This window comes from Arsenicicoccus sp. UBA6765 (assembly GCF_002453335.1).
In the GTDB taxonomy this organism is placed as follows: domain Bacteria; phylum Actinomycetota; class Actinomycetes; order Actinomycetales; family Dermatophilaceae; genus Arsenicicoccus; species Arsenicicoccus bolidensis.
Map to the genome: position 1 here is coordinate 1 of NZ_DKGR01000013.1, position 57671 is coordinate 57671.

Below are 57671 nucleotides of genomic sequence, written 5' to 3' on the forward strand. Positions count from 1 at the left end.
CCACACTCAGGTCGGAAGAGCCGGAAAAGGTCCCTGGTCTCCGGCTGGATCACGTCTCCGGTCCCTGGCTGGGTCGCGGTCGTCCCGTGCGTGAGCAGGGCCAGAGCGATGTCGGCACGCAGCTGCGCCAGCCGACGTGAGTCGCCGCCCTGCTTGGCGGCCCGGGCGAGCTGGTCGATCCGGCCCTTGGCCGCAGCCACCTGGTCCGGGTGCCCGGAGAGGCCGAGCTGGGCCACGCCGTGGTCGTCGACCCGGCTCCACACGTCACGCTCCTCGAGGCGCCGGGTGCGCTCCTCCTCGGCGGTGCGCACCCGTGCCGTCTCGTGGACCACCCGCTCGCGCAGCCGGCGCAGGAAGCGCGCGTGGCTCAACGTCGCCTCGGGCGAGAGGTCGTCGGGGGCGTGTCCGTGCTTGGGCGCGAGGACCCGGTCGAGGACACGCTCCGCCGCCTCGTCGGGCAGGGCGGCCGTGTCGTCGCGGACCGCGGTGGCGCGTTCGAGGGTGGTGCGGCCATGGGTCAGCGCACTCAGCAGCGCCCCCAGGAACTCGCGTGGCGAGGCGGCCAGGCGCGAGCGCCGCTGCACCTCGTGCAAGGCCAGGCCTGTGGCGGTGACGATCTCGGCGTTGGCCACCCGATGGCCCTCCGCGACGGCCTTGGCGGCGCGGCTCGGGCACGGGTCGGGACCCGCGAGCGCGCCCAGCTCGGTGGCGATGCTGTCCTGCAGCTCCGCGTGGGCGGAGATGGCCAGGGCGTGCAGGTGTCCGGTCAGGCGTTGGACAGCCACCACGCGAGCCAGGGCCAGCTGTTCCAGCACCTCTGAGTCAGGGCGCGGCTCGGCTCCAGGGGGTGTGTCGGTGGTGGCGACCAGGATCGTCTCCAACGCCTCGACGATCACGTCGGGCAGACCGAGAGAGCGGGTGTCGATGATCATGTTAACCGCCCCTTCCCCAACCTCAACGCCCCACCGTGGGACCTGGTCCTAGGATACCGCCTGAGGCCGGTCGAGGGAAGGGTCTGGATAGGTGTTTCCGCAGGTCAGAGCCGGTGCAGCCCGGTCGATGTCGCGTGCCGTGCAGGCCCCGGGCGAGGGCGGCGAATCCGAGGCGCACCGTGACCCGCCCCTCCGAGGCTGCGACGGACGTCGAGGTGGGCCCACAGGCCGTTGTGGCATAGTCGGCGGCACGTGCTCCGGGGTCGGTGCAATTCCGAGCCGGCGGTGACAGTCCGCGACCCGACCACCTCTCGAGGTGGGCGGTTGACCTGGTGGAACTCCAGGACCGACGGTGAAAGTCCGGATGGGAGTCAGCACGAGAGGTGCCCGAGAGGGTGCCTCGACGCAGGGCACCCTGCGGCAGGCCGTATGTCGGCCCGGCCGGCCAGGGTGTCCGTCGCCGTCATTCCCCGGAGCTCGCGCACCAGCAGCGAGCGAGAGGGACGAGATGACCGGCCAGACCGCCGCCGACGACGACCGGGGCGAGCACGACCTACACGGCCACCACCACAAGCACGCCGAGCACGACAGACACGACCAGCACGACGAGCAGCACAGCCACGGAGACCGTGAGCAGCGCGAGCGCGACCTCGTGCTCCTGCACCGCGCCGTAGCCCTGGCCGCCAACGGCCCGGCGGCTGACGCCAACCCGCGCGTCGGCTGCGTCCTGCTGGGCAGCGACGGCGAGGTCGTCGGCGAGGGCTGGCACCGCGGCGCCGGCACGCCGCACGCCGAGCTGGCCGCGCTCGCCCAGGCCAGGGCCGGAGGCCACGACGTCCGCGGCGGCACCGCCTACGTCTCGCTGGAGCCCTGCAACCACACCGGACGCACGGGCCCGTGCGCCGAGGCCCTGGTCGAGGCGGGGGTCCGACGAGTCGCCTATGCCCTGCCCGACCCCAACCCCGTGGCCGTCGGGGGCGCCGACACCCTCCGCGCGGCCGGTGTCCGGTGCGACCTGGTGCCGGTCGAGGGGGCCGCCACGCTGGTCGAGGCCTTCGTGCACGCCGTGACCCACGGCCGGCCCTTCGTCACCTGGAAGCTCGCCGCCACGATCGACGGCCGCTCGGCGGCGAGCGACGGCAGCAGCCAGTGGATCACCGGCCCTGCGGCCCGCGCCGACGTGCACCGGCTGCGAGCCACCGCCGGAGCGGTCGTGGTCGGCACCGGCACCGTGCTCGCCGACGATCCCCGCCTGACGGTGCGCGACGCCGACGGGTCCCACCACGAGCGGCAGCCGGTGCGCGTGGTGGTGGGCCGTCGCGACATACCGCCCACGGCCCGGGTGCTCGACGACGGCGCCCCGAGCCTGCTCGTCCGCGAGCGCGACCCGCACCTGGTCCTCGCCACCCTGCACGAGCTGGACGTCCGTCACGTGTGGCTCGAGGGCGGCCCCACGACGGCCGCCGCCTGGCTGCGGGCCGGGGTGGTCGACCGGGTCGTGGCGTATGTCGCACCCGCGCTGCTCGGCGCCGGCGCGGCCGCGGTGGGGGATCTCGGGGTCGCCACCATCGCCGACGCGCACCGCCTCACGACCACCGACGTGGCCGTCCTCGACGGCGACGTCCGGATCACCCTCCGGCCCCAACCGGTGCACCATCGCGTCGATCACCCAGGAGGACAGTGATGTTCCTCGAGCCACCCATCCAGGACGCCCTGCGGGCGCTGCGGGAGGGTCGGCCGGTCCTCGTCCTCGACGACGTCGACCGGGAGAACGAGGGCGACGTCGTCCTCGCCGCGCAGACCATGACCACCGAGTGGCTGGCGTGGACGATCCGGCACTCGTCCGGCTACGTCTGCGCGCCCATGCCCGACGCCTGGGCCGACCGGCTCGACCTTCCCCTCATGGTCGAGCGAAACGAGGACAGCCTGCGGACGGCCTACACCGTGACCGTCGACGCCGCGGCCGGGGTCACGACCGGCATCAGCGCCGCCGACCGGGCCACGACCCTGCGCACCCTCGCCGATGCCGACGCGCGACCGACCGACCTGATCCGGCCGGGCCACGTCGTGCCGCTGCGCGCTCGTGACGGCGGCGTCCTCACCCGCGCCGGACACACGGAGGCCGCCGTCGACCTGTGCCGTCTCGCCGGCCTGTCCCCCGTCGGCGCCATCGGCGAGCTCGTCCACGACACCGGGGAGATGATGCGGACGCCCGACGTCGTGGCCCTCGGCGCCCAGCACGACCTGCCGGTCATCACCATCGCCGCGCTGGTCCGTCACCGCCAGGTGCACGACCGCGTGAGCCTCGCGGCCGGGACCACGGTGCCCACGCGGCACGGGCTGTTCTCGGCATACGGCTATCACGACCTGGTCACCGGGGCCGAGCACGTGGCCCTGGTCAGCCCTCGCGGGACCGACGCCGACGCGACGCCGCTGGTGCGCGTCCACTCCGAGTGCCTGACGGGCGACGCGTTCGGGTCGCTGCGGTGCGACTGCGGGCCGCAGCTCGAGCACGCCCTCGCGCGGGTGGCGGCCGAGGGCGGGGCCGTGGTCTACGTCCGCGGGCACGAAGGCCGCGGCGTGGGGCTGCTGGCCAAGCTCGCCGCCTATCACGAGCAGGACGCCGGCGCCGACACCGTCGAGGCGCAGGAGCTGCTCGGCCTGCCCGTGGACGCCCGCGAGTACGCCGGCGCGGCGGCCATCCTCCACGACCTGGGTCTGACGCGAGTCCGCCTGATCACCAACAACCCTCGCAAGGTCGACGCCCTCACCGACGCCGGCATCGAGGTCGCCGCGACCGAGCCCTCCCATGTCCCGCCCAACCCCGCCAACGCGGCCTACCTGCGCACCAAGCGCGACCGCCTCGGCCACACGCTCCCCCTCGATGCCAACCCCGTCGACGGCACCCCACTCGCCCACCCGACCCTCGCCCAGGAGGCATGACATGGCCGGCCACGGCTCCCCCACCCTCACCGTCGACGGCAGCGGCCTGCGCGTCGCGATCATCGCGTCGTCCTGGCACGACACCGTCATGGACGGACTGGTCGACGGCGCCCATCGAGCCCTCGAGCAGGCCGGTGTCACCGACGTGGACCTCGTGCGCGTGCCCGGGTCCTTCGAGCTGCCGGTGGCCTGCGCGCGCCTGGCACCCTCGTATGACGCCCTGGTCGTCCTCGGCGTCGTGATCCGCGGGGGCACACCGCACTTCGACTACGTGTGCAGCGCCGCCACCGACGGCATCACCCGGGTCGCCGTGACGACCGGGGTGCCGATCGGGTTCGGGCTGCTCACGTGCGACGACGACGCGCAGGCGCTGGACCGCGCCGGGCTGCCCGGGTCCCGTGAGGACAAGGGTCACGAGGCGGCGACGGCGGCCGTCGCGACGGCGAATACGCTGCGCGAGCTCGCTCCGCAGGGTCGCCGGCAGACCACCTGACGACCCAGTCCGTCGAGGTCCGTCGAGCTCAGTCCCGCCAGGCGGGGTCGCGGCCCAGCAGCGCCACGAGCTGGTCGACACGATCGCGGGAGCTCGTCGACACCGGCGCGCCGAAGATCCCCTCCACGCCGCCGCCCGAGGTCACGCGGTTGGCATAGCCGAGGCACGCGTCGACCGCCTCGGGCACGAGCGTCACCGGCACCCCGGCACCCCGCGCGAGGTCCCAGGCGTGCACCGTGAGGTCGACGAGCATCTGCGCGGCGTACTCCCGCACCGGGATCCTCCCCGAGCTCACCGACACCTCCTGGTCGTCGTCCCCCACCGCCCCGAAGGCCAGCACCGACCGCGTCTGCGCCGACCGCCACGCCTCCACGGGATCGTCACCGAGCACGTCGCCGTCGTAGTCGTCGCCCACCTGCTCGACCGTCTCGCCGCCGAGCAGCCGTGGCGCCCAGAGGTGCTCGCTGGTCAGGTGGTTGAGGACGTCGCGGACCGTCCAGTCCTCGCAGGGGCTCTGGCGGCCCCACGCGTCGGCGGGGATGCGCTCGACGAGGTCGGTCACCGCAGCGGCAGCGGCGGGGATCAGCTCGCGGGCATCGGACATCGTCTCTCCGGTCATGCCCTCCACCATGCCACCGCGGCGCGCTCCCGTGGAGGTCGGCTGGTGGATGGTCACGCGGACGGCCCGGGCCCGTCTCAGCTCCTCGCGCAGGATCGCGTGGGTCGGGTCCGGTATGCCGAACGCCTCCCGCCTCGGCAGCCCCCGCCAGGCGGCGAGCCGAGGGTCCTCGAGCACCCGCTCGACCAGCCCGCGGTCACCGCCGAGCACGAGCGCCTCGGCGCCACCGAGCGAGACCGATCCACCAGGCGCTCCTACCCCGCTCGGTGCTCCTCGCCCACCGCGCGCTCCTCCCCCACCGCCCCGATCCCCTGCGGGTCCAGCCCCCGAGCAGATGCGGACGACCTCATCGGCCACGTGCCGCACCAGGGCCTCCGCCTGATTGCGACGCCGCCTCTGGTAGCGCTGCTGCGACCACCCTCCTGCCGCCGTGCGGGACTGGACATAGCGGCTCCCCGCCGTGTGCGCCACGAGGTCGGTGGCGTCCGCGAGGCCCACGGCATATCGGCCTCGTCGCAGCAGGACCAGGGCGAGGCGCGGCTGCGGGCCCGGCCAGCCGACCAGGGTGCGCAGGGACGAGACCGCCTCGCTGCCCGTGGGGTCCAGCGCGTCGAGGCGGGCGACCGCACCGTCCGCCGCCCGCACGACGACGCTGCCCCGGTCGTGGCCCCAGCGGGCGGGGCCGTGCCGGTCGAGGAAGCCGCCGACCCACGAGGTCAGGCGCGCCGGGTCGACGTGGACGTCGTGGGGGCCGTGAACGTGGTGGAGGTGGTGGTCGGCGCCGTCCTGAGGGAGCGCACGGGACGCCCCGGCAGCGTTGCGAGGCACGACACCGCCGGTGGGCACGACACCCAGCTCAGGCGCTGCGGGTGACGGGCGGCTCGACCGACCAGGGGAAGTCGATCCAGGCGTCGGTGCGCTTCCACGCGTAGTCGGGCTTGATGATCGAGTGCGGCTTCTCGTAGATCACGGCGGTGCGCGACTCGGCGACGTGGTCGCGGCAGAACTCGTGCACCAGCTCGAGCGTGCGGCCGGTGTCGGCGACGTCGTCGGCGATGAGGACCTTCATGCCTGACAGGTCGATGGCCTTGGGGGTCGGCGGCAGCATGACCGGCATCTCGAGCCGCTCGTCGACCCCGGTGTAGAACTCGACGTTCATGACCGAGCAGTTCTTGACCCCGAGGGCGTAGCCGAGCGCCCCACCGATCAGCAGGCCGCCCCGGGCGATCGACAGGACCACGTCGACCTCGTAGCCGTCGTCGACGATCGCCTGCGCCAGCTCGCGCATGGACCGCCCGAAGTCGGCGTAGGTGAGGATCTCGCGGTCGGCGGGGGGCGTCGTCATACGGCCCATTGAACCGCACGAGGCCCCCTCGCTCCGAGTCGAGCGAGGGGGCCTCGTGCGGTGCGTCGACGGTCAGACGTTGAAGCCGAGGGCGCGCAGCTGCTCGCGGCCGTCGGGGGTGATCTTGTCCGGGCCCCACGGCGGCATCCACACCCAGTTGATGCGGTGGTCGGCGACGAGGCCCTCGAGGGCCTGCGCGGTCTGGTCCTCGATGACGTCCGTCAGTGGGCAGGCCGCCGACGTCAGCGTCATGTCGATGACCGCGTTGGACTGCGGGTCGACGGTGATGCCGTAGACGAGGCCGAGGTCGACGACGTTGATGCCGAGCTCGGGGTCGACGACGTCGCGCATGGCCTCCTCGACGTCCGCGACGTTGGGCGGCAGGGTGGTGGTCTGGTCGCTCATGCTCGTGACTCCTTGCTGGTCTGGCTGGTGCTGGAGATGTCGACGCCGGCCTGGGCGAGGGCGTCGACCATGGCGGTCCATCCGAGGAGGGCGCACTTGACGCGGGCGGGGTACTGCGCGACGCCGGCGAAGGCCACGCCGTCGCCGATGACCTCCTCGTCCCCGTGGTCGGCACCCTTGCTGGTGAGCATGTGCCGCATCGCCCCGAAGGTCTCGAAGACCTCGGACAGCGGGCGGCCGATGCACTCCTCGGCAAGGACCGACGTCGACGCCATCGAGATCGAGCACCCGAGCGCGTCGTAGGACACGTCCTCGAGGGTGATCTGGTCCGGCGAGCCCGCGGTGCGGTCGACGTGGACGCGCAGCGTCACCTCGTCGCCGCAGGTCGGGTTGACGTGGTGCACCTCGGCCTCGTAGGGCTCGCGCAGCCCCGGGTGCCGGGGGCGCTTGGAGTGGTCGAGGATGAGCTCCTGGTACAGGTCCATCAGCTCGCCTGATGCTCCTGCGCGACGTCGAGCCCGAAGATCGCGGGGACCCTGTCGAGGGCCGACAGCAGCGCGTCGACCTCGTCCACGGTGTTGTATGGCGCGAAGCTCGCCCGCGTGGTCGCCGCCACGCGCATCCGCCGGTGCAGCGGCCAGGCACAGTGGTGACCGACCCGCACCTCGACGCCCTGGTCGTCCAGGACCTGACCGACGTCGTGGGCGTGGGCGCCGTCGACGACGAAGGCCACGGTGGAGCCGCGGTCCTCCAGGGTCGTGGGGCCGACGACCCGCACCCACGGACGCTGCGCGAGACCGGCGAGGAGCCGCTCGGCGAGCATCGTCTCGTGGGCGTGGACGCGGTCGATGCCGAGCTCGTCGAGGTAGTCGCACGCCGCGGCCAGGCCGACGGCCTGCGCGACGTTCATCGAGCCGGCCTCGAAGCGCAGCGGCGGAGCGGCATACGTGGTCTGCTCCATGCGCACCACGGCGATCATCGAGCCACCGGTGATGAACGGCGGCATCGCGGCGAGCAGCTCGGTGCGTCCCCACAGGACACCGACCCCGGTGGGGCCGAGCATCTTGTGACCGCTGAACGCGGCCAGGTCGACCCCGAGCTCCTGCACGTCGACGCCCAGGTGCGGGACGCTCTGGCAGGCGTCGAGCACGGTGATCGCGCCGACCTCGCGGGCGCGGGCCACGAGGGTGTGCACCGGGTTGATGGTGCCGAGGACGTTGGACACGTGGGTGAACGCCAGCACCTTGGTGCGCTCGTTGACGACCTCGTCGAGGTTGCTCAGGTCGAGCCGGCCGTCGTCCGTCACGCCGAGCCAGCGCAGGGTGGCGCCGGTGCGTCGGGCCAGCTCCTGCCAGGGCACGAGGTTGGCGTGGTGCTCCATCTCGGTGATGCAGATCTCGTCTCCGGGACCCATCGAGAACCGCTGCGCCACAGCGGGGTCCGCGCCGTCCATCGCGCCGTCGAAGCCGGCGTTGCTGAAGGCGTAGGCCACGAGGTTGAGCGACTCGGTGGCGTTCTTGGTGAAGACGATCTCGTCCGGCGTCGGCGCACCGACGAACCGCGCGACGGTGGCGCGGGCGCCCTCGTAGGCGTCGGTCGCCTCCTCCGAGAGCAGGTGCGCGCCGCGGTGGGCGCCCGCGTTGACGGTCTCGTAGTAGTGGCGCTCGGCGTCGATCACCTGGGACGGCTTGTGCGAGGTGGCCCCGCTGTCGAGGTAGACGAGCGGGTTCCCGCCGCGCACGGTGCGCGCGAGGATCGGGAAGTCGGCCCGGATGCGGGCCGACTCCTCCGGGGTGAAGACGTCGGTCATCAGACCGTCGCGGGCGCGGCCGCCGGCGCCGGCGCGTTGACGAAGCGGTCGTAGCCCTCGTCCTCGAGCCGGTCCGCGAGCTCGGGCCCGCCCTCCTCGACGACCTTGCCGTCGACGAAGACGTGGACGAAGTCCGGCTTAATGTAGCGCAGGATCCGCGTGTAGTGCGTGATGAGCAGGACGCCCACGTCGCCACCGGACTTCACCCGGTTGACGCCCTCGGACACGATCTTGAGGGCGTCGACGTCGAGGCCGGAGTCGGTCTCGTCGAGGATCGCGAAGGACGGCTTGAGCAGCTCCATCTGGAGGATCTCGTGGCGCTTCTTCTCGCCGCCGGAGAAGCCCTCGTTGACGTTGCGCTCGGCGAAGGCCGGGTCCATCTTGAGGTCGGCCATGGCGTTCTTGACGTCCTTGACCCAGGTACGCAGCTTGGGGGCCTCACCGGCGACCGCGGTCTTGGCGGTGCGCAGGAAGTTGGACACCGTGACGCCGGGCACCTCGACGGGGTACTGCATCGCGAGGAACAGGCCCGAGCGGGCGCGCTCGTCGACGCTCATCGAGAGGACGTCCTCGCCGTCGAGGGTGACGGTGCCGCTGGTCACCTGGTACTTCGGGTGACCGGCGATGGCGTAGGCGAGCGTGGACTTGCCGGAGCCGTTGGGGCCCATGATCGCGTGGGTCTCCCCCGAGCGGACCGTGAGGTCGACGCCCTTGAGGATCTCCTTGGAGCCCTGCTCGGTGTCGACCGAGACGTGCAGGTCGTTGATCTGCAGAGTGGCCATTGGTTCAGTTCTCCTTGCTGGCGGACTGGGCGCTGACGCGCTGGTCGAGGGTCCCGTGGACGTCCACCAGGACGTCGTCTCCCTCGAGCATGACGGGATAGACCGCGACGGGCACGGTCGCGGGTGGGGTGTTGGGCTCGCCGGAGCGCACGTCGAAGGAGCTGCCGTGCAGCCAGCACTCGAGCTGGCATCCGTCGAGCTCGCCCTCCGAGAGCGACACGTTGGCGTGCGTGCAGGTGTCGTTGACGGCGTGGAACTCGCGCTGGCCCGTGCGGGCGAGGGCGATGGTCACGCCGTCCACCTCGGCGGCCGCGACGCGGCCCACCGGGATGTCCTCGACCTGGCAGACGACCTCGTAGCTCACGCGGTGGCCTCCTTCGGCGACCCGGACCCGGTGGCGACAGGCGCTGCCGCGAAGGCCGCGTCGACGGAGTCGGCGAGCTCGCGGTCGATGACCTCCATCAGGCGGGCCTGGGTGTCGGTCACGCCGATACGGTTGATGATGTCGGCGAAGAAGCCGTGCACCACCAGGCGGCGGGCCTCGCGCTCGGGGATGCCCCGGGCCTGGAGGTAGAACAGCTGCTCGTCGTCGAACCGGCCCGTCGCCGCCGCGTGACCGGCGCCGACGATGTTGCCGGTCTCGATCTCGAGGTTGGGGACCGAGTCCGCGCGCGCGCCGTCCGACAGGACCAGGTTGCGGTTGAGCTCGTAGGTGTCGGTGCCCTCGGCCGCGGCGCGGATGAGGACGTCGCCGACCCACACCGAGTGGGCGGTGTCGCCGCGCAGGGCGCCGCGGTACTCGACGTTCGAGGTGCAGTGCTGCGCCTCGTGGTCGACGAACAGCCGGTGCTCCTGGTGCTGCGCCTCGTCGGTGAAGTAGACGCCGAGGCACTCGGCCGAGCCGCCGGGGCCGGCATACCGCACGTTGGTCGACAGCCGCACGATCGAGCCGCCGAGGGTGACCGCGATGTGCTTGACGGTCGCGTCGCGGCCGACGAGCACGTCGTGCTGAGCCAGGTGGATCGCGTCGTCGTCCCACTCCTGCACGGTGACCACCGTCAGGTGCGCGCCGTCACCGACGCGGATCTCGACGTTGGCGGTGCACTGGGCCGAGCCCTGGTGCGACAGCAGCACGGTCGCCGAGGAGTGCGCGCCGGCGTCGATGACCAGGTGGCCGTTGATGCGCGCCTGGTCGGACCCACGCACGGTGAGGCGGGCGGCCTCGCCGAACTCGCGGCCCTGCGGGATCTGCACGACGTGGCCGTCCGCGAAGGACGTCCAGGCCGCGGCCGAGGCGCGGTCGGCCGGCGTGAGGACCGTGCCGAGCCGCGGGTCGCCGGCGGGGACCTCCGACACCTTGATGCCCGCGGGCACCTGGATGTCGGTCTTGATGCCGGCCACGTCGGACGGCGCCTGCTGGAACAGCTCCTGCAGGCGGTCGACCGGCGTGAAGCGCCAGTCCTCCTCGCGACCGTTGGGGACCGGGAAGTCCGCCAGGTCGTAGGAGGTGCGGCGCTCGCCGCGCGACTGGTCCGGGACGTAGGCCTCGGGGACCCCGGCGAGGGTGGGGGGTGACTTGAGCTCGACTGGCATCAGCCGACGGCTCCTTCCATCTGAAGCTCGATCAGGCGGTTCAGCTCGAGGGCGTACTCCATGGGCAGCTCGCGCGCGATGGGCTCGACGAACCCGCGCACGATCATGGCCATGGCCTCCTCCTCGGACATCCCGCGGGACATGAGGTAGAACAGCTGGTCGTCGCTCACCTTGGACACCGTCGCCTCGTGGCCCATCTGCACGTCGTCCTCGCGGACGTCGACGTACGGGTAGGTGTCCGAGCGGGAGATGTCGTCGACGAGCAGGGCGTCGCAGCGCACGTTGCTCCTGGAGCCGTGCGCGCCCTCGGCGATCTGGACCAGACCGCGGTATGACGTCCGGCCGCCACCGCGGGCCACCGACTTGGACACGATGGAGCTCGAGGTGTGGGGCGCGGCGTGGACCATCTTGGCGCCGGCGTCCTGGTGCTGGCCCTCGCCCGCGAAGGCGATGGACAGCGTCTCGCCACGGGCGTGCTCGCCGAGCAGGAAGACCGCGGGGTACTTCATCGTGACCTTGGAGCCGATGTTGCCGTCGACCCACTCCATGGTGGCGCCGGCCTCGCAGGTGGCTCGCTTGGTGACGAGGTTGTAGACGTTGTTGGACCAGTTCTGGATGGTCGTGTAGCGCACGCGGGCGCCCTTCTTGACGACGATCTCCACGACCGCGCTGTGCAGCGAGTCGGACTTGTAGATCGGCGCCGTGCAGCCCTCGACGTAGTGCACGTAGGAGCCCTCGTCGGCGATGATCAGCGTCCGCTCGAACTGGCCCATGTTCTCGGTGTTGATCCGGAAGTAGGCCTGCAGCGGGATGTCGACGTGGACGCCCGGCGGGACGTAGATGAAGGAGCCGCCGGACCAGACCGCGGTGTTGAGGGCGGAGAACTTGTTGTCGCCCGCAGGGATCACGCTGGCGAAGTACTCCTTGAAGATGTCCTCGTGCTCGCGCAGCCCGGTGTCGGTGTCAACGAAGATGACGCCCTTCTCCTCCAGGTCCTCGCGGATCTGGTGGTAGACGACCTCGGACTCGTACTGCGCGGCCACACCGGCGATGAGGCGCTGCTTCTCCGCCTCGGGGATGCCGAGGCGGTCGTAGGTCGCCTTGATCTCCTCGGGCAGCTCCTCCCAGGAGGTGGCCTGCTTCTCGGTGGACTTCACGAAGTACTTGATGTTCTGGAAGTCGATGCCCGTGAGGTCGCTGCCCCAGCTCGGCATGGGCTTCTTGTCGAACAGCCGCAGGGACTTCATCCGCAGGTCGAGCATCCACTGCGGCTCGTTCTTGCGCGACGAGATGTCCTGCACCACGTCGGGGTTCAGGCCGCGCTTGGCGGTCGAGCCCGCGACGTCGCTGTCGGCCCAGCCGTACTCGTATCGGCCGAGACCCTGCAGTCCAGGGTTCAGCTCCTCGATGTTGGTGGTCATCGCTCGGACCTTTCGTCGGGGTCGGTGGGGTGGGGGTGGATGAGGTCGTCGGTGTGGGTGTCCGGCGGGGCGCTCAGCGCGCTCACCGGCACGAAGGTGGTGCAGACGTGCTCGCCGTGCGCCAGCGTCGCGAGGCGCTGGACGTGCACGCCGAGCAGCCGGGAGAAGGCCTGCTGCTCGGCCTCGCAGAACTGCGGGAAGGCGGACGCGACCTGCTGGACGGGGCAGTGACCCTGGCACAGCTGGACGCCCAGCGTCGTCGAGCCGTCCGCCAGCGTGAGCGGGCGGCTGGACGCGGCATACCCGTCCCTGGTGAGCACCTCGGCGAGCACCCGGGAACGGGCCTCGGGAGTCTCGCCGGCCGCCTCGACCAGGGAACGGTAGCGGTCCTCGAAGGACGCGACGTGCTGGTGGGCGAAGGCCTCGACGGCGTGCTCCCCCACCTGCTCGGACAGGTAGCGCAGGGCGGAGGTGGCGACGTCGTCGTACGAGCTGTCCAGGGCCTGGTGACCGGCCGAGGTGAGGACGAAGGCGCGGGCCGGACGGCCACGACCACGGGTCGCGGGCGCGCTGGCGTGCTCCTCGATCTGCCCGGCGGCGGTGAGCGCGTCGAGGTGCCGGCGGACGGCGGTGGTGGTGACGCCGAGCCGCTCGGCGATGGCGGTCGCGGTGATGGGGCCGTGCTCGGAGACGAACTGCTGGACGCGTCCGCGCGTGCCGGACTCCCGCACCGCCTCGACGGTCCGGGCGCGCTGCGGGGTCAGGTCACCCATCGCGTCTGCCTCACGTCCGATAAACACAACACCAGTGTTACCTAATTCCCTGGGAGGCATCTACCAAGCCTTGCCTATCCTCGGGTGGTGCCCGGTCCGGGCCGCCCTCGCCCAGGCCGACCCTTCCATCATCACGCGCGTGACCCGGTCCGCCGCAGGGCGATCCGGGGATCCCGCGTACACTCGCCGACCGTGACGGTAGCGGTGACCACCGAGCGGCTGCGCAGGAGCTTCGGCTCGGTGCGGGCCGTCGACGACATGACCTGGAGCGCCGAGCTCGGTCGGGTGACCGCGGTCCTCGGGCCCAACGGTGCCGGCAAGACCACGACGATGGAGATCCTTGAGGGCCTGCAGCGACCCGACGAGGGCATCGCGCGCGTGCTCGGCACGGACCCGTGGAACGCGTCGGCCGAGCACCGGGCCCGCGTCGGGGTGATGCTCCAGGACGGCGGGCTGCCCAACGGCGCCAGGCCGGTCGGTCTCCTGCGCCACCTGTCCAGCCTGTATGCCGACCCGGTGCACCTCGACGACCTGGTCTCGCGGCTGGGGATCGATTGCTTCGCCGGCACGACGGTCCGCCGTCTGTCCGGGGGGCAGCGGCAGCGCGTGGCCCTGGCCGCGGCGCTCGTGGGCAACCCCGAGGTGGTGTTCCTCGACGAGCCGACCGCCGGACTCGACCCGCACGCGCGCCTCGACGTCTGGGACCTCGTCCGCGAGACCCGGGACCGCGGGGTCGGCGTCGTCGTCACGACCCACTCCTTCGAGGAGGCCGAGCGCCTCGCCGACCATCTCGTCGTCATCAGCGACGGGCGCGTCGTCGGGGACGGCTCCCCCGACGACCTGTGCGCGGGCCGGTCCCTCGAGGACGTCTACTTCGAGCTGACGAGGAAGGCCCGATGAGCCGCCCCGCACCCACCGCCGCGCGCGTGCGCGCCCAGGCGACCTTCGACACCCTCACCTTCCTGCGCAACGGCGAGCAGACGCTCGTGTCCATCGTGCTGCCCGCCCTGGCGCTGGTGGGCGGGGTGCTGGCGCCCTGGCCCGACCTCGGACCCGGCCGCCGCGCGGACGTGGTCGTGCCCGGCGTCCTCGCCCTGGCCGTGCTGTCGAGCGCGTTCACCGGCCAGGCCATCCAGACCGGTTTCGACCGGAGGTATGGCGTGCTGAGGCTGCTCGGGGCGTCGCCGCTCGGCAAGGGGGGCCTGGTCCTCGCCCGCGTCCTCGCGGTGATGGCGGTCCAGGTGATCCAGTTCGTCGTGCTGTCGGCCGTGGGCCTGGCGATGGGCTGGCGACCCGACGTCGTGGGCGTGCTCCCCTTCGTCGCGTTCTGGCTGCTCGGGACGGCGACCTTCGTGGGGTTCGCGCTGCTGTTCGCCGGCACGCTGCGGGCCGAGGCGACCCTGGCGCTGTCCAACCTCGTGTGGGTCCTCATGCTGGGGCTCGGTGGGGTGCTGATCCCCGGGTCGAGCCTGCCCGAGCCGTGGTCCCGGGTCGTGTCCTACCTGCCGTCCGCCGCCCTCGGTGACGGCTTCCGCTCCGCGTTCGAGCACCACGGGCTGCCGCTGCAGGCCCTGGTGGTCCTGCTGGTCTGGGGTGCGATCCTCTGCACCGCCGCGGCCCGGTTCTTCCGCTGGTCCGACTGACCCGGTCGCCGCTCGACGGGGACGCACCCGGGCCCCTCGTCAGCGCTTGTGCACGCGCGCACTAGGCTGGGCGGGTGAGCACCTCGACCACCCCCGGCGCACCGACCCACTCCCCCACGGACGTCGTGGCACCACCCCGCGGGGCGCGCGACTGGATGTGGATCGCGCTGATCGCCAATCTCGTCGGCAACATCGCGATCATCCTGACCGGAGGTCTGGTCCGGCTGACGGGATCGGGCCTGGGGTGCCCCACCTGGCCCGAGTGCACCCCCGGGTCGCTGGTCCCGACGGGCGACCAGACCGAGGGGTTCCACAAGTTCATCGAGTTCGGCAACCGGCTGATGTCACCCGTGCTCGTCGTCGTCGCGCTCTGGGTGCTGGTCCTCGCCGTCCGGCGGTTCTGGAGGTCCCGTCGGCGCTTCGTCTACGCCTGCGCGATCCCCTTGTTCTTCGTGCTCGTCCAGGCCGTGGTCGGCGGCATCATCGTGCTGGCCAGGCTCGACCCCCGCACCGTGTCCCCCCACTTCCTGATCTCGTTGTTCCTCGTCGCCAACGCGACCTACCTGCTCTACCGCTACCGCGAGGGCGACTCGGCGCCGGAGCGTGTCGTGCCGACCGTCGTGCAGCGCCTCGCCTGGGCAGCGGCCGCCGTGGGCGGCGTCGTGTGCGTGCTCGGCACCGCCGTCACCGGCTCGGGCCCGCACAGCGGTGACAAGTACGAGAACGTCCGCTTCGGCTTCGACCCGCACGCCACCAGCTGGCTGCACGCGGACGCGGTCATGCTCTTCCTCGGGCTGACGGTGGCGCTGGTCGTCGCGTCTCGTCTCGTGGACGTGCCCGCGCCGTTCCGCCGGGCCTGGGACTGGACGCTCGCGCTGTCGCTGCTGCAGGGCCTGGTCGGCTACGTGCAGTACTTCACGGGCCGCCCGATCGCCGTCGTCGCGGTGCACCTGCTGCTGTCCGCCGTCTTCACGGTCCTGCTGACCCAGGGCGTCCTCACCGCGCGTCGCCGCTGACCGCTCCCCACGATCGTGAGGGTTTCGTCCAAGAATGTCGGACGAAACCCACACGTTGTTGTGGGGTGAGCGGGGTGAGCGGGGTGAACGTTTGGTCCTGGCGGCGGGCGCTCGGCATACGAGCTGGTGGCCCGGCACCACGATCAGCACGATCAGCCCGGGTTGGTCACGTCAGCCCGCCCACGTCACGTCAGCCCGGGTTGGTCACGTCAGCCGGGGTTGGTCACATCAGCCGGCCTCGGGCACATCGGCCTGCCGTGCGAAGGCGGGCGGATGTGACTACCTGAGGTAGGTCTGTGCTAGCCGAGGGAGGTCGGGAGGGGGAGGTGCACGAGGGGGTCGATCGCCACGGCCATGAACAGCAGCGTCACGTAGGTGATCGAGTAGTGGAACAGCCGCATGGGCTTGAGCGAGGCCATCGTGGCGTTGGCGGGGTCCTTGGCGCGGCCCAGCAGCTTGTAGGACTCGAGCAGGAACAGACCGCCGGACAGGATCGCCGTGACGAGGTAGATCCAGCCCATGCCGGCTACCGGGACCAGCACCAGGGAGATGAGCGCCGTCGCCCAGGCGTACGCCACGATCTGGCGCGCGACCGAGGTGTCCTGCTTGAGAACGGGCAGCATCGGGATGCCGGCGGCGGCGTACTGGTCCTTGAACCGCATCGACAGCGGCCAGTAGTGCGGCGGCGTCCAGAAGAAGATCCACAGGAACAGCACGATCGGCGTCCACGAGATCGACTCGGTGACCGCCGCCCACCCGATGAGGACGGGCATGCAGCCCGCGACGCCGCCCCACACGATGTTCTGCGAGGTCCGGCGCTTGAGGACGAGCGTGTAGAAGATGACGTAGAGCAGGATCGCGCTGACCGACAGGACCGCCGACAGCCAGTTGACCAGGAAGCCCAGCCACAGCGTCGACACCACGGTGAGGACGATCCCGAAGCGCATCGCGTTCGACGGGGAGATCTCGCCGGTCACCAGCGGGCGGTTCTGCGTCCGCGCCATGAGCCGGTCGATGTCACGGTCCAGGTAGCAGTTGAGCGTGTTGGCCGCACCGGCGGACAGCGAGCCACCGACCAGGGTGTTGACGACCAGCCAGAAGTCCGGGAACCCGCGCTGCGCGAGGAACATCACCGGGAAGGTCGTCACGAGGAGCAGTTCGATGATGCGGGGCTTCGTCAGCGCCATGTAGTTCTTGACGGTGTAGGAGAAGCGCGACGACGAGGCACCGGTCCGGTCACGCGGCGCGGTGCGCGGCTGCGAAGCTGTCACGGTGTCCTTCGGTCGTCGGGCGCGAGCCAAACCGTGTGCCGTCGGGGCCGGGCGAGCGCTCGCGCCGACAGCAGGGGGTCGCGGATAGGCCCCCCGATCCTATCCCTTCCGGGGAGCGGGAGCGAAGGCGCGCGACGCGCCGCGCGGCACCGGCCGCTATGACCTCGCCCACGCCGGATCAACCTCACGCGCGGTGGGTAGGAATGGATAGGCTCGATGTGACTCCGACCACGAAGGAAGTGTGACCACGTGAGCATCACCCCCCACGCCAACGGCCGCCAGGTGTCCGACCCCGTCGCCGAGCAGGTCGGCTGGAGCGACGTGGACGTCCGCGCCGTCGACACCGTGCGCACCCTGGCGGCGGACGCCGTGCAGAAGACCGGCAACGGTCACCCCGGGACCGCGATCAGCCTCGCTCCCGCCGCCTACCTCCTCTACCAGAAGGTCATGCGCCACGACCCCGCTGACCCGCACTGGCTGGGCCGCGACCGTTTCGTCCTCTCGGCCGGGCACTCGAGCCTGACGCAGTACATCCAGCTGTACTACGCCGGCCTCCTCGAGCTCGGCGACATCGAGGCCCTGCGCACCTGGGGCTCCAAGACCCCGGGCCACCCCGAGGTGCACCACACCGCCGGCGTGGACCTGACGACCGGTCCGCTCGGCTCGGGCGTCGCGACCGCCGTCGGCATGGCCATGGCGCAGCGCCGCCAGCGCGGGCTCTTCGACCCTGAGGCCGCCCCCGGCGAGAGCATCTTCGACCACGACGTCTACTGCATCGCCGGTGACGGCTGCATGATGGAGGGCGTGGCGAGCGAGGCCAGCTCCCTGGCGGCCACGCAGCGCCTCGGCAACCTCACCCTGATCTACGACCAGAACCAGATCTCCATCGAGGACGACACGGACGTGTCCTTCTCCGAGGACGTGGCGGCGCGCTACGAGGCCTACGGCTGGGACGTGCGCGTGGTCGAGTGGCGCACCAAGCACGGGGTCCGCGACGAGGACTACGTCGAGGACGTGGACGCGCTCCACGCCGCGATCGAGGAGGGCCGCAAGGTCCTCGACAAGCCCACGTTCATCGTGCTGCGCACCGTGATCGCCTGGCCCGCCCCCACCAAGCAGGGCACCGGCAAGTCCCATGGCTCGGCCCTCGGCGACGACGAGATCAAGGCCATGAAGTCGCTCCTCGGCTTCGACCCGGACCAGACCTTCGACGTCTCCGACGAGGTCCTCGCCCACGTGCGCAAGGTCCGCGACCGCGGCGCCGAGCTGCGCAAGGGCTGGGACCAGCGCTACGAGGCGTGGCGCTCGTCCCACGCCGAGGCTGCCGCCCTGCTCGACCGCGTCCGGGCCCACGAGGTCCCCGAGGGCTACGCCGAGGCGTTCCCGACCTTCGAGCCCGACGACAAAGGCCTGGCGACGCGCGCGGCGTCCGGCAAGGTCCTCGGCGCCCTCGCCGACGTGCTGCCCGAGCTGTGGGGTGGCTCCGCCGACCTCGCCGAGTCCAACAACACGACGATGGGTGGTCAGCCCTCCTTCGTGCCCGAGGACCGGCAGACCTCCGAGTGGCAGGGCGGCCCCTACGGCCGCACCCTGCACTTCGGCGTCCGCGAGAACGCCATGGGCATGATCGTCAACGGCATCGCGCTCGAGGGCCTCACCCGGCCCTACGGCGGCACCTTCCTCGTGTTCTCGGACTACATGCGTCCCGCCGTGCGCCTGGCGGCGATCCAGGAGGCGGACTCGATCTTCGTGTGGACGCACGACTCGATCGGCCTCGGCGAGGACGGCCCCACCCACCAGCCGATCGAGCAGCTCGCCTCGCTGCGCGCGATCCCGGGCCTGGACGTCGTCCGCCCGGCCGACGCCAACGAGACCGCCCACGTGTGGCAGACCATCCTGACCCGCCACGGCAACCCGACCGGCATCGCCCTGTCCCGCCAGGCGCTCCCGATCCTGGACCCGTCCTCGACCTCGGTCGAGCAGGTCGCCAAGGGGGCCTACGTGCTCGTCGAGGGCAGCAAGCCGACCCCCGACGTGATCGTCATGGCCACGGGCTCCGAGGTGTCGGTCGCCATCGCCGGCGCCGAGCAGCTCGAGGCCCAGGGCGTCGCGACCCGCGTCGTCTCCATGCCCTGCCAGGAGTGGTTCGCCCAGCAGGACGAGTCCTACCGCGAGCAGGTGCTCCCCAAGGCCGTCAAGGCCCGCGTCAGCATCGAGGCCGGCTCCACCATGGGCTGGCGCGACTACGTCGGCGACGCCGGCCGCGTCATCGGCATCGACCACTTCGGTGCGTCTGCGGACGCCAAGACGCTGTTCACGGAGTTCGGCTTCACGCCGGAGGCCGTCGTCGACGCCGCCAAGGCCTCGATCGCTGAGTCCGGCGACCCCACCCCCGGCGACACGGCGCCCGGCTACGCCTCCAAGGACCCGGGCTTCGAGTCCTCCGCCCCGGCCGAGCGCCAGGAAGGCAAGTGATCGTATGACGAGCAAGAACCTCGAGGCCCTCGCGGCCGCAGGCGTCTCCATCTGGCTGGACGACCTGTCCCGAGAGCGCATCTCCACCGGCAACCTGCAGGAGGTCGTCGACACCAAGGGCGTCGTGGGGGTCACCACCAACCCCTCGATCTTCGCGTCGGCCCTGGCCAAGGGCGAGAAGTACACGCCCCAGGTCAAGGAGCTCATCGCCGAGGGCGCGGACGTGGAGCGGTCGGTGTTCGCCCTGACCACCACCGACGTCCGGGACGCCTGCGACATCATGCGTCCCGTCTACGACCGCACCGACGGCGTCGACGGCCGCGTGTCCATCGAGGTGGATCCCCGGCTGGCGCACGACACCGAGCGGACCGTGCAGGTCGCCAAGGAGCTGTATGCCGCGGTCGACCGGCCCAACGTCATGATCAAGATCCCGGCCACGGTCGAGGGTCTGCCGGCGATCAGCCGGGTCCTGGCGGAGGGCATCTCGGTCAACGTGACGCTCATCTTCAGCCTGGACCGCTACCGCGCCGTCATGAACGCCTTCATGACTGGGGTGGAGCAGGCTCGCGAGGCGGGTCGGGACCTGTCGCAGATCCACTCGGTCGCGTCCTTCTTCGTGTCCCGCGTGGACTCCGAGGTCGACAAGCGCCTCGACGAGGTCGGCACCGACGAGGCCGCCGCGCTCAAGGGCAAGGCCGGCCTGGCCAACGCGCGCCTGGCCTACCAGGCCTGGCAGGAGCAGTTCGGCACGCCGCGCTGGGCCAACCTCGCCGACGACGGCGCGCACGTGCAGCGTCCCCTGTGGGCCTCGACCGGCGTTAAGGACCCGGCCTACAAGGACACGATGTATGTCGACGAGCTGGTCGCCCCCCAGACGGTCAACACCATGCCGGAGAAGACCCTCGACGCCGCGGCCGACCACGGCGAGATCACCGGCGACACCATCACCGGCACCTACGACGAGTCGGACGCCGTCATGGACGCCCTGGAGCGTCAGGGCATCTCGTACGTCGAGGTCGTCGAGCAGCTCGAGCGCGAGGGCGTCGACAAGTTCGAGAAGTCCTGGACCGAGCTCCTCGAGACCGTGCAGGGCGAGCTCGACAAGCACTGAACCTCGAGCAGCCCCACCGCTGCCGACCGGCCCCACCACAGCGACGTGCGAGGGTCCCCGCCACCACGGCGGGGACCCTCGCACGTCGTGCGGCGGGCCGCGGCGGCATACGACCCTCTCACGGTGCGACTCCGATAACGTTGCACCGCACCCGCCCGGCCGCTGAGCGGCCGCGGGAGCACCCACCGCTGACGGGAGACCACACGTGAGCCCCACCGCAGTCACCGCCGACCACAACCCCCTCCGGGACGTCCGGGACAAGCGCCTCCCCAACATCGCGGGCCCGTGCGCCCTGGTGCTGTTCGGCGTGACCGGCGACCTGTCCCGCAAGAAGGTCATGCCGGCGATCTACGACCTCGCCAACCGGGGCCTGCTGCCGCCGGGCTTCTCGCTCGTGGGCTTCGCCCGGCGCGACTGGGCGGACCAGGACTTCGGCCAGATCGTCCACGACGCCGTCAAGGAGCACGCGCGCACGCCGTTCCGCGAGTCGACGTGGAAGGCCCTCGCCGAGGGCATCCGCTTCGTGCCCGGCACGTTCGACGACGAGGAGGCCTTCGACCTGCTCGCCGAGACGGTGCAGCAGCTGGAGCGCGATCGCGGCACCGGTGGCAACACCGCGTTCTACCTGTCGATCCCGCCGGGCTTCTTCGGGCAGGTGTGCCAGCAGCTCGAACGCAGCGGCCTGGCCGAGGCCGAGCCGGGCCAGTGGCGCCGTGTCGTCATCGAGAAGCCCTTCGGCCACGACCTCGAGTCGGCGCGCGAGCTCAACGACATCGTCGAGGGCGTCTTCGCCCCGGACTCGGTCTTCCGCATCGACCACTACCTCGGCAAGGAGACGGTCCAGAACCTCCTGGCCCTGCGCTTCGCCAACGAGCTGTTCGAGCCGGTCTGGAACTCCCACCACATCGACCACGTGCAGATCACCATGGCCGAGGACATCGGCGTGGCCGGTCGGGCCAGCTACTACGACGGCATCGGCGCGGCCCGCGACGTCATCCAGAACCACCTGCTCCAGCTGCTCGCGCTGACGGCGATGGAGGAGCCGACCGCCTTCACCGCCCAGCACCTTCGGGCCGAGAAGGAGAAGGTGCTCGCCTCGGTGCGGCTGCCCGACGACCTCGGCGCCTCGACCGCCCGGGGGCAGTACGCCGAGGGCTGGCAGGGCAGCGAGAAGGTCGTCGGCTTCCTCGACGAGGAGGGCATGAAGCCCGGCTCGACGACCGAGACCTACGCCGCCATGAAGGTCGAGGTCGACACCCGCCGCTGGGCCGGCGTCCCCTTCTACCTGCGGACCGGCAAGCGGCTGGGCAAGCGGGTCACCGAGATCGCCGTGGTCTTCAAGCGGGCCCCCCACCTGCCGTTCAACGACACGGAGACCGAGGAGCTGGGGCAGAACGCCATCGTCATCCGGGTCCAGCCGGACGAGGGCATCACGCTCCGCTTCGGCTCCAAGGTGCCGGGCGCGCAGATGGAGGTCCGCGACGTGACCATGGACTTCACCTACGGCAACTCGTTCACCGAGAAGTCCCCCGAGGCCTACGAGCGGCTCATCCTCGACGTCCTGCTCGGGGCGCCGTCGATGTTCCCGCGCAACGAGGAGGTCGAGCTGTCCTGGGGCATCCTCGACCCGGTCGAGGAGTACTGGGCGGCGAACGGCCGGCCCGAGCCCTACCCCAGCGGCACGTGGGGACCCGCCAGTGCCGACGAGATGATGGCCCGTGACGGCCGCGAGTGGAGGATGCCGTGATCATCGACCTGCCCAACACCTCGACCTCCGCCCTCACCAAGAAGCTCGTCCAGATCCGCAACGACAGCGGAGCCATGGCCCTCGGCCGGGTGCTCACGCTCATCATCGTCGTGGACGAGGACCGGGCCGAGGATGCCATCGAGTCGGCCATCGAGGCCTCGCACATGCATCCGTGCCGCGTGGTCGCGCTGGTCCACGGCAACCGCCGGGGCTCCAGCCGCGTCGACGGGCAGATCCGTATCGGCGGGGACGCCGGGGCCTCCGAGGTCGTCGTGATGCGTCTGTACGGCGAGGTCAACGGCCACGGCGAGGCGCTCGTGCTGCCGCTGCTGCTGCCGGACTCCCCCGTCGTCGGGTGGTGGCCCTGCGATGCGCCCACCGACCTGGCGAGCGACCCCGTCGGCGCGATGTGCCAGCGTCGCATCAACGACTCGGCCGTCGCCAAGAACCCGCACGCCGAGCTCAAGCGCCGGGCCAAGAACTACGCCCCGGGCGACACCGACCTCGCCTGGTCCCGCATCACCTTGTGGCGGGCCCTGCTCGCGGCGGCGCTCGACCAGCAGCCCTACGAGCCGGTCACAGGCGCGGTCGTGGTCGGCGGCATCGACTCCTCCGCCACCGACCTGCTCGCGGGCTGGCTCGCCGAGGCCCTGGACGTGCCGGTGACGCGAGGCCGCAGCCCCCAGGGCTCGGGCCTGATCAGCGTCCGCCTCGACCGACCCTCCGGCCCCCTGGACCTGGTCCGGCCCGAGGGCACCACCATCGCCACCCTCTCGCACCCCGATCAGCCCGTCCGCCGGGTGGGGCTCACGCGCCGGTCCGACGCGGACTGCCTGACCGACGAGCTGCGCCGGCTCGACCCCGACGAGGTCTACGAGCTCGCCCTGGTCGAGGGGCTGCGGCGCGTGACCGACCGGTCCTCGCTGGCGAGCGCCCTCGTGCGGGCCGGCAAGGCGCCGTCGCCGGACGAGGCGCGCCTGATGGCCCGCCGTGCCGGCGAGAGGTCGCGGCAGACGTCCAGCGACATGGTGACCGTCGACACCGAGCGCGACCAGGTGGTGGCGACCGACAAGGCGACGGACTCCGAGGTCGGGCACCGTGCCGAGGGGCAGAAGCGCATCGGCAGCCGCGTCTCCGACGGGCCGACGGTCGGCCAGGGCAGCGCGCCGGCCGCGGAGGCATCCGCGACCAAGAAGCCGGCCGCGACGAAGTCGTCCGGCTCCAGGTCCACCACCACGAAGTCGTCCACGAAGAAGTCCACCGGCAAGAAGGCATCCTCATGACCTCGCAGGTGATCGTCCACCCCGACAAGGCGACCCTCGCCGCCGCCATCGCCGCCCGCCTCGTCACGGCGATCACGGACGCGCAGGCCCAGCACGGCGAGGCGCACGTCGTCCTCACCGGCGGCTCGATGGGCAACGCCTTGATCGAGGCGCTCGTCGACTCCCCCGCCGCCCCTGCAGTCTCGTGGGAGCTCGTGCACCTGTGGTGGGGCGACGAGCGGTATGTCGACCGCGAGTCCGCAGACCGCAACGCCACCCAGGCGCGCGAGGCGGGGCTCGGCCGCATGGACGCGTTGGGGCTGGACCCCGAGCACGTCCACGAGATGCCCGCGATCGACGATCCCGAGGGCGACGACATCGGTGCGGCGGCCGAGCGCTACGCCGCCGAGCTCGCGCGGGTGGCGGGGACGTCGGACCGCGGGGGCGAGGGCGCACCGACCTTCGACGTGGTGATGCTCGGCGTCGGCCCCGACGCGCACGTCGCCAGCCTCTTCCCCGGCAAGGACACGCTCGGCCTCACCGACCGCACCGTGGTGCCCGAGGAGGACTCGCCCAAGCCTCCGCCGGCCCGGCTGTCGCTGACGCTGCCGGTGCTGTGCTCGGCCGACGAGGTGTGGCTGCTGGTCGCGGGCGGCGACAAGGCCCAGGCCGTCGCGGCTGCGACCGGAGGGGCCGACGTGAACGAGGCGCCCGCCGCCGGCGTCACCGGTCGGCGCCGGACGCTCTGGCTGGTCGACGAGGCCGCTGCCGCCGACCTGCCCTGATCGACCTGCCCTGATCGACCTGCCCTGTTCGAGCTTGCCTGACCGGCCGACCCGCCCCGGGCCGCCCGACGATGGTGGTCGGCGACCGGGGCGGGACCTCTGCTACGTGATCCGGCCGCGCTGCTACGTGATCAGGCCGCGGCGCCGCAGACCGGCGAGCGCCTCGTCGAGCAGCGCCTGGCCGTCGGCGTCGCTGCGTCGTTCCTTCACGTACGCCAGGTGGGTCTTGTAGGGTTCGGTGCGCGGCGGGTTGGGTGGGTCGTCCGGGTCGAGCCCGGCGGGCAGCCCGCACCGCTGGCAGTCCCACTCGGCCGGGACGTCGTCGCCGGCCTCCTGCGAGAAGGCCGGGCGGGTCTCGTGACCGCGGGCGCAGTAGTAGCTGATGACGAGCCGCGGCGCGGACTCGCCGCGCTCCACCTCGCCCATGGGGCCTGCTCCGATGCGGCTGCCCCTGATGGCGTTACCACCCGACATGGGTTTCTCCTCGAGCTACCGGTCCCGACTGGCTGCAGGACCGGGGCGGGCCCAGGTGCCCGCAAGTGCGTGGGAGGGCGGCTCCGCAGGGAGCCGCCGGCTCCGGTGAGCGGCTGCCGTCAGCCGCTGAACCGCTGGATCAGCCCGAGCGCGACGACGCACGCGAACCAGACGATCGCGACGGCGATGGTGAAGCGGTCGAGGTTGCGCTCGGCCACGCTGGACCCGCCCAGGGTGTTGGACACCCCGCCGCCGAACATGTCGGACATGCCGCCGCCCTTGCCCTTGTGGAGCAGGATCAGCAGGGTCAGGAAGAGGCCGCCCAGGACGAGCAGCACCTCGAGGACGATCTTGACTACGGTCATGCGGCAACCATCTGTCGGGACGGCCCGGTGGTGGGCCGTCGGGCGGGACGGGTCGAGAGCGGCGTCCGGCGGGACCGGGCGCGAGCACCCATGCTACCGGCCCAGCTCGTGGACGAGCTCGACGACGCGGGTGATCACCGTCGGATCCGTGCTGGGCAGGACCCCGTGGCCGAGGTTGAAGATGTGGCCCGGAGCCTCGCGGCCCTCGTCCACGATGCGTCGGACCTCGCGCTCCAGGGCGTCCCAGGGCGCGAACAGCAGCGCCGGGTCGAGGTTGCCCTGCACGGCATACCCCGGTCCGAGGCGCTCGACGGCGTCGAGGAGGTTCACGCGGTAGTCGACGCCCACGACGTCGGCCCCGGCCGCTCCCATCGCCGGGAGCAGCTCCCCCGTGCCGACCCCGAAGTGGATGCGCGGCACGTCGGTCGCCTCGGCCACCGTGCGCAGGACGGCGGCGGAGTGCTCCTGCACCTGCGCCTCGTAGGTGCGGCGGGGAAGGGCCCCGACCCAGGAGTCGAACAGCTGGACGGCGGAGGCCCCGGCCTCGGCCTGCACCCGCAGGAAGGTGCCGGAGATCTGGGCGAGCCGGGCGCACAGGTCGTGCCACAGCTGCGGGTCCCCGTGCATGAGGGCCTTGGTGCGCTCGTGGTTCTTGGACGGCCCACCCTCGACCAGGTATGACGCCAGGGTGAACGGCGCTCCGGCGAACCCGATGAGGGGCGTCCCACCGAGCGCGGCGACGGTCTGGCGGACCGCCTCGGTGACGTACGGGACCATGTCCGGGCTCAGCTCCGGGACCCGGTCCAGGTCGGCCCGGGTGCGGAACGGCTCGGCCATGACCGGCCCGACGCCGGCCACGAGGTCGACGTCGACCCCGACGGCGGCCAGCGGCACCACGATGTCGCTGAAGAAGATCGCGGCGTCGACGTGATGACGGCGCACGGGCTGCAGGGTGATCTCGGTGGTGAGCTCCGGGTTGCGGCAGGCCTCGAACATCGTGGTGCCCTCACGCACCGCGCGGTACTCCGGGAGGGAGCGACCGGCCTGGCGCATGAACCACACCGGGGGGTGGGGCACGGGCTGACGGCGGGCGGCGCGCACGAGGAGGCTGTCGGCCGGGGTCGAGGGAGCCGGGCTGGCTGCAGGGGTGTCCACGCGCACGATCCTCGCACGACCGACCGGGCGGTCGGCGCGCCGCCCGGGCCTCGCGTGGTCGTCCGCATAGCCTCGTGAGGTGGCCGATCGACCCCTCACGGACGACAGCGCGCGCCGGTTCGACGCGGTGCTCGCCCGGCTGCGCGACGCCCGGCGTCGGCCCGAGGTGCTCGTCGAGGAGGTGCCTGCCCCCGGGCGGCTGGCGCCCTTCTCCGTGGCCCTGGCCGCCGACGTCGTGCCCGACCGGCGCACCGACGAGGACGTCGCCTCCGGCCGGTTCGTCGTGCTCTACGACCCGTCCTCCCCCGAGCAGTGGGAGGGGCAGTGGCGGGTCGTGACCTTCGCCAAGGCCGCGCTGGAGACCGAGCTCGCCGGCGACCCCGCCCTCGGGGCGGTGGGCTGGACCTGGCTCGAGGACGCCATCGCGGACGCCGGGGCGAGCGCGACCGCCCTGGCCGGCACCGTCACCCACGTGGTGAGCGAGCGGTTCGGTGAGCTCGAGGGCGAGGCGACGACGGTCGAGATGGAGATCCGCGCCTCGTGGACGCCGGTCGACGACGACCTGGCGGCACACTTCGAGGCCTGGACCCAGCTGCTGTGCACGTTGGGGGGACTGCCCCCGCTGCCGGAGGGCGTCGCCCTGCTCACCTCGCGTCGGTGACCACGGGCAGTCACGAAAGTCGGCCAATCTCACCCGTTCGGCACTAGTCCTGTTCTACAGTCTTCAACATCAGCACTGTCGTGCAGGAGAGACGGAGGGGGCACCGTGAGCGTCATCACCAAGAACGCCCGGATGGCACGCCCGCAGCCCATCAGCGCCATGGTCATCTCGGCGGGGCCGCACACGGGAGCCATGGTGCGCCGCGCGCTCGGCCGCATCACCGAGGGGCACATCATCGAGGCGCAGACCATCGAGCGCGCCCGCATCGTGGCGCGCGAGGTGCCGGCCGGCGAGTTCTGCATCGCCGACCTGACCCTGCCGGACGGCTCCGGCATCCCGCTCCTGCACGAGCTGCGCGCCCGGGGGTGGCGTCGCACGATCGTGCTGTCGGACTCCGAGGACCCGATCTACGTCCGGGGTGCGCTCAAGACCGGTGTCCGGGCCTACATCCGCACCGGCGGGCAGCCGCCGGCCGGTCCGGGGACCCGGGGAGCCGGCAACGAGCAGTTCTCCGCCCGCGAGGTCGAGGTCCTGCAGCTGGTGTCGCAGGGCAAGACCAACAAGGAGGTCGGGGCCTCCCTCGGCCTCTCGGCCCTGACGGTCAAGAGCCACCTGGCGCGCATCGCCCGCAAGCTCGGCACCGGTGACCGGGCCGCGATGACCTACACCGCGCTCCGCCGCGGCCTCATCACCTGACCGCCGGGACGTCGCCGCGGGACACCTCTCGCGGGGCGTTAGGTTGGAGGGCGTGACGGACCTGACCTCTATCGACGACCCCACCGCGGACGCTCCTGCGGAGACCCCCGAGCCCCGCCTGGTCTCGGCGCCCGCGGAGCCGCTGCGGCCCGTGGTCGAGGACGAGCGTCGCCTGCGGGAGCTGGTCGCCTCCGTCGCCGCCGGGCACGGCCCGATCGCCATCGACGCCGAGCGCGCCTCCGGCTTCCGCTACGGGCAGAAGGCCTACCTCGTGCAGCTGCGCCGGGCCGGGTCCGGCACCTGGCTGATCGACCCCGTCATGTGCCCCGACCTGTCCGAGCTGCAGGACGTGATCGCCGACGTCGAGTGGGTGCTGCACGCCGCGACCCAGGACCTGCCGTGCCTCGCGGACCTGGGGCTGCACCCCACCCGGTTGTTCGACACCGAGCTCGGCTCGCGGCTCGCCGGCCGGCCCCGCGTGGGACTGGCCGCCGCGATGGAGCACTACCTCGGCATCACCCTCGCCAAGGAGCACAGCGCCCAGGACTGGTCCACCCGGCCCCTGCCCGAGCCGTGGCTCGTCTATGCCGCGCTCGACGTCGAGGTGCTCGTGGACCTGCGCGACGCCGTGGACGAGGACCTGCGCTCCCAGGGCAAGTCCGGTTGGGCCGCCGAGGAGTTCGAGGCCCTCACCCACTTCCGCGGACCGGCGCCCAAGGTCGACCCGTGGCGCAAGACCTCCGGCCTGCACAAGGTCCGCACGCGGCGCGGCCTGGCGGTCGTGCGCGAGCTGTGGGAGACCCGGGACCGCCTGGCCCAGGACCGGGACTGCAGCCCCGGACGCGTGCTCGGCGACGCCGCGATCGTCGAGCTGGCCCTGCCGTCCGGCGCGGACGGCCCCCGCCGCACCCCCCGCGCCGTGCAGCGCAACCCGCAGGTGTGGCTCGCCGCCGTGGACCGCGCGATGCTCCTGCCGGAGGACGAGCTCCCGGCATACCACCTCCCCAGCGAGGGGCCACCCCCGCAACGTGCCTGGGCCGACAAGGACCCGGTCGCCGCGGCCCGGCTCGGCGCCGTCAAGGAGCTCGTCACCGGGCTGAGCGCCAGCGTGAGCATCCCTGCGGAGAACCTCCTCACCCCCGACACGCTGCGGCGCGTCATCTGGGCGCCCCCGGAGGACGAGTCGGCCCACGGCTTCAGCGAGATCCTCCTCGACCTCGGAGCCCGACCGTGGCAGGCGGCCCTCGTCTCCCCGCTGCTGGCCGAGGCCGCGTCGGACAACCCCTATCCCCCGCGGGCCTAGGCCGGAGGACGGGGTTCGGCGCGTGGGTCCCGTCACGTGGGGCTCGGCACGTGGGTCCCGTCACGTCCCGGCGCGCTGGTGCTGACATCGGGATTACCCGCAAGTAGCATCCGACGGGTACCGATCACCTCGACCTGGGAGGCCACCGTGCCCCGCACCCTGCACGAGGTCGTCTTCGTCGACGGCGTCCGCACGCCGTTCGGCCGAGCCGGGGACAAGGGCATCTATGCCCAGACCCGCGCCGACGACCTGGTCATCGCCTGCATCCGCGAGCTCGTCCGCCGCAACCCGTCCCTGCCACCCGAGCGCATCGGGGAGGTCGCCGTCGCGGCCACCACCCAGATCGGCGACCAGGGGCTCACCCTCGGCCGGATGGCAGCGCTGCTGTCCGGACTGCCCAGCACCGTCCCGGGCTACTCGATCGACCGCATGTGCGCCGGTGCCATGACGGCCGTCACCACGTCCGCCGGGTCCATCGCGATGGGCGCCACCGATGTCGTCGTGGCCGGAGGAGTCGAGCACATGGGACGGCACCCGATGGGTGAGGGCGTCGACCCCAACCCGCGGATCGTGTCCGAGCGGCTCGTCGACGAGTCCGCGCTGGTCATGGGCAAGACCGCCGAGAACCTCCACGACCGCTACCCGAGCCTGACCAAGGAGCGCAGCGACGCCTTCGCCGTGGGCTCGCAGCGCAAGCTGGCCGAGGCCTACGCCGCCGGCAAGGTCCAGCCCGACCTGGTCCCGGTCGCGGTCCGCTCCGCGGAGCAGGGCTGGGGCCTGGCCACGGCCGACGAGCCGCCCCGCCCCGGGGTGACCATGGCGGACCTGGCCACGCTCAAGACGCCGTTCCGTCCTCACGGGCGGGTCACCCCCGGCAACGCCGCCGGGCTCAACGACGGCGCCACCGCCTGCCTGCTCGCGTCCGAGGAGGCCGCGACCGAGCTGGGGCTGCCCGTCAAGATGCGGATGGTCACCTACTCCTTCGTCGGGGTCGAGCCCGAGGTCATGGGCTACGGCCCGGTCCCGGCCGCCGAGAAGGCCCTCGCCCAGGCCGGCCTGAGCATCGAGGACATCGGGCTGTTCGAGCTCAACGAGGCGTTCGCCGTGCAGGTGCTGGCCTTCCTCGAGCATTTCGGCATCGCCGACGACGACGCCCGGGTCAACCCCTGGGGTGGCGCGATCGCCACCGGCCACCCGCTCGCCTCGTCCGGCGTCCGCCTCATGACCCAGCTGGCCGCCCACTTCGCCGAGCACCCCGAGGTGCGCTACGGCATGACCGCGATGTGCATCGGCATCGGCATGGGCGGCGCCGTCATCTGGGAGAACCCGCACCACGCCGACTACCGCCCGTCCACCGACCCGCAGGAGCAGCAGCGATGACCGACACCGACCTGCTGGCAGCCTTCGACGACGAGGTCGTCACCCACGCGCTCGAGCGCGACGTCCAGCTCCCCGGCGGCGTCGGGACCATGGCGCTGATCACCCTCGACAACGGCCACGACCACACCCGCCCCAGCACCTTCGGCCCGCGCGGCCTGCTGGAGCTGCGCGACGTCCTCGACCGCTGCGCCGAGCGCGCCGCCGCCGGCGAGATCGCCGCCGTCGGCGTGACCGGCAAGCCCTTCGTGTTCGCCGTGGGGGCCGACCTGACGGGCGTCCCGCGCGTGACCGACCGCGAGCAGGCCGTCGCCATGGGCCTGCTCGGGCACGAGGTATTCTCCCGGCTGTCCTCGCTGGGCGTCCCGTCCTTCGCCTTCGTCAACGGCGCGTCCATGGGCGGCGGCGTCGAGATCGCCCTCGCCTGCGACTACCGCACCGTCAGCTCCTCGGTCCCCGCCGTCGCGCTCCCCGAGGTCTTCCTGGGCCTCGTGCCCGGCTGGGGCGGCTGCTGGATGCTGCCCAACCTCGTCGGCGTCGAGGGCGCCCTCACGGTCGTGGTCGACAACCCGCTGTCCAACAACCGCATGCTGAGCGGTGTCCAGGCGGCCCGCCTGGGGATGTACGACGAGGTGCTCGAGCCCGCGGACTTCCTCGCTCGCTCCGTCGCCTGGGCGGCGGACGTCCTCACCGGCGCCGTCACCGTCGAGCGCCCCGAGGTCGACCGCGACGAGTCCCGCTGGGACGCCGCCGTCGCGGCGGCCCGGCGCACCGTGACGCAGCGCACGGGTGGCCGGTCGCGGGCGGCATACCGCGCCCTGGACCTGCTGGCGGCGGCTCGCACGACGAGCCGCGAGGAGGGCTTCGCGGCCGAGGACGAGGCCCTCGGCGACCTGCTCATGAGCGACGAGCTGCGCGCCGGGCTCTACGCCTTCGACCTGGTGCAGAAGCGGGCCAAGCGACCCGCCGGTGCCCCCGACAAGGCGCTCGCGCGCCCCGTGACCAAGGTGGGGATCGTCGGGGCCGGCCTGATGGCAAGCCAGCTGGCGCTGCTCTTCGTCCGGCGCCTCGAGATGCCGGTCGTCATGACCGACCTCGACGAGGAGCGGGTCGCCAAGGGAGTTGGCTACGTCCACACCGAGATCGACACGCTCGCGGCCAAGGGTCGGCTGAGCGCCGACCAGGTCAACCGCTACAAGGCCCTCATCACCGGGGACACGTCCAAGGACGGCATGGCCGACGCCGGCTTCGTCGTCGAGGCGGTCTTCGAGGAGATGTCGGTCAAGCAGCAGGTGTGGGCCGAGGTCGAGGCCGTGGTCTCGCCCGAGTGCGTGCTCGCCACCAACACCTCGTCGCTGTCCATCACCGAGATGGCCTCGCGGCTGCAGCACCCCGAGCGCGTGGTGGGCTTCCACTTCTTCAACCCGGTCGCCGTCATGCCGCTGCTCGAGATCATCTCGGGCGAGCGCACCGACGACGCGACGCTGGCCACGGCCTTCGCCGTCGGCAGGACGCTCAAGAAGACCACCGTGCTGTGCGCGGACTCACCGTCCTTCATCGTCAACCGGCTACTCGGTCGGTTCATGTCCGACATGGCGCGCATCGTCGACGCCGGGACGCCGGTCGACGTGGCGGACCAGGGCTTCGCAGGGGTCGCCCCCATGCCGCCGTTCGTCCTCATGGGCCTGGTCGGTCCGGCCATCGCGCTGCACAACAACGAGACGCTCGCCGCGGCCTTCCCCGACCGGTTCTACGTCTCGCCCAACCTGCGTCGCGTGGTCGAGGCGGGCAAGCGTGGCTACTACACCAAGGTCGACGGGCGCACGGTGCTGGACCCGGAGGTCCTGGCCCTGCACGAGACGCCGGCGGACCCTGAGGTCCTGACCGCGGAGCAGGTGCGCGAGCGCGTGCTGGCGGGCCTGGCCGAGGAGGCCCGGATCATGCTGGACGGCGGCGTCGTCAGCGCCCCCATGGACCTAGACCTGGCCATGATCACCGGTGCCGGCTTCCAGTTCTGGAACGGCGGGCTCACGCCGCTGCTCGACCGGACCGGCACGTCGGAGCGCGTCACGGGGCGTCGCTTCCTGCCCGCGGGGGCCGCCGACGCAACCCGCTGACCGAGCGACGGGTTCACCGGTCCGGCCAGGCTGCGTGGCAGCATGGTCGGACCGGTCCATCGACGCCGGCGCACCGTCCGGGCGGCCTGCGCACGAGCAACGACCGTCGTCGGGGGACGTCACCGCGCTCCTCGCCGTCTGCCCTGGTGCCACTCCGAGGAGGCGGACGAATCCGGGCGAGCGGCTCTCGCTGACCTACGATGGAAGGCATGACTGATGGCTACCTCCGCCGCATCGGCACGCTCGTCCGCGAGGCGCGCGTCCGACGCGGGTTCACCACCCAGGACCTCGCCGAGCGGGTCGGGATGACCGGCACCGACATCGAGCAGATCGAGGCGGGCGACCACGACCTGAGCCTCGACGTGCTGGCCGCCCTGGGCAAGGAGCTGGAGGCCGAATTCGTCTCCATGGGCCACTCCGGGCCCCAGCACCTACGCATCGAGGGCGGGCGTCGCCTCGCCGGGTCGATCGAGGTGCGCACCTCCAAGAACGCCGCCGTCGCGACCCTGTGCGCCTCCCTGCTCAACAAGGGCACGACCACCCTGCGCAACCTCGCCAAGATCGAGGAGGTCAATCGGATCCTCGAGGTCCTGAGCAGCATCGGCGTCCGCACCGAGTGGGTCGACGGCGGCAACGACCTGCGCATCACGCCCCCCGCCACCATCGACCTTGCCTCGATGGATGAGGCCGCGGCCAAGCGCACCCGCACGATCATCATGTTCCTCGGCCCCCTCCTGCACGAGTTCGACGACTTCTCCCTGCCGTATGCCGGAGGCTGCGACCTCGGCACCCGCACGGTCGAGCCCCACCTCATCGCCCTGCGCCACTTCGGGCTCGCCGTCGAGGCGACCCAGGGGGCCTACCAGGCCGAGGTCTCCCCCGACACCTGGCCGCGCCGGGCGATCGTGCTGACGGAGCGCGGCGACACCGTGACCGAGAACGTCCTGATGGCCGCTGCCCGCTACGAGGGCGAGACCGTCATCCGCAACGCCTCGCCCAACTACATGGTCCAGGACCTCTGCTTCTTCCTCCAGGAGCTCGGGGTCGAGGTCGACGGCATCGGGACCACCACCCTCACGGTCCGCGGCCAGCGCGTGATCGACCGCGACGTCGAGTACTCCCCCTCGGAGGACCCGATCGAGGCCATGTCCCTGCTCGCCGCCGGTGTGGTGACCAAGTCCGAGATCACCATCAAGCGGGTCCCCATCGAGTTCATGGAGATCGAGCTCGCGACCCTCGAGACCATGGGGATGCGCTACACCCTGTCCGAGGAGTACCTCTCGGGCAACGGCAAGACCCGCCTGGTCGACCTGACGCACGTGCCTGGGCCGCTGACGGCGCCGCGGGACAAGATCCACCCGCTGCCCTTCCCAGGGCTCAACATCGACAACCTCCCGTTCTTCGCCCTCATCGCGGCGACGGCCGAGGGCACCACGATGATCCACGACTGGGTCTACGAGAACCGCGCGATCTACCTCACCGAGCTGACCCGCGTGGGCGGCAACGTGCAGCTCCTCGACCCGCACCGGGTGATGATCAGCGGGCCGACCCGCTGGCGTCCGGCCGAGGTGGTGTGCCCGCCCGCGCTGCGTCCCGCCGTGGTCGTGCTCCTGGCGATGCTGGCGGCCCCGGGCACGTCGGTGCTGCGCAACGTCTACGTCATCAACCGCGGCTACGAGGACCTCGCCGAGCGGCTCACCGCCCTCGGTGCGGGCGTCAGCACCTTCCGCGACATCTGATCCGCCGGGCGACGGGCCGGCGGCGGCACCGCGTCGCCGGCCCGTCGTCCGGTCCGCAGCATCGCGCCCGGCGAGGGTCCGCGCCACGTATCGTGGGGCGGGCCCTTCTCGACGCCCTGCGCGCCCTCGTGCCCCGCGCACTCCCTGCGCACTCCCAACGCCCCTCCCGTGCTGTGCTCGCTCTAGACTCCCCTCGCACCCATCCCGACCCTCGGAGGACCTCCATGGCCGGCGGACTCGCTGCCCTGCTCGACGACATCGCCACCATGGCCAAGCTGGCCGCCGCCTCCGTCGACGACGTCGGCGCCGCCGCCGGGCGGGCCAGCGCCAAGGCCGCCGGCGTGGTGGTCGACGACACCGCGGTGACGCCGCGCTACGTCACCGGGTTCACGCCCGACCGCGAGCTGCCGATGATCAAGAAGATCGCGATCGGCTCCCTGCGCAACAAGCTGCTCTTCATCCTGCCGGCGGCCCTGCTGCTCAGCCAGTTCGCCTCGTGGGCGCTCACCCCCCTGCTGATGCTCGGTGGCACCTACCTGTGCTTCGAGGGCGCGGAGAAGATCTGGGAGAAGGTCTCGGGCCACGGGCACGACGCCGACGAGGCGACGGCGACCATGAGCGGGGAGGAGGCCGAGGGGACCATGACGTCCGGCGCCATCCGCACGGACTTCATCCTGTCCTCCGAGATCATGGTCATCGCCCTCAACGAGGTCGCCAAGGAGGCCTTCTGGACCCGGGCCATCACGCTGGTGATCGTGGCCATCTTCATCACGCTCGGCGTCTACGGCTTCGTCGCCCTGATCGTCAAGATGGACGACATCGGCCTGCACCTGGCCAAGCAGAGCAACGGCGCGTCGCAGTCGATCGGCAACGGCCTGGTCAAGGCGATGCCCGTGCTCCTGCGCTGGCTGGCGATCATCGGCACCGTGGCCATGCTGTGGGTCGGTGGCCACATCCTGCTCATGGGGGTCGACACGCTGGGCTGGCACCCGCCGTACGCCTTCGTCCACCACCTGGAGGAGGCCGTCAAGCACGCGACCGGACCGCTCGGCGGGGTCCTGGGCTGGCTGACCAACACCATCTGCTCGGCGATCGTGGGGCTGGCGGTCGGGGCGGTGATCGTGACGATCCTGCACCTCGTCAAGCGCGGCAAGGGCGAGCCGGCCGAGGGCCACTCCGCACACTGACCGACGAGGCAGCGCGGACGGCTGGACCGACCCGCAGCCGCGCGTCAGAGCGGGGTGACGAGCCCGGCCGGCAGGCGGCCCAGCACCTCGGCCACCTCGTCGAGGAGGGGCGCCTGCACGCTGCTGCGTCGCCAGACCATCGCGATGTCGCGGTGCGGCGCCGCCCCCACGAACTCGCGCAGCACGACCCCGTCCGGGTTGCGGCTCGGCGGCGACACGGCCAGGCGCGGCAGCAGGGTGGTGCCGACGCCCGCGGCGACCATGTGGCGCAGCGTCTCCAGGCTGGTGGCCTGGAAGCCGGACTGCTCCCGGGCCCCGGCGGTCTGGCAGACGTCCAGCGCCTGGTCCCGCAGGCAGTGACCCTCCGCCAGCAGGAGGAGGTCCTCGCCGGCGAGCCGCTCGGCGGGCAGCCTCCCGGTCTCGCCCGCCAGCTCGTGGTCGGCGGGCACCGCGAGCAGGAAGTCCTCACGGAACAACGGCCGCACGTGCAGGGCGTCGTCCACGACCGGCAGGGCGATGAGGGCGGCGTCCAGCGTGCCCGCCAGCAGCTGCTCGCGCAGCTCACCGGTCTTGGCCTCGGTGAGCAGCAGCTCGGCGTCCGGCAGCCGCTCGCGGAGCGCCGGCACCACGTGGGGCAGCAGGTAGGGCCCCAGCGTGGGGAAGAACCCCAGCCGCAGCCGCCCCGCCCGGGGGTCCCGGGCGGAGCGGGCGATGTCGCGGATGTCCTGGGCCTGCCCCAGGATCGACCTGGCCCGCTCGACCACGCGCTCCCCCGCGCCCGTCAGCAGCACCTGGCGGGTGCCGCGCTCGACGAGGTCCACGCCGAGCTCGGTCTCGAGCTTCTTGAGCTGGGTGGACAGGGTGGGTTGGCTGACGTATGCCGCAGCGGCCGCCCGGCCGAAGTGCCGGTGGTCCGCCAGGGCGACGAGGTACTCCAGGTCTCTGAGGTTCACGGGGGACCCGTCAGGCCATCGCCGGGGACGGGGCCGAGGTGCGGATCAGGTGGTCGAAGGCGGACAGCGCGGCCGTCGCTCCGGCGCCCTGCGCCACGACGATCTGCTTGTAGGGGACGTTGGTGCAGTCCCCGGCGCCGAGGACGCCCGGGACCGACGTGCGGCCCATCGCGTCCACGACCAGCTCGCCGCGCTCGGTCAGCTCGACCGCGCCCTTGAGCCACTCGGTGTTGGGCAGCAGGCCGATCTGGACGAAGATCCCCTCGAGCTGCAGCTCCTTGGCCTCGCCGGACGCGCGGTCCTCGTAGCGCAGACCCGTGACCTGCTTGCCGTCGCCGACGACCTCGGTGGTCCGGGCGGACAGGATGACGTCGACGTTGGGCAGGCTGTGCAGCTTGTCCTGCAGGACCTGGTCGGCGCGCATCTCGTCGAGGAACTCGATCAGGGTGACGTGGCCGACGACGCCGGCCAGGTCGATCGCGGCCTCCACGCCGGAGTTGCCGCCGCCGATGACGGCGATGCGCTTGCCCTTGAACAGCGGGCCGTCGCAGTGCGGGCAGAAGGTCACGCCCTTGTTGCGGTACTCCTCCTCGCCGGGCACGCCCATGTGGCGCCAGCGCGCCCCGGTGGCGAGCACGACGGAGCGGGCCTGCAGGGAGGCGTCGCCGAACTTCACCGTGTGGTAGCCACCCTCGGTGTCGGCAGGCACGAGCTCGGTGGCCGCCGGGCCGGAGACCACGTCGACGTCGTACTGGCCGACGTGCTCCTTGAGCGCGTCCGCGAAGCGCGGACCCTCGGTGTAGGACACGGACACGAAGTTCTCGATCGCCATCGTGTCGAGCACCTGCCCGCCGAACCGCTCGCCGACCAGGCCGGTGCGGATCCCCTTGCGGGCGGTGTAGATGGAGGCGGCGGCGCCGGCCGGGCCGGAGCCGACGACGAGGACCTCGTAGGGCTCCTTGCCGTTGAGCTTCTCGGTCGCCCGGTCCACCGCGCCCGCGTCGATCCGGCCGAGGATGTCGGCCATCGTCATGCGGCCGGAGTCGAACAGCTCGCCGTTGACGTAGACGGTGGGGACGGCCTTGATGCCGTGCTCCTCGATCTCGTCCTGGAAGAGCGAGCCCTCGACGGCGGTGTGCTTGATCCGGGGGTTGATGACGGACATGGCGTTGAGGGCCTGGACCACCGTGGGGCAGTTCTGGCAGGACAGCGACATGTAGGTCACGAACTCGAAGTCGCCGTCGATCGCCGCGACCTGCTCGATGGTCTCGGCGTCCTCCTTGATCGGGTGCCCGCCCACCTGCAGCAGCGCCAGGACGAGCGACGTGAACTCGTGGCCGAGCGGGATGCCCGCAAACTCGACGCCCACGTCGGTGCCCGCGCGCTCGATGCGGAAGGACGGACGACGGCTCGAGGTGCCGTCCGTGCGCAGGCTGACCAGGTCCGACAGCGCCGCGATCTCCTCGAGGAGCTGACGCATGTCGCCGGCCTTGGGTCGGTCGTCGAGGGACGCGACCAGCTCGATCGGCTCCTTGACGTTGACGAGCAGGGACTTGACCTGGGTGGTCATGGCGGCGTCGAGCACGGGCACGGGACACTCCTTGGATCGCGTATGACGAGACGGCGGCGGGGTGGGCGCGCGACGCAGGTGCTGCGCGGCGCCGAGGTGAGGTCAGGTGGGGTAGATGCGCGGGGTTGGGGTGGGCCGGACGGCGGCGGCGGGTGACCGGGGTCCGGCCACCCGCCGCGGCACGTGGTGGTGCGTCGGCGAGCGGGTGGGCTCGCCATACGACCTGCTCGGGAGACTCCCGAGGTGAGGTCAGATCTTGCCGACGAGGTCCAGGCCGGGGGTGAGGATGGCCTCGCCCTCTTCCCACTTGGCGGGGCAGACCTCGCCCGGGTGGGCGGCGACGTACTGGGCGGCCTTGACCTTGCGCAGCAGCTCGGTCGCGTTGCGACCGATGCCCTCGGCCGTGACCTCCATGAACTGGATGGTGCCCTCCGGGTCCACCAGGAAGGTGGCGCGGTCGGCGAGGCCGGCGCCCTCGCGCATGTTCTGGAAGTTGTTGGTGATCACGCCGTTGGCGTCGCCGAGCATGTAGTAGTCGATCTTGCCGATCGTGTCGGACGTGTCGTGCCAGGCCTTGTGCACGAAGTGCGTGTCGGTGGACACGGAGAAGACCTCGACGCCGAGCTTCTGCAGCTCCTCGTAGTGGTCCGCGACGTCACCGAGCTCGGTCGGGCACACGAAGGTGAAGTCCGCCGGGTAGAAGAAGAAGATGGCCCACTTGCCGAGGACGTCCTTCTCGCTCACGTCGACGAACTCGCCGCTCTTGAAGGCGGTCGTGGAGAACGGGAGGATCTTGGTGTTCATGAGGTTCATGCGTGCTCCTTGGCTACGGTGCTGGTGGGAACTGCCGATATAGAACCTATATGAATCGACCCGGAAACGAAAGTCAGAGTCGATCGTTTGTGTGCATGTGGTGCATAGGCGCCGTCAATGCGGGCGCACCCACCACGCTAGTGCGCGGGCCCGGCGACACGGACCCCGGGGATGGGATTGACTACGAGGCATGACGCGCACCAACCCCCTGCTCTCGCCCTCGGCCCTCCCCCACCACCTGCCGCCCTACCCGGACCTCCAGGACGAGGACTACCGCGAGGCGATCCTCGAGGGCATGGCCGAGCAGCTGCGCGAGCTGGACGCCGTCGCCACCGACCCGTCGGCGCCGACCGTCGAGAACGTCGTCGAGGCCTGGGAACGCTCCGGACAGACCCTGCGCCGATCGATGGACGCCTTCTGGCCCGTGGCGGCGGCCGACACCAATGCGCGCCGGGACGCCATCCGCGCCGAGCTGGCCCCGCTCCTGGCGGCCCACGGGGACGCGATCATGCTCGACCGCCGGCTCTACGACCGGCTCCTCGCCCTGCGGGCGCGGGTGGACGCCGGCGACATGACGCTGGACGAGGAGACGGCGTGGCTGCTCCATGAGGCCGTCCGGGGCTACGAGCGGGGCGGCATCGCCCTCGACGAGGCGGGGCAGTCCCGGCTGCGGGCGATCAACGCCGAGCTCGCCACGCTGGCGGCCGAGTTCAACGAGCGCGCCGTGGCCGGACGCAACGCCGCCGCCGTGCACGTGACCGACCAGGACCGGCTGGCGGGCCTCGACGAGGCCGACCTCGAGGGTGCCCGCGCCGCCGCCGAGGCGCGGGGTCTCGACGGCTGGCTGGTCGAGCTCGTCAACACCACCGGGCAGCCCCGGCTCGCCGTGCTCGCCGACCGGTCGCTGCGCGAGGAGCTGCACCACGCCTCGGTGGGCAGGGGGCTCGAGGGCGAGCACGACACGCGGGAGCTCGTCGTGCGGACGGCGCGGCTGCGGGCGGAGAAGGCCGCCCTGCTCGGCCACGAGCACTACGCGGCCTACGTCGCCTCCGACGGCTGCGCGGGGTCGACCGAGGCGGTCATGCAGATCCTCACCCGGGTGGGGCCGGCCGCGGTCCGCAACGCCCGCGCCGAGGCCGAGGTCCTGCAGGAGCGGCTGCAGGAGATCGAGCCGGGCGCCGTGCTCGAGCCCTGGGACTGGGCGTATGTCGCGAACCTCGTCCGCGGCGAACGCTACTCGCTGGACGAGAGCCTCCTGCGCCCCTACCTCGAGCTCGAGCGCGTCCTCCACGAGGGCGTCTTCGCGGCGGCCACCGCGCTCTACGGCATCACCTTCCACGAGCAGCCGGAGCTCGTGGGCTACACGGCGGACGCCCGGGTCTACGAGGTGCGCGAGCCGGACGGCGCGGTGCTGGGTGCCGTGGTCCTGGACCCGTGGACCCGGCCCGGCAAGCAGGGTGGCGCCTGGATGACCTCGCTGCTGGACCAGAGCACCCTGCTCGGGCACCGCCCGGTGGTCACCAACACGTGCAACCTGTCCCGGCCCGCCCCCGGCCGTCCCACGCTGATGTCCTGGGACGAGGTGATCACGCTGTTCCACGAGTTCGGGCACGACCTGCACGGGCTCCTGTCCGACGTGCGCTACCCGTCGCGGTCGGGCACCGCGACCCCGCAGGACTTCGTCGAGTTCCCGAGCCAGGTCAACGAGATCTGGGCCTGGGACCCTCAGCTGCTCGCGCGCTACGCCGTGCACCACGAGACCGGCGAGCCGATGCCCGCGGCGTGGATCACGACCCTGCTCGACGCCCGGCACTTCGACCAGGGCTACGAGATGACCGAGTCGTATGCCGCGATGCTGCTCGACCAGGCCTGGCACCAGACCCCGCTGGACCGGCTCCCGTCGTCCGTCGACGAGGTGGAGGCCTTCGAGCGGGCGGCGCTCGAGCAGGCCGGCATGGCCTTCGACCTGGTCCCGCCGCGCTACCGGTCCACCTACTTCTCGCACGTCTTCGCGAGCGGGTACGCCGCCAGCTACTACTCCTACATGTGGTCCGAGGTCTACGACGCGGACACCGTGGCGTGGTTCGAGGCGAACGGCGGCCTCTCGCGCGAGACCGGCGAGCGCTTCCGGCGCGAGCTGCTGGCCCGCGGCGGGTCGCTGGACGTCACCGAGGTCTACCGCAGGTTCCGCGGGCAGGACCCCGACGTGCAGCACCTGCTGGACCGGCACGGCCTCGACTGACCTCAGGTCTGACCGCAGCGGTCGGAGGCCTGGCGCTGGGAGCGTCCGGCCACGTCGTCGGGCACCGCCCGCGCCACCTGCCCCAGCAGGGACGAGTCGAGGTGGGCCAGCAGGTCGGCGGGGTCGTCATACACCTCGTCGGCCCCGGCCTCGAGCAGCTCGGCCCGGCCGATCCCGCCGCAGGTGACCATGATCGACCGCAGGCCGGCGCGCTCGGCCGCCGCGACGTCCCACACGGTGTCCCCGACGACGACCGTCTGCTCCGGGTCGAGGCCGTAGCGCTCGACCGCCACCGTCAGGAGGTCCGGCTCGGGCTTCGCCTCCTCGACGTCGCCGCTGGTCGTGGCACCCGCGAGGACGTCCTCCGAGACGCCGATCGCCGGGACCATCCAGTCGAGGTCACCCTCCTGGCCGCTCGTCGCGAGCACGACCAGGAGCCCGGCGTCGTGGCAGGCGCGCAGCAGGTCCGCGGCGCGGGGGAAGGCGGTGAGGTCGGCCTTGAGGGGCTCGTACTCCTCGCTGTGCCGGTCCACGGCCTCCTCGTCCTCGCCGCCGGTGAGGTGGCGGACCAGCCCCGCGCTGGCGATGCCGATGGCCGAGTGGCACTGCTGCATGGTGATCTCGTCGTGGCCGGTCGCGCGCAGCGCCCGCCACCAGGCGAGGGTGTGCAGGTAGTTGGTGTCGAGCAGGGTGCCGTCGACGTCGAAGAGGACGCCAGGTCGCAGGTCAGCCACGGGAGGCCTCCCGCAGCCGCTCCAGCAGCGGTCCGGCGGCCTGCTCCAGGAACGCGTCCTGGGTGTCGCCACCGATCTGGACGAGCGCGACGTCGGTGAACCCCGCCTCCCAGTAGGGGCGCACGCTCTCGACGATGGCGTCGAGGTCAGGTCCGCAGGGGATGCTCTCGGCGACGTCCTCGGGCCTCACGAACTGCGTGGCGCCGGCGAAGCCCGCCGTGGTCGGCAGGTCGGCATTGACGTCCCACCCGCCCGCGAACCACCGGAACTGCTCGTGGGCGCGCTCGACGGCGGCGTCCTTGCTGGGGTCCCAGCTGATGGGGATCTGCCCGATGGCCCGGGCGCCGGCGCCGATGCTCGGCTTGCCCGGCAGGTCGTCCCACGCCGCGATCAGGTCGGGGTCCGGCTCTGTCGCGACGAGGTGGTCGGCGAAGGCCGCGCAGCGCTCCAGCGCCTTGGGGCCGCCCGCGGCGAGCGCGATGTCGACGCCCTCGTCTGGCAGGTCCCAGATACGAGCCGAGTCGACGCGGTAGTACTCGCCGTCGTACGTGACCAGCTCGCCGGAGTGCAGCTCGTGGATGATCTCCATGGCCTCGGCCAGCATGTCCTGGCGGGCGGAGACCGCGGGCCAGCCCGCACCGACGACGTGCTCGTTGAGGTTCTCCCCGGAGCCCAGCCCGAGCGTGAACCGGCCGTCGGCCATGATCTGGACGGTGGCCGCCTGCTGCGCCACGACCGCCGGGTGGTAGCGCAGGATCGGGCAGGTCACATAGGTCATGAGCTCGACGCGCTCGGTGACGTGCGCGACGGCACCGAGGACGCTCCAGACGAACGGCGCGTGACCCTGGGCGCTCAGCCAGGGGAAGTAGTGGTCGCTGGCGACCTCGAGGTCGAAGCCGACGTCCTCGGCCTTGCGGGCGAAGCGGACCAGGTCCTTGGGACCGGCCTGCTCGGTCATCAGGGTGTAGCCGAATCGGGTCATGGGACAGGCATACCCGTGGGTGCCGGGTCGGTAGACCTCGGCTGGTCCTCAGGCGAGCAGCGTCTCGGCGATCGCGTCGGGGGTGAGCCCGATGGCCGCGAGCACCTGCCCGCGGGAGGCGTGGTCGAGGAACTCCTTGGGGATCCCGAAGGGTCGCACCGGCGCCGTGACGCCGGCCTGCTGCAGCGCGAGCGTGATCGCGGAGCCCACGCCGCCGGAGACGAGGTTGTCCTCGATGACGACGACCTGGTCGGCGCGGCGAGCCTCGTCCACCACGTCGTCGCTGACCGGGAGCGCCCACACTGGGTCGACGACCCGGACGGACCGGCCGGCGTCCTCGAGCCGGGTGGCCACGCCCAGGGCGGTCGGCACCATGGAGCCCACCGCGACCACGAGGGTGTCGACGTGCTCCTCCCCCGGGCCGTGCAGGACGTCGACGGTGCCGCGCTCCTCGAGGGCGGGGATCGGCGCGGGCGGGTTGCCCTTGGCGAAGCGGATGATCGAGGGGGCGTCGGTGATGTCGACCGCGCGGCGCAGCGCGAGGTCGATCTGCTCGCCGTCGCGGGGGGCCGCGAGGTGCAGCCCCGGCACGACGTTGGCCAGGGTCATGTCCCACATGCCGTTGTGCGACGCGCCGTCCGACCCGGTCACGCCGGCCCGATCCAGCACGAAGGTCACGCCCGCCCGGTGCAGCGCACAGTCCATGAGCAGCTGGTCGAAGGCGCGGTTGAGGAAAGTCGAGTAGATCGCCACGACCGGGTGCAGCCCGGCGTAGGCCAGACCCGCGGCCATGGTCACGGCGTGCTGCTCGGCGATGCCGACGTCGATGACCCGCTCGGGGAACTTGAGGGAGAAGTCGCGCAGCCCGACGGGGATGAGCATGGCGGCGGTCAGGGCCACCACGTCGTCGCGCTCCTGGCCGAGGGCGACCAACGAGTCGGAAAAGTCGTCGGTCCAGGAGCGGCCCGACACCTCGAGGGGCAGGCCGGTCTCGGGGTTGATGACGCCCACCGCGTGGAACTGGTCGTCCGCGTGCTGGCGGGCGGGGCGGTAGCCCTTGCCCTTCTTGGTCAGGACGTGGACCAGCACCGGCGAGCCGTAGCCCTTGGCCTGGCGCAGCGCCACCTCGAGGGCATGCTCGTCGTGCCCGTCGACCGGACCGACATACTTGATGCCGAGGTCCTCGAAGAGGCCCTGCGGCGCGACGATGTCCTTGAGACCCTTCTTGATCCCGTGCAGGGTCTCGAAGGCGGGGCGCCCGACCACGGGAGCCCCCGAGATGGCGCGCTTGCCGATGCTCAGCATCCGCTCGTAGCCCTGGGTGGTGCGCAGCGTCGACAGGTGCTCGGCGAGCCCGCCCGTGGTGGGGGCGTAGGACCGCTCGTTGTCGTTGACGACCACGACGAGGGGCAGGTCCTTGCGGGCGGCGATGTTGTTGAGCGCCTCCCAGGCCATGCCGCCGGTCAGGGCCCCGTCGCCGATGACGGCGACCGTGTGCCGCTGGCGGTCACCCGTGAGCTGGTGGGCGATGGCGATCCCCTCGGCCCAGGACAGGGAGGTCGACGCGTGGGAGTTCTCGACCACGTCGTGCTCGGACTCGGCGCGGGAGGGGTAGCCGGAGAGCCCGCCCTGGGCGCGCAGGGCCGAGAAGTCCTGCCGCCCGGTCAGCAGTTTGTGGACATAGCTGATGTGTCCGGTGTCGTAGACGATCGTGTCGTGCGGCGACTCGAAGACGCGGTGCAGCGCGATGGTCAGCTCGACGACGCCGAGGTTGGGGCCGAGGTGCCCGCCCGTCCTGGCCACCTGGTTGACCAGGAACTCCCTGATCTCCGCCGCCAGGGCGGGGAGGCGAGAGGCGGGCAGCCGACGCAGTGCCGTCGGGCTGGTGATGGTCGAGAGCACACCTTGAGCCACGAGTGGATCCGACTCCTTCGGAAGAGGACGCGACTTGCGAGTCTAGACCAGCGGGTGGTCCCGGACGGGCGGGGCGGGCTCAGAGCCGGGGCACGAACCGGCGCCCCTGCATGGCCTCGTGCACGAGGTGGACGCTGCGCGCCGTGGCTCGCAGGCGCACCCCCTCCGCCTCGAGGTCGGCCATGACGTCGCGGAGCGCCTCGGGGGGCAGCTCCTCGCCCAGCGCCACCCGCACCTGGCGGTAGGCCTGCCGCATCGCGGCGAGCTGGGCGTCCACGTGCTGCACCGCCACCCAGGCGAGCGCCTGCGGGTGCCGGCGCCACGACGCGTAGCCGCGGAAGTCGGCCGGGCACTGGTCGAGCAGCCACGGGACGGCGTGCTCGCGCCAGCCCTGGCTCTCGGGCGGCGGGATCTCCCCGGGCCAGCCGGGTGGGACGTGCGCGGTCATGGGACCAGTGTGCCGCGGGCCTCTGACAGACCCTCGGCGGCGGGACGTCGGGACGTGGTCGTCCCCGCCGATCGTGACGGATGCCGTATGCCGGATGCCGTGCTCCCTGTGCCCTGTGCCCTGTGCCGTCAGCCGGTCGCCACCGTGACGTCGTCGGGCAGGCCCTCCACCGTGGCCGTCCCGTCCGCCGCCACCGTGACCGAGAACGCCGTCGGGCCGAAGCGCAGGCCCCGCACGGTGAGCGGGCCGAAGGGCAGCGACGGCAGCGGCCGCACCTCGACCTGCCGCCCGGGCACGTCGACGCGCAGGCCGAGGACGGCGGTCACGACGGCGGCGGCCGACGCGGCGGACCAGGCCTGCGGGCGGCAGGACGCGGGGTACGGCGCCGGGCGACCGAGGACCGGGTCCCCGGCATACAGCTCGGGCCATCGGTAGCCGAAGGCGACCGACGAGGCGACCAGGCTGCGGGCCACGTCCCCGGCCCGCTCGGTGCGGCCCTCGGCCACCAGGCCGAGGAGCCCGATAGCCGTGTCGTGGACCCACACCGAGCCCGTGTGGTAGCCGATGGGGTTGTAGGCGGGGTTGCTGCGCGAGAGCGTGGCGATGCCGTAGGGGCCGAGCAGGTCAGGCCCCGTCAGGGTGTCGGCGACGAGGGCGGCCTCGTCCGCAGTGAGGGCACCCGAGCCGAGGGCGTGGCCCATGTTGGACCCGATCCCGTCCACCGGGCGCCCGTCTGCGTCCAGGGCCATGGCCAGGTGCGGACCCCGCGGCCCGCGCACCCAGTAGGCCTCGCGGACCCGGGTCGCCAGCGCGTCGGCCAGCCGGTCCAGGTCCGCGAGCTCCTGCGGCGTGCCGGCGTCCAGGGCCTCCAGCAGCGCTCGGGCCTCGCGAGCCGCCTCGACCGCGTAGGTCTGCGCCTCGAGCAGGGCGATCGGCGCGGGGGCGATGGAGCCGTCGGAGCGGCGCATCGAGTCGCCGCTGTCCTTCCAGCCCTGGTTGGCCAGCCCCGTCCCGCTGCGGTCGACGTAGCGGAGCAGCCCGTCGGGGCTGTCCTGCACCTGTCGGGCGATCCACCCGAGGGCCGCCCGCAGGGGCGGGAGCAGGTCACGCACCTCGTCCTCGGGGAGGCCGTGGCGCCACGCGTCGTGCAGCAGGCACACCCACAGCGACGTGGCGTCCACCGTGCCGTAGTAGGTGGACGGCAGGGCCAGGCCGGTGACGTCGTCGACGTACCGCTCGCGGCGCACCTCGTGCAGGATCTTGCCGGGCTCCTCCGCGGTCGTGGGGTCGTCCACGCGGCCCTGGCGTCGGGCCAGGGTGCGCAGGGTGCCCCCCGCGAGGGTGGTCCCGAAGGGCAGGGACAGCCGGGCGGCCCAGATCGAGTCGCGACCGAACAACGTGAGGTACCACGGGGACCCGGCACCCGCGAAGACGTCGTCCGGGGCGTCGGGGTCCCGCATCGTCAGCTGGCGCAGGTCCTCGAGCGCGCTGCTGACCACGACGTCGAGGCGGGTGTCGGCGGCCTCGACCAGCACCGAGGACCAGTCCACCAGGTCCGCGCCGGGGTCGGCGTCGAACGCCGTGGCGGCGAGGCGCTGGGTGACCACCGACACCCGCACCGACCTGGTCTGGCCCGGGGGCACCTCGAGGTCGAAGCGGATGCGCGAGGGCCGGTCCGGCTCCCCCGCCTCGACGGCGGAGGGTCGCGGCTCGGTCACGACGTGCGTGAGGTGCCGGTCGTCCGACCAGGTGAGGACCACGTCGGGGGTGCGGGCCCCCGCGGTCATCGTGGGCAGCAGCGGGCCCGCGGGCTCGCCGGACTTGACCGCGCCCAGGGAGGCCCCGTCCCCGCCGATCTCCACCACCAGGCGGGTGCGGACGGTCTCGGCCGCGCGTGAGGTCAGGCGGATGGTCTCGGTCATCCCCGCGTCGTGCACCGCCCGGACGCGCCGCAGCTCGACCGTGGGGTCCGGGCCGGGGGTGCCGAGGTGGCGCAGAGAGGTGAGGACATGGGTCTCGGGCCCGACGCTCGAGGACATCACCAGGTCGCCGGCGTGGTCGTCGGCCAGCACCCTGAGGTGGGAGACGACACGACGGTCGTCGACGAAGACCCCCGTGCCAGGCGCGGTCATCGTCCCGTCGCGCGCGGACAGCGCCGTGGCATGACCGTGAACTGCCAGCTCCAGCTCGTGCAGCCATGGCTGCCGGCGGCTGGCGTCTGGTGTCAAGCGGCTCTGCTCCGGCACGGGACGACCTCTCGTGGAGACCCGAGCGCCGCTGTTGACAGGCTGATTGCCCGGGGTGACGATGATTCTGATCGTTCAAAGGTGATGATACCTCGCAGCGATCGCACAGCCTGTCCAAGGAGTCGATGGTGACGATGAGCAGCAGCATGGGGCACCGCCGCGCGACGATCAACGACGTCGCCCGGGCGGCCAACGTGTCACGGCAGACCGTGAGCAACGCCGTCAACCGGCCGGATCGCGTCGCACCCCAGACGCTGCAGCGGGTGCAGATCGAGATCGACCGTCTCTCCTACCGCCCCAGCTCGGCCGCCAAGTCCCTGCGCGAGCAGCGGGCGGGCGCGATCGGCCTCGAGCTCGACGCCCGCGGCGACGCCGCCAGCGCCGAGGTGGCCTATCCCTTCCTCACCCAGCTCTCCCTGGCCGCCCGCAGCCACCGCTGCCACGTCGTCACCTTCGGGACGGACTCCCCCACGCCCACCACCTCGGGCTACGAGTCCATGGTGCGGGCCCACCTGGTCGACGCCTTCGTGCTCTACGGCACCCACCACGGCGACCCGCGCCCCGAGTGGCTCAACGAGCACGGCATCCCCTTCGCGACCTTCGGGCGGGTCTGGGACGACCCCGAGTTCACCGCCTGGGGCGACGTCGACGGCCGCGCCGGCACGACCGCCGCGGTGCGTCACCTCGTCGACCAGGGCTACCGGCGGGTGGCCTTCCTCGGCTGGCCCGAGGGCTCGGCCGTCGGGGACGACCGCCTGAGCGGGTGGTGCGACACCGCGGCGGATCTCGGCGTCCTCGACGAGTCGCTGGTGGCTCGCACCGAGCAGGACCTCCCGCAGGCCCAGGCCGCCGCGGCCGACCTGCTGGGGTCGCTCCAACCGGGTGACGCGATCGTCTGCGTCTCGGACATGGTCGCCCTCGGCGCCCGGCAGGCCGTCGTCGACGCCGGCCTCGTCCCCGGCCGGGACATCGGCCTCGTCGGCTTCGACGGGACCAGCACGGCCGGCATGTTCGACCTGACCACCGTCGTGCAGCCGCTGGCCGAGATCGTCGAGCACCTGCTCACCCAGATCGACGTCCTCCTCGCCGACGGCGACGAGCCGGCGCAGGGAGCCCTGCTGGCCCCGACCCTGCGCCTGGCCGGCAGCACGAGACGGCCCTGACGAGAGGGCGACCTCACCACGAGCCCGACCCCGCCCCGCGGCGGGTGGGCGGCATACCCGTCGATCCACAGATTTGAACGATCCAACCCCGAGCACCCACGAAGCGCCACCCACCGATCGTCCCGGACCACCAGGAGCCAACGATGACTCTCCCCACCCGCACCGTCGTCCTCGTCAGCCTCGCGGCCACGACCGCCCTCGCCCTCGGTGCGTGCGGTGGAGGCGGGTTCGACGCCGCCCCGAGCAGCAGCGCACCCGCGGCGCAGTCCGGGCTGGCCTCCCTGCGGATGCTGGTCGGCGTCTCCAACGACGTCGAGCTCGGGGCCGTCCGCAAGGCCACCGAGGCGTGGGCGGCCAAGACCGGCAGCTCCGTGCAGGTCACCGGCACCGCCAAGCTGCCCGAGGAGCTGGCCAAGGGCTTCGCCGGGGGCTCCCCCGCCGACCTGTTCTACCTCGAGCCCGCCCAGGTGGGCACCTTCACCAAGGCCGGCAACCTGTACGCCTACGGCGACCAGCTGACGGGCCTGGACTACGTCCCCTCGCTGCGGCAGACCTTCACCATCGACGGCAAGCTCCAGTGCGCGCCCAAGGACTTCTCCACCCTTGCCCTCGTGATCAACGAGGAGCTCTGGACCAAGGCCGGCCTCACGAACGCCGACGTCCCGAAGGACTGGGCCGGCCTCGAGCGGGTCGCCACCCGCCTGACCACCGGATCCCAGACGGGGCTGGTGATCTCCCCCGAGTTCCAGCGCGTGGGTGCCTTCATGACCCAGGCCGGGGGCTGGGTGCTGTCCGAGGACGGCAAGACCGCGACGGCCGACTCCCCCGAGAACCTCGCCGGCCTCACCGAGGCGCAGAAGCTCCTGCGCAGCGGTGCCATGAAGCTCTCCAAGCAGGTCGACGCGGGCTGGGGCGGCGAGGCCCTGGTCAAGGGCAAGGCCGCCATGACGATCGAGGGCAACTGGATCCGTGGCGCGCTCGCCAAGGACGCCCCCGACCTCAAGGTCAAGGTCGTCGAGCTGCCCGCCGGCCCCAAGGGCAAGGGCACCCTGATGTTCACCAACTGCTGGGGCATCGCCGCCAAGAGCAAGAACCAGGCCGCCGCGGTGGACCTCGTGAAGTTCCTCGGCGAGGACGCCCAGCAGCTGAGCGCCGCCAAGGCCTTCGGGGTCATGCCGTCGACCACCTCCGCGATGGCCAAGTACAAGGCGGCCACCCCGGCGGACGCCGCCTTCGTCGCCGGGGCGTAGTACGGCAAGGGAATGCCCACCACGCCTGGCTTCGACGCGGTGCTCGCGGACGCCAACGCCCCAGATCGAGTCCCTGGCGACCGGTGACCCCAAGGCCATCCTCACGACGATGCAGCTCAACGCTGAGGCAGCGATCAAGGGCTGACCGGGCCGTCGGCAGCGAGAGGACGCCATGACAAGCCCCACGACGGAGCGACGTTCGCGACGGTCCGGGCCCGGCATCCACGCCGGGCAGACCGCCGCGGGTTGGGCCTTCACCCTGCCGATGATCGTGGTCCTCGGCACCTTCATGATCGTGCCGATCGGTATGGCGCTCTACGTCTCCTTCACGCGCTGGAGCGGCAACGGCGACCCGTTCGTCCAGGCCAACGCCCCGTTGGTCGGCCTGGACAACTACGCGACGCTGCTGTCCGGCCAGGGCCTGACCGGGCGCGACTTCATGACCTCGGTCGGCAGCCCGTCGGTCGCGATGCTCGTCCTGATCCTGCTGGCCGTGTGGACCACGACCGGGACCTTCATGCTGATGTTCCTCGCCGCCCTGCAGGACCTGCCCGAGGACGTCGACGAGGCGGCCGCGCTCGACGGCGCCACGGGCTGGCAGAAGCTGTGGTACGTCACGGTCCCCCAGCTGCGGTCCGTGCTCTTCCTCGTGGTCACGCTGGGCCTGATCGGCACCTGGCAGGTCTTCGACCAGGTCTACGCGACCGGTGGCGGCTCCCCCGGCAAGACCCTGCTCACCCCGGCCTACCTGTCCTACGAGCAGTCCTTCAAGCAGGGCCGGTTCGGGACCGGGGCCGCGATGGCCTTCATCATCTTCGTGATCATCGTGCTGCTCACCTGGGTGCAGCGCCGGGTCATGACCGAGGGCGACGAGGTGGGACGATGAGCCTGCGACGCACCCTGGCGTATGCCGTGCTGGTGGCGGCGGCCGTGGTCTACCTCTACCCCTTCGTCATCCAGGTGGCCACGTCCCTCAAGACCGACCCGGACGCCTCGGCCAACCCCCTGTCGCTGCTCCCCCACCCCCTCTCGACCCAGGCGTGGGGCGCGGTGCTCGGCAGCGGCGACAGCCAGCTGCCCGTCCTGCGGTGGCTGACCAACTCGGTGGTCGTGACCGTGGCCGTGACGGCCGGCCGGGTGTTCTTCGACTCCCTCGCCGGCTACGCCCTGTCGCGGCTGCACTTCCGCGGGCGCGGCGCGGTCTTCGCCCTGGTCCTGGCCGTCATGTCGGTCCCCGGCGTCGCCCTGCTCATCCCCAAGTTCCTCATGGTCAAGTACCTCGGCATCTACGACACCTACGCCGCGATGATCCTGTCGCTGCTGGTCGACGCGGCGGGCGTCTTCATCATGAAGCAGTTCTTCGACAGCGTGCCGGTCACCATCGAGGAGGCCGCCCGCCTGGACGGCGCCTCGGTCTTCCGGACGTTCTGGTCGGTGATCCTGCCCATGGCGCGGCCCGCGCTGACCACGTTGACGATCCTGTCCTTCCAGGGCTCATGGAACGAGTTCAGCCACTTCCTGGTGGTCACGGGCAGCCCCGAGCACAAGACGCTCGTGACCAGTCTGGCGGACCTGACCGCGGGTGGGCTGGGGTCCGGGACGCAGTTCCCGCTCAAGATGGCGACGGCCCTGATCACGACCATCCCGGTCGCCGTCCTGTTCTTCGTCTTCCAGCGGCACCTCGTCCGGGGCGCCAACGGCGGGGCCGTCAAGGGCTGAGGCACCCTCAACGGCCTCGACGGCCCCGCCGGCCGCGTCGGCGGGGCAGGACGCGTGATCAGGCGTTGGCCGGGTCGCGGAAGTACTGCCAGGCGTCGCTCATGCGCTTGGCCTGACCGGCGGTGAAGCTGTCCATGCAGGAGTCCTGCGTGTAGTCCATGAAGTTGTGGATCGGGTCCAGACCGGGAGCGTCGCAGGAGTCGGCGCCGACGGGGCAGTCGAACTGCGGGTGCGCCTCGGCAGGGGTGTCGGCGACGAAGTCGTTGGACCACGTGCAGCCGCCCTGGAAGGTGTGGTAGAGCGAGAGCCAGTGCCCGGCCTCGTGGACCAGGGTGTCGCCGAGCGCGTACTTGCCGGCGGTGCCGCCCGGCATCGACTCGTCGAGCATCACTACGCCGTCGAGGTAGTCGCGCCCGTTGTTGTAGTCCTTGGGGAAGTAGGCCCAGCCCAGCAGGCCGCCCCCGATGTCGCCGGTGTAGACGTTGAGGGTCCGGGAGTCGCCCGTGTGCAGGGCGGCCTTCATGGCCTTCTCGGTCTTGCCCGGGACGACCGTGTACCACGCCGGGTTCACGGTGTGGTCGATGCCCGCCAGGCGCCAGCGGAAGGGTGTGTCGGCGCCGCCGGTCTGCCCGCTGTAGGACGCGTTCATGACGTCCATCTGCGCCGCGATCATCCGCTCGTAGCGCGCCCGCTCGGCGGCGGTCAGCACGTGGTCCGACGTGACGTGGAAGACGACGGGGACCGTCACGCTTCCGGGGGCCAGCTGCGGGAAGCTCTTGAGCACGCCGTAGGCCTTGGCGCCGCTGCCGCGGGTGACGTCCGGCTCCTCGGCCGCGGAGGTGTCCTTCTTGCGGGCGGCCGAGAACAGCTCGAGGCAGTCCTGCACGGCGGCGGACGGCTGGACGGCGGTGCTCGCCGCGGTGGGGGCGGCGACGGTGGAGGTGGCGACGGTGGAGGTGGCGACGGCGGCGGGACCGGCGGTGATCGCCGCGGCGGCAGCGATCGCGAGGGCACCGGGGAGAGCGAGCCTGCGGGACATGGCAGAGCCTTTCGTTGGGGGTTGCGTGACCGTATGCCGGACCCGCCCCTCACGTCAGCACCCGAATGGGCGAAACGCCCGGCTCGTTCCCAGCGAGGGACCGTCCCGGCGACGGCTCGCGGGGCCGGCCGTCTGTCGGTGGCGCCCCCTACGATGCGGACCATGGAGCAGCACGTCATCGTCGTCGGGGTCGAGACCACGACCGTCCGCGTGGTCGAGGAGCTGGCCCGCTCGCGCACGGCCGCCGTGGTCGTGGTCCCGCCCACGGCCGACCCGATGGTCGTGGCGGAGCTGCGGGCCCGGGACGTCACGGTCGTCGAGGCGGCCCGCACGGACGAGCGGGTCCTGCGCGAGGCCGGCGTCCACCGGGCGCGGGCCGTCATCGTCCTCGGCCGGGACGAGGTGGCCTCCACGAGGACGGCCCTGGCGGTCGAGGATGCCGACGGGCGCGTCCCCATCGTGCTCGAGGTCGTCAACCCGGCGTTCGGCTCGCGGCTCGCCCCGCTGCTCGGCGACTGCACCGTCCTGTCCCCCGCCCAGCTGGCGGCGCCGGCCTTCATCGGGGCCGCGATCGGCGACGGCGAGGTGCAGGCCCTGCGGCTCGGCGGTCGTGACGTGGTGGTGGGTCCCAGCACATCGGTCGCCGGGCAGGTGCTGGCCGACCTCGGGGACCCCGTGCGCGGGCCGCTCCCGGACGCCCACGGCGCGAGCGCAGACGTGCGCCCGGACGACGCGACGGCCGTGGTCATCGGCACGCAGCACCGCCACCACGGCCGGCAGGTCCGCACCGGCGGGATCCTGGGCGGCGCCGCACAACTGCTGGGCCGGCGCCAGCGGATCGTGCTCCTGCTCCTGCTCGGCGTCATCCTCGCGAGCACGGCCTACTTCCACAGCACCGCCGGCAAGGACTGGCTCACCTCGCTCTACCTCGCGTTCACCACGGCGACGGGGACGGGCTACGGCGACCCGGACGACGCCGAGCTGACGGTGCGGTTCACGGCGATCGTCATCCAGGTCATGGGCCTGCTGCTCGCCTCCGGCCTGACGGCCGTCATGACCGACGCCCTGACCAGCTCGCGCCTCGCCACCCTCACGGGCAGCGTCCGCGGGCGGCCCCGGCACCACGTGGTGGTGTGCGGGCTCGGCCGGATCGGCACCGCCGTGGTCGTGGGCCTGCGCGAGCGCGGGATCCCGGTGGTCGCGGTCGAGCGCAACGAGGAGGCCTACGGCGTCAACCGGATCCGCCGCCTCAAGGTGCCGGTCGTGATCGGCGAGGCGAGCGACCCCTCCACCCTCGAGGAGGCCGGCATCCACCGCTGCGACGCCGCCATGGCCCTGACCGACGACGACGCCGTCAACCTCGAGATCTCCCTGGTGGCCAGGGCCGCCCGCGAGGACCTGCGTATCGTGACCCGGCTCTACGACGACGACCTCGCGACCCGCGTCGAGCGTCGGCTGCAGCTCGGCGCGACCCGGTCGGTGTCCATGCTGACCGCGCCGGCATTCGTGGCGGCGGCCCTCGGGCGTCCCCGCTCCACGATCGTCCCTGTGGGGCGCCGGGTGGTCCTGCTCACCGAGCTGCAGGTCGAGGAGGACGCCGGGCTGGTGGGGGTGCTGCCGTCCCAGCTGTCGCAGGCGGCGACGTGCGGCTGCTCGCCGTGCGGCGCGAGGGCGGCGCGTGGGTCTGGCACGAGCCGGACGAGGCGTTCGGCCCCGGCGACCGGATCGCGGTCGCCGCCACCCGCACCGGGCTCGGGCAGCTGCGGCTCGCCTGCCGACCCCAGCGTGACGGCGCGGGACGGCATACGGCCGTGGCCCGGTCCCCCTCGAGGAGGAACCGGGCCACGACCAGCCGGACGACGCTGGGTCGTCAGGCGGTGACGAGCGACCGCAGGACGTACTGCAGGATGCCGTCGTTGAGGTAGTACTCACGCTCGCCGGGGGTGTCGATCCGGACGACCGCGTCGAACTCGACCGTGTCGCCGCCGTCCTTGGACGCCGTGACGTGCACGGTCTTGGGGGTCTTGCCCTCGTTGAGCTCGGTGACCCCGGTGATGTCGAAGGTCTCCGTGCCGTCCAGGCCCAGCGAGTCGGCCGACTCGCCCTCGGGGAACTGCAGCGGCAGCACGCCCATGCCGATCAGGTTGGAGCGGTGGATGCGCTCGTAGGACTCGGTGATGACCGCCTTGACGCCCAGCAGGCGCGTGCCCTTGGCCGCCCAGTCGCGCGACGAGCCCGAGCCGTACTCCTTGCCGCCGAGGATCACCAGCGGGACGCCGGCCTCCTGGTAGGCCTCGGACGCCTCGTAGATCGTCGTCTGCTCGCCACCGTCGAGGAAGTTGCGGGTGTAGCCGCCCTCGACGCCGTCCAGCAGGAGGTTCTTGAGACGGATGTTGGCGAAGGTGCCGCGCACCATGACCTCGTGGTTGCCGCGGCGCGAGCCGTAGGAGTTGAAGTCCTTGCGCTCCACGCCGTGCTCGGCGAGGTACGTGCCCGCAGGGCTGTCGGCCTTGATCGACCCGGCCGGGCTGATGTGGTCGGTGGTGACCGAGTCGCCCAGCTTGGCGAGCACCCGCGCGCCCGAGATGTCCTCGGCCGGCGTGAGCTCCATGGTCATGCCGTCGAAGTAGCTCGGCTTGCGGACGTAGGTCGAGTCCTGGTCCCACGCGAAGGTCTTGCCCTCGGGCGTCTCCAGGCCCTGCCAGCGCTCGTCCCCGGCAAAGACGTCCTTGTAGTCGTCGACGAACAGGTCGCGGCTGATCGACTCGGCGATCGTGCGCTCGACGTCCTCCGGCGAGGGCCAGATGTCCTTGAGGTAGACGTCCTTGCCGTCGGTGTCCTGACCGAGCGCCTCGGCCTCGAAGTCGAAGTCCATCGTCCCGGCCAGGGCGTAGGCGATGACCAGCGGCGGGGACGCCAGGTAGTTCATCTTGACGTCCGGGCTGATCCGGCCCTCGAAGTTGCGGTTGCCCGAGAGCACGGCCGACACCGACAGGTCGTTGTCGTTGATGGCCTTGCTGATCTCGTCGTCGAGGGGCCCGGAGTTGCCGATGCAGGTGGCGCAGCCGTAGCCGACGAGGTGGTAGCCCAGCGCCTCGAGGTGCGGCCACATGCCGGCCTTGTCGTAGTAGCCGGTGACGACCTGCGAGCCCGGCGCCATGGAGGTCTTGACCCACGGCTTGGCCTTGAGACCGCGCTCGTTGGCGTTCTTGGCCAGCATGGCCGCGGCCATCATGACCGACGGGTTGGAGGTGTTGGTGCAGGACGTGATCGAGGCGATCGCGACGTGGCCGTGGTCGATGTCGAAGGTGCCCTTGTCGGTCGTGACCGAGACCTTGTGCGAGGGGCGCGAGGACCCGTTGCCCTCGTTGGCCGGCTGGGTGCCGCCGCTCTCGGTGTCGCTGGTCTGGGACGGGGCGTCGGAGGCCGGGAACGACCCGCCCGAGGACCCGTTGCCCTCCTCGTGCTTGACATAGGTCGGCAGGACCTTGCGGAACGCGGCCTTGGCGTCGGTGAGGACGATGCGGTCCTGGGGACGCTTGGGCCCGGCGATCGAGGGCACCACGGTGCTCAGGTCCAGCTCCACCAGCTCGCTGTAGCGGGCCTCGGCGCTGGGGTCGAGCCACATGCCCTGCTGCTTGGCGTAGGCCTCGACGAGGGCGACCTGCTCGTCGTCGCGCCCCGTGAGGCGCAGGTAGTCCAGCGTCACGTCGTCGATCGGGAAGATCGCGCAGGTGGAGCCGAACTCGGGGCTCATGTTGCCGATGGTGGCGCGGTTGGCCAGCGGGAGCTCGCCGACGCCCTCGCCGTAGAACTCGACGAACTTGCCGACGACCCCGTGCTTGCGCAGGATCTCGGTGATGGTGAGGACGACGTCGGTGGCGGTGACGCCGGCGTTCATGGAGCCGGTGAGCTTGAAGCCGACGACGCGCGGGATGAGCATCGACACGGGCTGGCCGAGCATGGCCGCCTCGGCCTCGATGCCGCCGACGCCCCAGCCGAGGACGCCGAGACCGTTGACCATGGTCGTGTGCGAGTCGGTGCCGACGCAGGTGTCGGGGTAGGCCTGGCCGCCCCGCGACATGGTGACGCGGGCGAGGCGCTCGATGTTGACCTGGTGGACGATGCCGGTGCCCGGGGGGACGACCACGAAGTCGTCGAAGGCCGTCTGGCCCCAGCGCAGGAACTGGTAGCGCTCGTTGTTGCGCTGGTACTCGAAGTCCTGGTTGATCTGGAAGGACTTGGGGTTGCCCGCGGAGTCGATCTGCACCGAGTGGTCGATGACGAGCTCGGCGGGGGCCAGCGGGTTGATGCGGGTGGGGTCGCCACCCAGGTCGGCGACGGCCTCGCGCATCGTGGCGAGGTCGACGACGCACGGCACACCGGTGAAGTCCTGCATGATCACGCGCGCGGGCGTGAACTGGATCTCGGTGTCGGGGTCGGCCTTCTCGTCCCAGCCGCCCAGCGCCCGGATGTGGTCGGCGGTGATGTTGGCCCCGTCCTCGGTGCGCAGGAGGTTCTCCAGCAGGACCTTCAGGGAGTACGGGAGGGTCTGGCTGCCCTCGACCTTGTCGAGCCGGAAGATCTCGTAGGACGCGTCACCGACCTCCAGGGTGTCCTTGGCTCCGAAGCTGTTCACACTCTCTTGGCTCACGCCTGTTCCTTCCACGAAGGGTCGTTGTCTCGACGTCGAGACAACGATCTCACGGTGATGTCTTGACGTCAAGACACCTGTCGTACGCGGGATGGTGCTCCCGCCGATTGTCCCCCACCAGCGCCGTCGGGGCGAGGGCAGGGTGGTCCTGGGCGCCGGTCAGAGGACGCTCCTGCTCGTCCCGTCGCCGTCGGCCTCGGCTCGCGCGTCGCTGTCGAGCACCTCGTCGTCCTCGTCGTCCTCCAGCTCCTCGTCGCCGGCCGGCTCGAGCAGCGCGATGCACTCGACGTGGCTGGTCATCGGGAACGCGTCGAAGGCCCGCAGGTCGGTGAGCCGGTAGCCGAGCTCCTCGGCGATGGCCAGGTCGCGCGCCAGCGCGGACGGGTCGCACGCGACGTACGCCACGGCCCGCGGCCCGAGCTGGGCGATCTGCTCCATCACCCT

At 71.9% G+C, this 57671-nt stretch carries 49 protein-coding genes, 1 pseudogene and 1 riboswitch (1 of these 51 running past the window's edge); of the genes and pseudogenes, 24 read left to right on the plus strand and 26 right to left on the minus strand.

Annotated elements, in window-relative coordinates:
- Positions 1 to 932 (minus strand): annotated as a pseudogene (locus B4K29_RS02380) (DUF222 domain-containing protein); the annotation flags it as partial.
- Positions 933 to 1180: 248 nt separating this feature from the next.
- Positions 1181 to 1314: riboswitch (FMN riboswitch) on the plus strand.
- Positions 1315 to 1440: 126 nt separating this feature from the next.
- On the opposite strand from B4K29_RS02380, the gene ribD reads away from it, so the two are divergent.
- From ribD to ribH, 3 genes are read left to right on the plus strand one after another with little or no spacing between them, the layout of a single operon-like run.
- Positions 1441 to 2616, plus strand: coding sequence for a bifunctional diaminohydroxyphosphoribosylaminopyrimidine deaminase/5-amino-6-(5-phosphoribosylamino)uracil reductase RibD (gene ribD / locus B4K29_RS02385; protein ID WP_286966317.1), 1176 nt, complete (start codon positions 1441 to 1443; stop codon positions 2614 to 2616).
- On the plus strand, positions 2616 to 3875 hold the full coding sequence (gene ribB / locus B4K29_RS02390; protein ID WP_286958728.1) for a 3,4-dihydroxy-2-butanone-4-phosphate synthase: 1260 nt from the start codon (positions 2616 to 2618) through the stop codon (positions 3873 to 3875). Before ribD ends, ribB begins: the two co-directional genes overlap by 1 nt.
- A gap of 1 nt (position 3876) precedes the next feature.
- Positions 3877 to 4368, plus strand: a complete 492-nt coding sequence (ribH, locus tag B4K29_RS02395; RefSeq protein ID WP_029210054.1) for a 6,7-dimethyl-8-ribityllumazine synthase — start codon at positions 3877 to 3879, stop codon at positions 4366 to 4368.
- A gap of 28 nt (positions 4369 to 4396) precedes the next feature.
- Here the strand turns inward: ribH and B4K29_RS02400 are convergent, their stop codons facing one another.
- From B4K29_RS02400 to B4K29_RS02445, 10 genes are all read right to left on the minus strand, one after another.
- The gene (locus B4K29_RS02400; protein ID WP_286955980.1) at positions 4397 to 5815 is read right to left on the minus strand and encodes an acVLRF1 family peptidyl-tRNA hydrolase; all 1419 of its coding nucleotides are present in this window, start codon (positions 5813 to 5815) and stop codon (positions 4397 to 4399) included.
- Positions 5816 to 5843: 28 nt separating this feature from the next.
- Positions 5844 to 6332: a phosphoribosyltransferase gene (locus B4K29_RS02405; protein WP_019284805.1), complete on the minus strand. Its 489-nt coding sequence runs from the start codon at positions 6330 to 6332 to the stop codon at positions 5844 to 5846.
- Positions 6333 to 6404: 72 nt separating this feature from the next.
- The gene (locus B4K29_RS02410; RefSeq protein ID WP_019284804.1) at positions 6405 to 6737 is read right to left on the minus strand and encodes a metal-sulfur cluster assembly factor; all 333 of its coding nucleotides are present in this window, start codon (positions 6735 to 6737) and stop codon (positions 6405 to 6407) included.
- A complete protein-coding gene (gene sufU / locus B4K29_RS02415) occupies positions 6734 to 7222 on the minus strand; it encodes a Fe-S cluster assembly sulfur transfer protein SufU (protein WP_019284803.1) in 489 nt (162 codons plus the stop codon). Before sufU ends, B4K29_RS02410 begins: the two co-directional genes overlap by 4 nt.
- Positions 7222 to 8547, minus strand: coding sequence for a cysteine desulfurase (locus B4K29_RS02420; RefSeq protein ID WP_286966318.1), 1326 nt, complete (start codon positions 8545 to 8547; stop codon positions 7222 to 7224). Before B4K29_RS02420 ends, sufU begins: the two co-directional genes overlap by 1 nt.
- Positions 8547 to 9329 (minus strand): Fe-S cluster assembly ATPase SufC, encoded by a 783-nt coding sequence (gene sufC, locus B4K29_RS02425; protein ID WP_029210051.1) that lies wholly within the window; start codon positions 9327 to 9329, stop codon positions 8547 to 8549. Before sufC ends, B4K29_RS02420 begins: the two co-directional genes overlap by 1 nt.
- Before the next feature lie 4 nt (positions 9330 to 9333).
- Positions 9334 to 9693: a non-heme iron oxygenase ferredoxin subunit gene (locus tag B4K29_RS02430; RefSeq protein ID WP_029210050.1), complete on the minus strand. Its 360-nt coding sequence runs from the start codon at positions 9691 to 9693 to the stop codon at positions 9334 to 9336.
- Positions 9690 to 10922, minus strand: coding sequence for a Fe-S cluster assembly protein SufD (gene sufD, locus B4K29_RS02435; RefSeq protein ID WP_029210049.1), 1233 nt, complete (start codon positions 10920 to 10922; stop codon positions 9690 to 9692). The genes B4K29_RS02430 and sufD overlap by 4 nt, the downstream gene beginning before the upstream one ends.
- Positions 10922 to 12343: a Fe-S cluster assembly protein SufB gene (sufB, locus tag B4K29_RS02440; protein ID WP_019284798.1), complete on the minus strand. Its 1422-nt coding sequence runs from the start codon at positions 12341 to 12343 to the stop codon at positions 10922 to 10924. Before sufB ends, sufD begins: the two co-directional genes overlap by 1 nt.
- Positions 12340 to 13116, minus strand: a complete 777-nt coding sequence (locus tag B4K29_RS02445) for a helix-turn-helix transcriptional regulator (protein ID WP_286966319.1) — start codon at positions 13114 to 13116, stop codon at positions 12340 to 12342. Before B4K29_RS02445 ends, sufB begins: the two co-directional genes overlap by 4 nt.
- A gap of 192 nt (positions 13117 to 13308) precedes the next feature.
- Here B4K29_RS02445 and B4K29_RS02450 point away from each other — a divergent pair, with 192 nt between their 5' ends.
- The 3 genes from B4K29_RS02450 (at position 13309) to B4K29_RS02460 (ending at position 15775) form a co-directional block, all read left to right on the plus strand.
- Entirely contained in the window at positions 13309 to 14016 is a 708-nt protein-coding gene (locus B4K29_RS02450; protein ID WP_239264909.1) for an ABC transporter ATP-binding protein, read from the plus strand.
- A complete protein-coding gene (locus B4K29_RS02455) occupies positions 14013 to 14759 on the plus strand; it encodes an ABC transporter permease (RefSeq protein WP_019284795.1) in 747 nt (248 codons plus the stop codon). Before B4K29_RS02450 ends, B4K29_RS02455 begins: the two co-directional genes overlap by 4 nt.
- A 74-nt stretch (positions 14760 to 14833) precedes the next feature.
- Positions 14834 to 15775 (plus strand): COX15/CtaA family protein, encoded by a 942-nt coding sequence (locus tag B4K29_RS02460; protein WP_029210046.1) that lies wholly within the window; start codon positions 14834 to 14836, stop codon positions 15773 to 15775.
- A gap of 299 nt (positions 15776 to 16074) precedes the next feature.
- Here B4K29_RS02460 and B4K29_RS02465 read toward each other — a convergent pair whose 3' ends face one another.
- Positions 16075 to 17046 (minus strand): heme o synthase, encoded by a 972-nt coding sequence (locus B4K29_RS02465; RefSeq protein ID WP_019284793.1) that lies wholly within the window; start codon positions 17044 to 17046, stop codon positions 16075 to 16077.
- A gap of 249 nt (positions 17047 to 17295) precedes the next feature.
- Here B4K29_RS02465 and tkt point away from each other — a divergent pair, with 249 nt between their 5' ends.
- From tkt to pgl, 5 genes are all read left to right on the plus strand, one after another.
- Positions 17296 to 19521, plus strand: coding sequence for a transketolase (tkt, locus tag B4K29_RS02470; protein ID WP_019284792.1), 2226 nt, complete (start codon positions 17296 to 17298; stop codon positions 19519 to 19521).
- A 4-nt stretch (positions 19522 to 19525) separates the two neighbouring features.
- Positions 19526 to 20632 (plus strand): transaldolase, encoded by a 1107-nt coding sequence (gene tal, locus B4K29_RS02475; RefSeq protein WP_286955990.1) that lies wholly within the window; start codon positions 19526 to 19528, stop codon positions 20630 to 20632.
- Between the two features lie 205 nt (positions 20633 to 20837).
- On the plus strand, positions 20838 to 22379 hold the full coding sequence (gene zwf, locus B4K29_RS02480) for a glucose-6-phosphate dehydrogenase (RefSeq protein ID WP_239264904.1): 1542 nt from the start codon (positions 20838 to 20840) through the stop codon (positions 22377 to 22379).
- Positions 22376 to 23662, plus strand: coding sequence for a glucose-6-phosphate dehydrogenase assembly protein OpcA (locus B4K29_RS02485; RefSeq protein WP_286955993.1), 1287 nt, complete (start codon positions 22376 to 22378; stop codon positions 23660 to 23662). The genes zwf and B4K29_RS02485 overlap by 4 nt, the downstream gene beginning before the upstream one ends.
- Complete coding sequence (gene pgl / locus B4K29_RS02490) at positions 23659 to 24426, plus strand: 6-phosphogluconolactonase (RefSeq protein WP_034250896.1); 768 nt, start codon at positions 23659 to 23661, stop codon at positions 24424 to 24426. Before B4K29_RS02485 ends, pgl begins: the two co-directional genes overlap by 4 nt.
- Positions 24427 to 24549: 123 nt before the next feature.
- On the opposite strand, the gene B4K29_RS02495 is transcribed toward pgl, so the two are convergent.
- The 3 genes from B4K29_RS02495 to hemE all read right to left on the minus strand — a co-directional run bounded on the left by B4K29_RS02495 (position 24550) and on the right by hemE (position 26420).
- Positions 24550 to 24900: an RNA polymerase-binding protein RbpA gene (locus tag B4K29_RS02495; protein WP_019284787.1), complete on the minus strand. Its 351-nt coding sequence runs from the start codon at positions 24898 to 24900 to the stop codon at positions 24550 to 24552.
- 119 nt (positions 24901 to 25019) lie between these two features.
- On the minus strand, positions 25020 to 25265 hold the full coding sequence (secG, locus tag B4K29_RS02500; protein WP_019284786.1) for a preprotein translocase subunit SecG: 246 nt from the start codon (positions 25263 to 25265) through the stop codon (positions 25020 to 25022).
- Between the two features lie 93 nt (positions 25266 to 25358).
- The gene (gene hemE, locus B4K29_RS02505; protein ID WP_239264898.1) at positions 25359 to 26420 is read right to left on the minus strand and encodes a uroporphyrinogen decarboxylase; all 1062 of its coding nucleotides are present in this window, start codon (positions 26418 to 26420) and stop codon (positions 25359 to 25361) included.
- A 79-nt stretch (positions 26421 to 26499) separates the two neighbouring features.
- On the opposite strand from hemE, the gene B4K29_RS02510 reads away from it, so the two are divergent.
- From B4K29_RS02510 to B4K29_RS02540, 7 genes are all read left to right on the plus strand, one after another.
- Positions 26500 to 27081 carry a DUF3000 domain-containing protein gene (locus tag B4K29_RS02510; protein WP_286955998.1) on the plus strand — a complete coding sequence of 194 codons (582 nt, stop codon included), beginning with the start codon at positions 26500 to 26502 and terminating at the stop codon, positions 27079 to 27081.
- A gap of 105 nt (positions 27082 to 27186) precedes the next feature.
- Positions 27187 to 27777: a response regulator transcription factor gene (locus B4K29_RS02515; RefSeq protein WP_019284784.1), complete on the plus strand. Its 591-nt coding sequence runs from the start codon at positions 27187 to 27189 to the stop codon at positions 27775 to 27777.
- A gap of 52 nt (positions 27778 to 27829) precedes the next feature.
- A complete protein-coding gene (locus B4K29_RS02520; RefSeq protein ID WP_286966321.1) occupies positions 27830 to 29080 on the plus strand; it encodes an HRDC domain-containing protein in 1251 nt (416 codons plus the stop codon).
- Between the two features lie 147 nt (positions 29081 to 29227).
- The gene (locus B4K29_RS02525; RefSeq protein WP_029210041.1) at positions 29228 to 30460 is read left to right on the plus strand and encodes a thiolase family protein; all 1233 of its coding nucleotides are present in this window, start codon (positions 29228 to 29230) and stop codon (positions 30458 to 30460) included.
- Positions 30457 to 32574, plus strand: a complete 2118-nt coding sequence (locus tag B4K29_RS02530; protein WP_239264892.1) for a 3-hydroxyacyl-CoA dehydrogenase NAD-binding domain-containing protein — start codon at positions 30457 to 30459, stop codon at positions 32572 to 32574. The genes B4K29_RS02525 and B4K29_RS02530 overlap by 4 nt, the downstream gene beginning before the upstream one ends.
- A gap of 209 nt (positions 32575 to 32783) precedes the next feature.
- On the plus strand, positions 32784 to 34313 hold the full coding sequence (locus B4K29_RS02535) for a UDP-N-acetylglucosamine 1-carboxyvinyltransferase (protein ID WP_286956004.1): 1530 nt from the start codon (positions 32784 to 32786) through the stop codon (positions 34311 to 34313).
- 224 nt (positions 34314 to 34537) lie between these two features.
- The gene (locus B4K29_RS02540) at positions 34538 to 35500 is read left to right on the plus strand and encodes a DUF808 domain-containing protein (protein WP_286966322.1); all 963 of its coding nucleotides are present in this window, start codon (positions 34538 to 34540) and stop codon (positions 35498 to 35500) included.
- Positions 35501 to 35544: 44 nt separating this feature from the next.
- On the opposite strand, the gene B4K29_RS02545 is transcribed toward B4K29_RS02540, so the two are convergent.
- The 3 genes from B4K29_RS02545 to ahpC form a co-directional block, all read right to left on the minus strand.
- Positions 35545 to 36453 carry a LysR substrate-binding domain-containing protein gene (locus B4K29_RS02545; protein WP_029210038.1) on the minus strand — a complete coding sequence of 303 codons (909 nt, stop codon included), beginning with the start codon at positions 36451 to 36453 and terminating at the stop codon, positions 35545 to 35547.
- 10 nt (positions 36454 to 36463) lie between these two features.
- The gene (gene ahpF, locus B4K29_RS02550; protein ID WP_029210037.1) at positions 36464 to 38038 is read right to left on the minus strand and encodes an alkyl hydroperoxide reductase subunit F; all 1575 of its coding nucleotides are present in this window, start codon (positions 38036 to 38038) and stop codon (positions 36464 to 36466) included.
- A 234-nt stretch (positions 38039 to 38272) separates the two neighbouring features.
- On the minus strand, positions 38273 to 38836 hold the full coding sequence (gene ahpC, locus B4K29_RS02555) for an alkyl hydroperoxide reductase subunit C (RefSeq protein ID WP_019284774.1): 564 nt from the start codon (positions 38834 to 38836) through the stop codon (positions 38273 to 38275).
- 190 nt (positions 38837 to 39026) lie between these two features.
- On the opposite strand from ahpC, the gene B4K29_RS02560 reads away from it, so the two are divergent.
- Positions 39027 to 41078: a M3 family metallopeptidase gene (locus B4K29_RS02560; RefSeq protein ID WP_019284773.1), complete on the plus strand. Its 2052-nt coding sequence runs from the start codon at positions 39027 to 39029 to the stop codon at positions 41076 to 41078.
- Positions 41079 to 41080: 2 nt separating this feature from the next.
- Here the strand turns inward: B4K29_RS02560 and B4K29_RS02565 are convergent, their stop codons facing one another.
- From B4K29_RS02565 to B4K29_RS02585, 5 genes are all read right to left on the minus strand, one after another.
- Positions 41081 to 41812 carry an HAD family hydrolase gene (locus tag B4K29_RS02565; RefSeq protein ID WP_286956007.1) on the minus strand — a complete coding sequence of 244 codons (732 nt, stop codon included), beginning with the start codon at positions 41810 to 41812 and terminating at the stop codon, positions 41081 to 41083.
- The gene (locus tag B4K29_RS02570) at positions 41805 to 42794 is read right to left on the minus strand and encodes an LLM class F420-dependent oxidoreductase (protein ID WP_286956008.1); all 990 of its coding nucleotides are present in this window, start codon (positions 42792 to 42794) and stop codon (positions 41805 to 41807) included. Before B4K29_RS02570 ends, B4K29_RS02565 begins: the two co-directional genes overlap by 8 nt.
- A 48-nt stretch (positions 42795 to 42842) precedes the next feature.
- Complete coding sequence (gene dxs, locus B4K29_RS02575) at positions 42843 to 44696, minus strand: 1-deoxy-D-xylulose-5-phosphate synthase (protein ID WP_286956010.1); 1854 nt, start codon at positions 44694 to 44696, stop codon at positions 42843 to 42845.
- Positions 44697 to 44787: 91 nt separating this feature from the next.
- Positions 44788 to 45156, minus strand: a complete 369-nt coding sequence (locus tag B4K29_RS02580) for a hypothetical protein (protein ID WP_029210035.1) — start codon at positions 45154 to 45156, stop codon at positions 44788 to 44790.
- 128 nt (positions 45157 to 45284) lie between these two features.
- Positions 45285 to 47384 carry a glycogen debranching N-terminal domain-containing protein gene (locus B4K29_RS02585; RefSeq protein ID WP_286966323.1) on the minus strand — a complete coding sequence of 700 codons (2100 nt, stop codon included), beginning with the start codon at positions 47382 to 47384 and terminating at the stop codon, positions 45285 to 45287.
- Between the two features lie 152 nt (positions 47385 to 47536).
- Between B4K29_RS02585 and B4K29_RS02590 the strand changes: the two genes are divergently transcribed.
- The 4 genes from B4K29_RS02590 to B4K29_RS02605 all read left to right on the plus strand — a co-directional run bounded on the left by B4K29_RS02590 (position 47537) and on the right by B4K29_RS02605 (position 51534).
- A complete protein-coding gene (locus tag B4K29_RS02590; protein WP_286956015.1) occupies positions 47537 to 48565 on the plus strand; it encodes a LacI family DNA-binding transcriptional regulator in 1029 nt (342 codons plus the stop codon).
- A 143-nt stretch (positions 48566 to 48708) separates the two neighbouring features.
- Positions 48709 to 49815 (plus strand): extracellular solute-binding protein, encoded by a 1107-nt coding sequence (locus B4K29_RS02595; protein ID WP_313534806.1) that lies wholly within the window; start codon positions 48709 to 48711, stop codon positions 49813 to 49815.
- 172 nt (positions 49816 to 49987) lie between these two features.
- Complete coding sequence (locus B4K29_RS02600; RefSeq protein WP_286966324.1) at positions 49988 to 50701, plus strand: carbohydrate ABC transporter permease; 714 nt, start codon at positions 49988 to 49990, stop codon at positions 50699 to 50701.
- On the plus strand, positions 50698 to 51534 hold the full coding sequence (locus B4K29_RS02605; RefSeq protein ID WP_286966325.1) for a carbohydrate ABC transporter permease: 837 nt from the start codon (positions 50698 to 50700) through the stop codon (positions 51532 to 51534). Before B4K29_RS02600 ends, B4K29_RS02605 begins: the two co-directional genes overlap by 4 nt.
- Positions 51535 to 51592: 58 nt before the next feature.
- On the opposite strand, the gene B4K29_RS02610 is transcribed toward B4K29_RS02605, so the two are convergent.
- On the minus strand, positions 51593 to 52573 hold the full coding sequence (locus B4K29_RS02610) for a zinc metalloprotease (RefSeq protein WP_286956020.1): 981 nt from the start codon (positions 52571 to 52573) through the stop codon (positions 51593 to 51595).
- Between the two features lie 162 nt (positions 52574 to 52735).
- Here B4K29_RS02610 and B4K29_RS02615 point away from each other — a divergent pair, with 162 nt between their 5' ends.
- Positions 52736 to 54454 carry an NAD-binding protein gene (locus B4K29_RS02615; RefSeq protein WP_286956023.1) on the plus strand — a complete coding sequence of 573 codons (1719 nt, stop codon included), beginning with the start codon at positions 52736 to 52738 and terminating at the stop codon, positions 54452 to 54454.
- Here B4K29_RS02615 and acnA read toward each other — a convergent pair.
- Complete coding sequence (gene acnA / locus B4K29_RS02620; RefSeq protein WP_029210028.1) at positions 54444 to 57212, minus strand: aconitate hydratase AcnA; 2769 nt, start codon at positions 57210 to 57212, stop codon at positions 54444 to 54446. The two genes, B4K29_RS02615 and acnA, sit on opposite strands and share 11 nt — an antisense overlap.
- Positions 57213 to 57386: 174 nt before the next feature.
- On the minus strand, positions 57387 to 57671 hold the 3' portion of the coding sequence (locus B4K29_RS02625; protein WP_286958753.1) for a class I SAM-dependent RNA methyltransferase. 1173 nt of this gene lie beyond the right edge of the window; 285 of the gene's 1458 nt are visible here — the last part of the coding sequence; its start codon lies beyond the right edge, outside the window; its stop codon occupies positions 57387 to 57389.

What these genes read in the sequence shown, in the direction of transcription:
- B4K29_RS02445 (WP_286966319.1), bottom strand. Translation starts at nt 13,116, where the DNA reads ATGGGTGACCTGACCCCGCAGCGCGCCCGGACCGTCGAGGCGGTGCGG.
- sufU (WP_019284803.1), bottom strand. Translation starts at nt 7,222, where the DNA reads ATGGACCTGTACCAGGAGCTCATCCTCGACCACTCCAAGCGCCCCCGG.
- B4K29_RS02540 (WP_286966322.1), top strand. Translation starts at nt 34,538, where the DNA reads ATGGCCGGCGGACTCGCTGCCCTGCTCGACGACATCGCCACCATGGCC.
- ribD (WP_286966317.1), top strand. Translation starts at nt 1,441, where the DNA reads ATGACCGGCCAGACCGCCGCCGACGACGACCGGGGCGAGCACGACCTA.
- sufB (WP_019284798.1), bottom strand. Translation starts at nt 12,343, where the DNA reads ATGACCACCAACATCGAGGAGCTGAACCCTGGACTGCAGGGTCTCGGC.
- ribB (WP_286958728.1), top strand. Translation starts at nt 2,616, where the DNA reads ATGTTCCTCGAGCCACCCATCCAGGACGCCCTGCGGGCGCTGCGGGAG.
- B4K29_RS02570 (WP_286956008.1), bottom strand. Translation starts at nt 42,794, where the DNA reads ATGACCCGATTCGGCTACACCCTGATGACCGAGCAGGCCGGTCCCAAG.
- B4K29_RS02535 (WP_286956004.1), top strand. Translation starts at nt 32,784, where the DNA reads ATGACTGATGGCTACCTCCGCCGCATCGGCACGCTCGTCCGCGAGGCG.
- B4K29_RS02455 (WP_019284795.1), top strand. Translation starts at nt 14,013, where the DNA reads ATGAGCCGCCCCGCACCCACCGCCGCGCGCGTGCGCGCCCAGGCGACC.
- B4K29_RS02615 (WP_286956023.1), top strand. Translation starts at nt 52,736, where the DNA reads ATGGAGCAGCACGTCATCGTCGTCGGGGTCGAGACCACGACCGTCCGC.
- B4K29_RS02420 (WP_286966318.1), bottom strand. Translation starts at nt 8,547, where the DNA reads ATGACCGACGTCTTCACCCCGGAGGAGTCGGCCCGCATCCGGGCCGAC.
- ahpC (WP_019284774.1), bottom strand. Translation starts at nt 38,836, where the DNA reads ATGAACCTCATGAACACCAAGATCCTCCCGTTCTCCACGACCGCCTTC.
- tal (WP_286955990.1), top strand. Translation starts at nt 19,526, where the DNA reads ATGACGAGCAAGAACCTCGAGGCCCTCGCGGCCGCAGGCGTCTCCATC.
- B4K29_RS02530 (WP_239264892.1), top strand. Translation starts at nt 30,457, where the DNA reads ATGACCGACACCGACCTGCTGGCAGCCTTCGACGACGAGGTCGTCACC.
- B4K29_RS02610 (WP_286956020.1), bottom strand. Translation starts at nt 52,573, where the DNA reads ATGTCCCGCAGGCTCGCTCTCCCCGGTGCCCTCGCGATCGCTGCCGCC.
- secG (WP_019284786.1), bottom strand. Translation starts at nt 25,265, where the DNA reads ATGACCGTAGTCAAGATCGTCCTCGAGGTGCTGCTCGTCCTGGGCGGC.
- B4K29_RS02590 (WP_286956015.1), top strand. Translation starts at nt 47,537, where the DNA reads ATGAGCAGCAGCATGGGGCACCGCCGCGCGACGATCAACGACGTCGCC.
- B4K29_RS02605 (WP_286966325.1), top strand. Translation starts at nt 50,698, where the DNA reads ATGAGCCTGCGACGCACCCTGGCGTATGCCGTGCTGGTGGCGGCGGCC.
- sufC (WP_029210051.1), bottom strand. Translation starts at nt 9,329, where the DNA reads ATGGCCACTCTGCAGATCAACGACCTGCACGTCTCGGTCGACACCGAG.
- B4K29_RS02405 (WP_019284805.1), bottom strand. Translation starts at nt 6,332, where the DNA reads ATGACGACGCCCCCCGCCGACCGCGAGATCCTCACCTACGCCGACTTC.
- B4K29_RS02560 (WP_019284773.1), top strand. Translation starts at nt 39,027, where the DNA reads ATGACGCGCACCAACCCCCTGCTCTCGCCCTCGGCCCTCCCCCACCAC.
- B4K29_RS02595 (WP_313534806.1), top strand. Translation starts at nt 48,709, where the DNA reads ATGACTCTCCCCACCCGCACCGTCGTCCTCGTCAGCCTCGCGGCCACG.
- B4K29_RS02410 (WP_019284804.1), bottom strand. Translation starts at nt 6,737, where the DNA reads ATGAGCGACCAGACCACCACCCTGCCGCCCAACGTCGCGGACGTCGAG.
- pgl (WP_034250896.1), top strand. Translation starts at nt 23,659, where the DNA reads ATGACCTCGCAGGTGATCGTCCACCCCGACAAGGCGACCCTCGCCGCC.
- sufD (WP_029210049.1), bottom strand. Translation starts at nt 10,922, where the DNA reads ATGCCAGTCGAGCTCAAGTCACCCCCCACCCTCGCCGGGGTCCCCGAG.
- B4K29_RS02580 (WP_029210035.1), bottom strand. Translation starts at nt 45,156, where the DNA reads ATGACCGCGCACGTCCCACCCGGCTGGCCCGGGGAGATCCCGCCGCCC.
- ribH (WP_029210054.1), top strand. Translation starts at nt 3,877, where the DNA reads ATGGCCGGCCACGGCTCCCCCACCCTCACCGTCGACGGCAGCGGCCTG.
- B4K29_RS02495 (WP_019284787.1), bottom strand. Translation starts at nt 24,900, where the DNA reads ATGTCGGGTGGTAACGCCATCAGGGGCAGCCGCATCGGAGCAGGCCCC.
- B4K29_RS02600 (WP_286966324.1), top strand. Translation starts at nt 49,988, where the DNA reads ATGACAAGCCCCACGACGGAGCGACGTTCGCGACGGTCCGGGCCCGGC.